This is a genomic window from Allokutzneria sp. NRRL B-24872 (assembly GCF_002155965.1).
Classification (GTDB): domain Bacteria; phylum Actinomycetota; class Actinomycetes; order Mycobacteriales; family Pseudonocardiaceae; genus Allokutzneria.
Genome location: NZ_MUMH01000028.1, coordinates 1 through 53,681 on the forward strand (window position 1 = coordinate 1; position 53,681 = coordinate 53,681).

Genomic DNA, 53,681 nt, shown 5'->3' on the forward strand with positions numbered 1-53,681 from the left:
CGTCACCGACCAGCAGCCGGGCTCCTCGTCGGAGCAGTCGCCGGCCTCCACGATCCGGCCCCCGACGCGATCGACCAGCTCACGGCAGGCCGCGCGGGCCTGTCGCTCGTCCTCGGCGCCGACCACCACGGTGATCAGCAGCTCCAGCTCGTCGTCCACCATCGTGGGCCCCATTCTGGACCAGGCTCGGCACGGGCACTCCGACGACCGCCGGTTCCCCGGTCAGCCGCTGGCCAGAGCCTGTTCGGCGTCGAGGGTGACCGCGGCGGCGTGCACGACGGCGGCGATCCGCAGCGCGTCGTTCACCGCCTCCGCCGACACCCCGGCCGCGCGCAACGCCTCGTTGTGCGCCACCACGCAGACCTCGCAGCCGGTGATCGCCGAGACCGCGAGGCACCACAGCTCGAAGTCGATCTTGTCGACGCCCGGGCGGGCCACCACGCGCATGCGCAGCCGCGCGGGCAGCTCGGAGCCGATCATGTGCTTGGCACGGAAGTAGACGTTGTTCATCGCCATGACCGACGCGGCGGCCTTCGCGGCGGTGATCACCTCCTTGTCGACGCCCTCGGCGAGTTCGCGCAGCACAACGGCATTGCGCGCGGCCACCGCGACCGCGACGGCGGTGCCCCACAACTGTCGCGGGGGCAGCGAGGAGCCGTTGATCACGAGGTCCAGGTTCTGCGCGATGTCCTCGGCGTGGCCGGGCATCGCGGCCCTGAGCGCGTCCAGTGACATCAGTTCACCAGGCGGACGAGCTGGACGGGGTGGTCGGCGGCCCAGTGCAGCACGTCGCCGCCGCTGAGCTCGACGCGGACCTGGCCGCCGGGGTGCAGCGAGACGTCGACGAGGCGGGTCACCGGGCCGATCTCCCCGTGCAGCCGCACGTCCTGCCAGGGCGCGAGCCGGTAGGCGGGGCAGGCGCCGAGGTTGCGGGCCTCGGAAGCCGGGCAGACCAGCGTCGTGAAGAGCTTCCAGATGCCGTAGCCCGCCGCGGCCGTGCACAGCGGCAGGAAGCTCACCTCGGACCAGGGCATCGTCGCGAACGGGATGAAGGCGAACGCGATCGCCGTGAGCACTCCCGAGCTGACCGGCCTCCCGGAGATCACCAGCCAGCCCGTGGTGCGCACGGTGCCATCGGGCAGCAGGCCGCGTGGAGATGTCGGAGTCGCCTGCCTCCTGGTGCTCACAGCTGCCTCCACTTCAGCCGCTGATCGCCCGGATCTTTCATGCACAGCAACGCTTTCCCTTGGTCGCTGATCGCGAAGTCGCCCTGCTTCGCGCAGGCGCCACCCGCCTTCGGCAACGCTGGTTTCTCCGTGGTGGTCGGCTTGGGCGGAGGCGTGTGCGTGCGCGGCGGCTGCGTGGGCTTCTTCGTCGGAGCGACGGTGGTGGTTGTCGGCGGCGGAGGGGCCTCGGTCGTGGTCTCCACGGGCGGCGCGACCGAGGTGGTCGTCGCGGTGGCGCTGGTGGTGGGCTGGGTGGACTGGACGACCGTGAGCGCGGCGGGGACCGCTGTCGGGCTGGGCCGAAGCAACGCGCTGGTGCCGCCGAGCGCGCTGAGCCCGAGCGCCGTGCCCGCGACCGCCGCGCTGAGCCGTTGCCAGCCCTGCGCTTCCCACCACCACCGTCGGATCGTCCCTCCGACCATGATCAACACTCCCACTCGACCATCGGGGTTTACCCCAAGAGGGTGACAGCCCGCGCAAGACCCGCGAAGGCCCGGCCTGCTGTGGCCGTGGTCACACCTCCAGAACGCCCGGGTGGGCTCCGGGCAGGAACCTGATGTGCGAACAGAAGCGCCACCGGCGCGGACGAGGGGGACCGGGGTGAGCCGTCCGGACCCGAAGGCGGAGCTGGCCGAGCTCTACGACGGCTCCGCCCGCCAGCTGCACCGCTACCTGGCGAGGCGGGTCGGCACCGAGGTCGCCGACGACCTGGTCGCGGAGACCTTCCTGGTGCTCTGGCAGCAGCGGGACTCCGTCGACTTCGGCGAGGACTCGGCGCGGGCCTGGATGTACGGGATCGCGACGAACCTGGTGCGGCGGCACTCCCGGTCGGAGGACCGACGGCTGCGGGCGTGGACCCGGGACGGGGCGCGGCGTGAGGAGGTCGCCGACGTCGGCGAGCGTGCGGTCGACCTCGCCGACGCGGGGGCGGTCTCCGGACACCTCGCGCCGATGCTGGCCGAGCTGCCGGAGCGGGACCGGGACGTGCTGCTCATGTCGGCGTGGACGGACCTGGCGCCCTCGGAGATCGCGGGAGCGCTGGACATGCACCCGGTCACGGTCAGGACGTGCCTGCACCGCGTCCGAGCGCGACTGCGCAAGCAGCTCGCGAGCCGGTTGGACGCAAGGAGTCTTCGTCGCGCCGTGCGGGCGCACCACACAGAGCGGGGGAACGGACGTGCGTGACGCGGAGCTGAACCAGGCGCTGGACGCGGGTCTCGACGACCTCGCCGACGTGCCGGAGATGACTGAGAGCGCGTTCCGGTCGGGCCGTGCGCGGCTGTTCGCGGCCATGGAGGAAACCACCACACCGGAGGACGAGTTGACCATCACCCAGGACATCCACGAGGCTCCCGCGACCACCGCGCAGCCGCCACGGCGGACCGGGCGCTGGCTGGTCGCTGCCGCCGCGGTCGGGGTGCTCACGGTCGGCGCCCTGTTCTCCCAGACGGTCGTCTTCGACGGTGCCGGTGAGGCCCACGCTCGGGCCGTCGAGGCGCTGAACAAGGCCGCTGACCTGGCCGTGAACACCACCGACCCGAAGCTCGGCCCCGGCCAGTTCCTCTACCGATCGCTGCGCGCCGAGGGCATCACGACCTACTACGAGGGGGGCGCGTCCAGCGGCGGTGTCCTCCAGGAGACGTGGATCCCGGCCGACCAGCGGCAGCTGTGGCTGGACCGCCGCGCGAACCTCGGCAAGGAGAAGTGGCTTCCCGGCCTGGAGGGCAAGGGGGAGCCGAGCAGCAGCACCCCGCCGAAGATGCTCGGTGACTGGCGGGCGCCGTGCGGCGACTTCGCCTACTTCGCCCAGGGCAGCAGGAAGTCCTGCGACAAGGGCGACTGGTACAACCCGACGCCGGAGTTCCTCGCCGCGCTGCCGAAGGACCCGAAGCAGCTCTACGAGAAGCTCGTCGCCTCGTTCCCCGGCGGCGACGCGGCCGTGGTGGGCGGGGCCGGATCGTTGCTGGGCTCCGGCCGCGTTCCGGCCGACGTCCGGGCCGCGATCTACCGCGCGCTGTCGCACGTGCCGAGCCTGTCGATCACCGCTGACGTCGCGAACCTCGACGGCCGCAAGGGAACCGCACTCGGCATCCGCCAGGGCGCGGAGTTCCACGACGTGATCATCGACCCGGCGACCGGCCGGTACATCGGCCTGCGCACGGTGATGGCCGAGGCCGCCGAGGGCCTCAAGGCCGGGACGGTGCGCAGCTCCAGCGCGTTGAGGACGGCCGTGGTGAACGAGATCGGGATCGTTCCCGCGAGCTGATCAGAACGGCGAGGACCGGGGCGCTCGGGGGCGTCCCGGTCCTCGTGCGAGTTCAGCCCAGCCAGGGCTTGCTGATCCGCGCGTAGGTGCCGTCGTTCAACGCGAGGTTCAGCCACTGGTCGACCCAGTGCTTGAAGACCACGTCGCCGAGCGGCACCAGATAGGCCTTCTCCGAGAAGGTGAACGGCTTCTCCGGGTGCACCGCGCACAGCTCCGGCCGCAGCTTCGCCTGCCAGCGCGTCTCCACGGCGTCGGTGATCATCAGATCCACCCGGCCCGCGACGACCTCGTCGAAGATCGTGTTGTTGTCCGGGTGCGCGACGATCGTGGCGCGCTTGAGGTTGGCGCGGGCGAACTGCTCGTTGGTACCGCCGGGGTTCACGATCGCGCGGACGCCCGGCTGGTCGATCTGCTCCAGCGTCTGGAAGCGCGACGCGTTCTCGCAGCGGGTGATCGGCGTCTTCCCGTCCCGCACGTACGCGTTGGTGTAGAAGGCGTTCCGCGCGCGCTCCAACGTGATCGAGACACCGCCGACCGCGATGTCGCAGCGCCGCCGGAAGTCATCGACCAGCGTCTTCCACGTGGTCGGCACGATGGTCATCTTCACACCGAGCCGATTCGCGAGGTCACCGGCCATGTCCAGGTCGATGCCGCTCCACGCCCCGGTAGCGGGGTCGCGATAGGTGAAGGGCCGGTAGTCGCCCGTGCTGCACACGCGCAGCTCACCGCGCTTGCTCACCAGGTCGAGCCGACCGCCGCCACCACCGCCACCGCCCCGTTCATCGGGGCCAGCGCTGGAGACCGAACCGACAGCGAGCACGGACACCACCGCGAGGAGAACCGCCTTGGCACGCATGCGTGCAGGCTAGGCGGACTCACATGCGGAAGTAAGCCGTCCCATCGATCTTGCCGCCGTTGCAGACGTAGCCGCTCGTCCACGGGATCGTGAACTGCTTGGTGTCGTCGGGCGGCGTCACCGCGAGCACGTCGGCCGTTGGCGCGCACGGTCCGTCGACCGGCTCCGCACCGGCCGGGACCGGGCTCCAGTGCAGTTTCTTGCCCGCCTTCTGCCCAGGCGGGAGCATCACGGTCTTCGGCCCGGGATCGGCCTGGCGCTCGGCCTTCGTCGGCACGCGCTCGCCGTCCTTGCGCCGCAGTTCCATGCCGCCGTAGCCGAAGAGCGTGCAGGACTTCCCGCTCTTGTTGGTCACCACCAGCGTCGCGTAGCGCTGACCGGCTCCCGCGTCGGAGTCCTTCAGCTCACCGCTGAGGTCGGCCGCCGTGCACCGCGTGTCCGCGGGCTTGGCGCCGGCCGGGTGCTCCTCCGGTGCGGCCTTCGGCGCCTCAGCCGGATCGGGCTGAGGCGCGGGTGTCGTTGCCGCCAGCGGGTTCGGCGCGGCCGGTGTCTCAGGCGGCGGTGGGGTTCCGCAGGCGGTGATCGCCATGAGGACGGCCGCGCTTGTGACAACAGCTTGTCCGGTTCGACGCATGTCTAGGACCTCCCTGCTCAGGAGTACCCGGGCTGCGTCCGTTGTACACCGGAACGGAGCAATCGGCATGTCTAGATCAACCAACCCGAGGCCAGCTCGGGCATCCCCGCGACCTCCCGCACCCAGACGTAGGTCCACGCGACCAGCCCGTCCGCCAAGGTGATCCGCACGCGGCGGTACTCCTCGCCCTCGTACTCGTCGAGCACGGGGAACGCGGTGGCCGGATCACGCAGAACCACTGCTCTACCAGGCACTCCAGGCCCGTCGCCGAGCCGCAGCGCGGGATAACCGAGCCCGGTGTCGTAGAGCCGTCCCGGCAGGCGGTGCTCGGTTCCCGGCCCCTCCGCGAACGGTTCGAGCAGCCGCCACGCGGAAGCGCCCGGCTGCAACGTGCCGTAGACGAACAGTCGACCGGGCCACTCGTCCGGCTCCGGCTCTTCGTCCACAAAGGACACATCGAGGCCGTGGTGACCGATGCCGCCCTGCAAGGCGAGTGCGGCGGCCTGGTCGAGGTCGGCGCAGCGGACCCTCTCCCCGTTCTGCAGCAACGGCATGCGGACGTCGGTCAGGCCGACGTAGCTCAGCGCTCCGTCAACGACGGACCCGTCGTCGAGCGTGATCAGTCCACTGTGGAGCTTCGCGAGCCCGTAGCGGGTTCCGCGTCCCTCGCACACGTCGAGCACCCTGACCTGCTCCCGCGTCGCCATCCACACCGCGTGCGTCTCCATGGTGCCCGGGGAGTGGGCCAGCGTCGCCGGACGCGCGCCGTCGCGCTTGCGCAGCCCGCTCGCCCACACCGCCGCGAGGTCGGCGCACCGGGCTCGCAGCACGACGGCCGGGCCGGGCAGGCGCAGCGTCTCGCGCAGCCAGGTGATCTTCGACGGGCACTGGTTCGAGCCGTAGACCAGGACCGGGACGCGCTCGGCCAAGGAGGCGGCGCCGCGCTCGGCGAGCCAGTCGTCCAACTCCTGGTCTCCGGCGAACCACGCCCCGTCGCGCGGGCGCAGCAGAACGCCTTGGCCCTGGTCGTGCGCGTAGGAGCCATCGGGCCGCGCGCCCGGGTAGGGCTCGGCCGGGAAATCAGCGTCGTTGAACGAGGAGCCGTTGAACGAAAGATCGCTGAACGAGCTGAACGAGGACGGCATCACCGCGTACCGTACGGAACCCGTGGAGCGGACCACCATCACCTGGGTCGACGGACACGTCGAGACCATTGACCAGACCATGCTGCCGGAACTCCGGCTGCTCAGACTGTCCACAGTGGACGAACTTGTGGACGCGATCAAGCGCCTGGTCATCCGGGGAGCGCCGTTGCTCGGCGCCGCCGGCGCGCTGGGCGTCGCGCTGGCGGCGGCGGTCGCGGAGCGCGAGGGCTACGACCCGGAGCGCGTGCGCGCCGACGCCGAACGCGTCGCTTCGGCCCGGCCGACGGCGGTGAACCTGCGCTGGGGCGTCGAGCAGGTGCTCCCGTTCGTGGACAAGGGCGCGGACGCGGTGCTGGTCGCCGCGCTCGACCTCGCCGCGGCCGACGTCACCGCCAACAAGCAGCTGGGCAGGCGCGGCGCGGACTTCCTGCGCGAACAGCTCGGCGAGCGACCGCTCGCGCTGCACACGCACTGCAACGCCGGAGCGCTCGCGTGCGTCGGCTGGGGCACCGCGCTCGGCGTCGTGCGCTCGCTCCAGGAGGACGGCCTGGTCCGCATGGTCTTCGCGGACGAGACGCGACCGCTGTTCCAGGGTTCGCGGATCACCGCGACCGAGCTGGCTGAACTCGGCCTGCCGCACCGCGTCGTGGTCGACGGCGCCGGAGCCGGGATCATCGCGCGGGGCATGGTCGACGCGGTCGTCGTCGGCGCGGACCGGATCGCGGCCAACGGCGACGTCGCCAACAAGGTCGGCACCTATCCGCTGGCCCTGGCCGCCGCGCGAGCCGGAATCCCGTTCGTGGTCGCCGCTCCTGAGTCGACGATCGACCCGGCGACCCCCGAGGGCGCCGCGATCGAGATCGAGGAGCGCGACGCGGACGAAGTGCTCGTCATCGGCGGGCGCAGGCTGGCCCCGGCTGGCACCGGCGCGGTCAACCCGGCCTTCGACGTCACGCCTTCGGACCTGGTCACCGCCATCGTCACCGAGCGGCGGGTGATCCGCCCGGCGCTGGGCGAGCGGGCGATCTGAAAATTTGTCCGCTTCTGCCGCTTGACTCCGAGCGGTCTCCGAGCCACCCTATGAGAGCGCTCACACAGAGCGCGACAGGACTCGGGGGGATTGGCCCCAAGGCGGCGGAGGCCAATCCCCCCGATTCCATTTCACCAGGTCACAGGCAGTTCTCGGACCCCGTAGAACGGGGCGTCCATGAGGAACTCCAACTCGGCGAAGGCCACGCCGACGCGCAGCCCGGGAGCCCGGCGCACGAGCGTCCGCAACACCACCTCCAGCTCCAACCGGGCCAGGTGCTGGCCGATGCACTTGTGCATTCCCCAGCCGAAGGTCATGTGGTCGCTCGCGGAGCGGCACACGTCGAGCCGATCCGCATCAGCGAAGTGCTCGGCGTCGCGGTTGGCCGAGGACAGCGCCAGGATCACGCCGTCCCCCGCCTTGATCAGCTGACCGCCCACCTCCATGTCGGCGACCGCCGCGCGCACCACGCCGTGCTGGGCGAGCCCCAGGTAGCGCAGCAGCTCGTCGGCGGCGCCCACCGCGCGGTCCGGGTCAGCCACCAGTTCCGCCCACTGGCCGGGCTGCTCGTGCAGCGCCAGCGCCGAGAGCGCGATCGCGTTGGCGGTGGTCTCGAAGCCGCCGACGAGCAGCAGCACCGACATGCCGACGAACTCCTCGCGCGTCAGCTCCCCGGTGCGCAGGTGCCGCACGGCGAGGTGGCTGAGCAGGTCCGTGCCCGGCTCGACCACGCGCTCGGCGATCAGCCGGTCCAGGTAGTCCTCCAGTTCCGCGAGCGCGGTCCCCACCTGGTCCGCGGGCAACGAGCGGTCCAGGTGGCGGCGGCTGCGGTCGATGAAGAACTCCTGGTCGGACTCAGGAACTCCGAGCAGAAGGCTGATCACCTTGGCGGGCACCGGAACCGACACGTGCCGCACGAGATCGGCGCGCTGCCCGTCGGCGAACAGCGCGTCGACGCAGCCGTCAACGATCTCGCTGACGGCGGGGCGCAGCGCCTCCATCCGCGCGGCGCTGAACTCCGCGGCCAGAATCCTGCGGTACTTCGTGTGCAGCGGCGGATCGGTGACCAGGAAGCTGCCCGGCTTGGCCTCCTTGTCCACCACCGGGCGCAGCTGCGGGAACCCCGGCTTGGCGGGGTCGGAGCTGAATCGCGCGGGATCGCTGAGCACGCGGCGCACGTCCGCGTAGCGGGTGATCAACCACGCCGTCTGCCCGTGCCGCAACCGCACCGGGGCGACCGGTAGCTCCGCGCGCAGCCGCTCGTACTCCGCGGGCGGGTCGAACCCCGGGCAGCGGGGCATCGGGAACTTCGGGATCTCGGTGTTCGTCACAACAGCCCTCCTGCAACGATCCTCACACCGCGCACCGACAACGCCGTCATGGGAAATCTCGCATGATGGCGGGGTGGACTACCCGATGCGCCGTGACGATCCGTTCCACCCTCCGCCCGCCTACACCCAGCTGCGCGCGGAGCTGCCGGTCTCCAAGGTCCGGCTGCGCAACGGTCAACAGGTCTGGTTCGTGACGCGCCAAGCGGATGCCAAGGTGGTGCTCAGCGACCCCGCGTTCAGCTCGGTGCCCAACACCCCCGGCTATCCCGCGATCCGCCCGCTGCCGGAGGGGCCACCGCCGCCCGGCGTCTTCCTCGCCATGGACCCACCCGACCACACCCGCCTGCGCCGCATGCTGACCGGCGAGTTCACCGTGAAGCGGATGGCCGCGCTGCGCCCGGTGATCGACAAGGTGATCGCCGACTGCCTCGCCGACTTGACCGCCGTCGACGGCCCGGTCGACCTCGTCGAGGTCTTCGCCCGTCCCGTGCCGTCGCTGGTGATCTGCGAGCTGCTGGGCGTCCCGCACTCCGACCGCGAGTTCTTCAACGAGCGCAGTCAGGTCCAGCTCGACCGCGCCGCGCCCGCCGCTTCCGTCGCCCAGGCCGTGGAGGACCTGCGCGCCTACCTCGACGGCCTGTGCCGCGCGAAGACCTCATCGCCCGGCGACGATCTGCTCAGTCGCCTTGTCGTGCAACGGGTTCGCACCGGCGAGCTGACGCACGAAGAGCTCGTCGGCATCGCCCGCCTGCTCCTCGTCGCGGGGCACGAGACCACCGCGAACATGATCGGCCTCAGCGTGCTGACCCTGCTGACGCAACGCTCGCGCTGGGAGGAGCTGTGCGCCGACCCCGGCCTCGTGCCCGGCGCCGTCGAGGAGCTGCTGCGGTTCTCCAGCGTCGTGCAGCAGGGCGTCGCGCGCGCCGTCGTGGCCGACGTTTCCGTTGGGGGACAAGCGATGCGGCCCGGTGACGGAGTGCTCGTCGCGCTCGCGTCCGCCGACCGCGACGAGGCGGTGTTCGCCGCTCCCGACACCCTCGACCTGCACCGCACCGCCAACCGCCACATCGCTTTCGGCTTCGGCGTGCACCAGTGCCTCGGCCAGATGCTCGCCCGCGCCGAACTGACCGCGTCCCTGACCGCCCTCACCCAGGCCGTCCCCGACCTCCGCCTGGCCATCGACCTCGCCGACGTCGAGTTCCGCCCCGACATGGCCGTCTACGGCATCTCCGCCCTCCCCATCACCACCTGAACGAGTCATTCACTCCGTTCAACGTGCTGAATGAGTCATTGAGGTGGTGGGGCGGCCTGAATGACTCGTTCAGCACGTTGAACCACATGAACGAGTCATTCAGGTGGATGGAGCCCTGAACGGGTCGTTTGGGTACTTGAACGCACTGAACGACCCGTTCAGTGCGTTCAACGCACCAAACGGGTCGTTCAGGGCTTTAAGAGGACGGCGGCGGTGGGGCGGTTGAGGCGCGCACGACGAGGGTCGGTGGCGGGTCAGTGATCATCACGCGGCTGGGCTTCTCGCCGCTGAGCGAGTTGAGCAGCATCTGCGCGGCGCGGCGGCCGAGTTCGCGTTGCGGTGTCTGCACGGTGGTCAGCGGCGGGTTGGTGTGCTCGGCGACGATGTGCTCGTCGATGGCGATCACGGAGAGGTCGCCGGGCACGGTCAGGCCGAGCTCGTGGATCGCGCTGAGCGTGCCGAGCGCGCTGATCAGGTTGGCCACCACGAGAGCTGTCGGGCGCTCGGCCTCGGCGACGTCGAGGATCGCGCGCGCCGCGGCTTGGCCGCCGGTCCAGTGGAAGCCGCCGTCGGCGATCCACTCGGGGCGCACGGGCAGCCCGTGCTCGCGCATGGCGGCGGCGAAGCCCTCCTGGCGGCGCAGTCCGGTGTCGGTGCGCAGCGGCCCGCTGACGTGGCCGATGCGGCGGTGCCCCAGTTCGACGAGGTGGTCCACCATCACGGCGACGTTGCGCTGCTCGTCCATGACCACGGAGGCGGGGTAGCTCGGAGTGCCGCGCTGCACGAGCACCATCGGCAGCCGCTCGCGCTCGGCCCACTCCTGCACGTGCGGGTCGTCCATGCTGGCGAAGGCCACCAGGATGCCGTCGACGCGCCCTTCGAGCCCGAGGCGCTCGTAGCTGATGCCCGCCCCCTCACCCGCGCCCGCACCGGCCTCGACCAGCATCAGCGTGTACTCCTGCTCGGCGGCGACCTCCTGCACGCCGCGCAGGATCTGGGTGAAGCCGAAGTTGTCCAGGTCGGGCACGAGCAGCCCGATCGCCTGCTGGCGCTGCAACCGCAGCGCGCGGGCCTGCTGGTTGGGGCGGTAGCCGAGCTTCTCCGCCGCGTCGAGCACGCGCTGCCGGGTCTCCGCCCGGTACGGCATGTCCTGCCCGCGCAGCAGCCTCGACGCCGTGGAGACGTCCACTCCTGCCGCCGCCGCGACCTCGCGCAGCGTCGGACGTCCCCGCCGCACCGCCGGAGTCGCGACGCGATCGCCTTCCGGACGGTCGGCCGCTGAACTCGTGCCCACTTCTCAACCCCCTAGACGGCGCCGAACCGGTGCCACTCTAGGGGGTAGTTCAAGTCGCTCACCGAATCGAAAACGCGATCACTCGGATGGCTGCCCGACAATCGGTGTTGCATTCCAAAGACAGGCACAACATGGTCACAAGCTGGTCAAACATCCGGACATGCGAACGCGGCAACGGTCACGGACTTTCGGATTCCCCCCGAATCCGACTCACGTCCGTGCCCGTGCCGCGTCTCCCCTTGTACTGCTTCCCCCGGCCCCCGCGGGTGAAGGTGCGACCCCTCGGCGCACCCCGTCCCGCTGAGGAAAATCCTGCCGGAGCCGCGCACCCCCAACATCGGGAGAAACCCCTAAACCTCGGGGGTGAGTTCACGGGCGCGCACCACAGCGGCCCGTCCCACCAGGTACAACACGACCGCGTTGAAGCTGTGCCAGAGGAAGTGGGTGCCCGGGGTGAAGGTGGGGCAGACCGCGATGTCGACCGAGCGCAGCGTCAGCGAGACCGCGAACGCACCCGTGGCCGCGCCGAACCAGAGCCGGTAGCGCACCAGGGCTGGGTCCTTGCTCACCGAGAGCGCGATCGTGAAGACGGCGAGCCCGATGAGCGCCGGGAAGTACGACGCCGAACCCTCTCCGCCGGTCACCCACGCCATCAGCGCGTTGAACAGCGCGAAACCGGGCGCTCCGAGCCAGGCCAGCGACCAGCGCACGCCGTAGAACCAGTGCAGGAAGCACACGACGTAGACGTGGATGAACACCGCGATGAAGAAGACGTCGAGGAACTGCGCCCAGCCGGTCGCGATCGTGTGGAAAGCACCGCTGCCGAGGCCGATCAGCGCGAGCAGGACGGCGAGCCCGTAGAGGCTGCCCGGCCGCGCGGGCGCGGTCTTGCGCACCGCCAGCCACAGCGCGATCGCGGCGACGATGAACGCCAGGTTGCTGAGCGCGTTGAGCGGTTCGGCCAGCAGGCCGGGCTCGGTGCGCTCGCAGTAGTCGTCGATGTAGTCGGTCCAGGCCATCGAGCCCCCAGGTGTGTCAGCCCTGCCCCACAGCGGTCCGCTGGACGCCGACCGCGACGCGGATGGAGCGTAGGTCCACGCCCCGGTGCGTCGCGTGCAGGAGGGCTTGCGGGGAGAAGACCGAGGCGCAGCAGTCGGCGACGCGGTCAGCCAGCTCGTGCCGGGGCACGTACAGGTAGCCGCTGCTGATGCCTTCGAAGGTGGTGCCGTGGCCGCCGAATGCGCTGGCGCGCACCGCCACCAGCCCGCCGGGGCCGACGAGCCGGTCGAACTCGGCGCACAGCGCCGCCGCCAGCTCGTCCTCGACGCCGGTCGCCCTGATCTCCTTGCCAGCCGATTCCGACCAGGTCAGCAGCTCCGGGTAGCTCGTCGGCGGCGGCACTCCGAGCCGGTCGAGCACGGAGGTGAGCACCTCCTCCAGCGCGGTCGCCGGGACGCAGAAGAACGCGGGAACGCCGAAGCCCTGCCTGCGCAGCGCCGCCTGGCGGGCGAAGCGGTGCCCCACCACCGACGGGTCGAGCAGGGCTGGCAGGTCGGCGGTGACCAGCCGGGGCATCAGGCGACCCGCGCGGCGTCGCGCCGCAGGCACCCGCTCGCCGCGAACCAGTCGAAGCGCACCCGGCCGACCTCGGCGCCCGCCTGGTCGGCGATGCGCACCTCACGCCCGACCCGGCCGGACTCCGGCACGCGGGTCAGGGTGAGCGGGCGCCTGCCGGGCAGACCCCTGTGCAGCTCGGCGCGCATCCCGAGCAGCGGCGGGGCTTCCTGCCGGTAGCCGGGATCGCCCAGCGCCACCGCGAAGCGCAGTGCCGCGTCCAGCAGTTCGTCGAGGCCGAGCACCCTGTTCTCCGCCAGCGCCTCGTCATCCCTCGGCGCTCCGGAGAGCTCGACCTCGACCGCGCCCGTGCAGGCGACCAGCCCGTCCTGCACCGCGCGCACGTCCCACACCGGCTCGTCGACCAAGCGTGCGCGCAGCTCCACGGGACGCCGCGGGTTCCACGGGCGGCGCATCCGCAGATCGAGCAGCAGCCGCCGCGTGACCAGCCCGTCGAAGTCGGCGCCGCACACCCCTCGCACCAGGTCCAGCAGCCCCCTGCCGACCGGGGCGAGCCCCGCGCACGGCACCGCGGCGACCCAGTCGGCCCCATCCGGTTCGGGCAGTCCGCCCAGTGGTGTCACGGTCTTCGGTTCGTCGCGAAACCTTTCCAGTACCGACGTCATCCCTGCCCCCAGGTCATGAACGAATTTGTAGGTTATGACCTGGGGTGGACGAGTCAACAGAGCGCTCTCCCAGCGCGTTTGACGGTCTTTATGCTGATTCTGTCCATCCTTCGCTGGACGCACTTGTGCAATTGCTGAACCAGACTGGCGAATGCGGTTGAACGGGCAGTTCGGACCGCGTCGCCCGAGCCGCCCCCACGCGTGCGGGGTGTCCGGTTCAGGGGGTGTCGAATCGTTATTTCCGCTGGCTGGGTGTGCGTTCGCCGAAAACTTCCCACCCGCTGAAATCCCGCGCCGTGGTCTTTTCGGTTCCGCGTCGCCTTCCGCGTCAACCTGGCACGTGCAACTCCGGCTCGACAGACCTTCGAAGCGCCTGGGAGCAACCCGTGCGCCCGAACGCCCTAGCCGCGCGCTCGACGTTGAGGCATCGTCCCGGCCCCGGGGAATGCCAGAACATTTCCGCCTGGCACGGGGCCAGCGAGAGCCGTGCGCCGACGATAACCGCGGGCGTCGGGTCGTCGTCGAGAAGGCCGAGGTCGTTGGTGTCCCAGGGCGAGGTCGGAGACCGGGTTCGCACGACCGCCGAGACCGTGCGGGCGCACGCGCGTGCGTGATGGCGGCACAAGAACTGGCCATTGCCGTTCGGGACGTTCTCGCGGTCGCGATGAGCGGATGTGCGCCGGAGTACCACGCGGGCGCGGTCGGGGCGCTCGCTGACACCGCGTCCAGGATCGGCGCGGCCGCGGAGTTCGCGGAAGCCATCAGCGCGGCCTTGAGCGCATTCGCCGATCGGATGGGACACGGTGGAGGTGGATCAACGATCCATGCCGTGGCTCCCGCCTCTTCCCGACTGCCTGTGGGGACCTGGAAGGGAAAGACGGCGACCGAGCACGTTCTCAGCGGTGGCGTCGGCATCGGTCGAGATCCAGGGGGCAGCAAGCGAATGCCGATCCGGGTCGTGGACACCGCCGAGGAACTGCACGCGATCTTCAAGGCACTGTCGTCGGGCGCGTCGCTGGTGGACAAGCCCCGGTACAAGGGGCTGTTCTACCGGCTCCCGGACGGCACCACGATCGCGTACCGCACCAAGAGCCAGAGCGGCGGGGACAATGATCCGACGCTCGATCTCGGGGTGCCCGGGGATGTGCGGGTCCTGCTGAAAATCCACATCGATCACGACGGGAAGGAAGGCCAGTGAACTACGACGACCTGAGGGACTACGCGCGGGAATCGCTCAAGTTCGACTGGATGTCGTTGGTGGACTTCGTTTCCGTCGTGCAGCAGTCCGGTCCGGATGCCAGGGGTGTCGAGGGCGTCCGACGTGCGGCCGCGGGTGCCGCGCAGCTGGTCCGGGACGAGGTGATCGTCCCCGGCGACATCGGCGACAACGGGTTCGAGCCGTGGCCCAGCACCCCGGAGGAGTCAGCGGCTCGGATCGAGAGCGAAGCCGACGAGGCGGTTGTGAACGGTGACGACTTGGACACCGGCGACATCGCTTGGTTCACCGCTCCGGAGCACGTGCGCCGCTGAGAGATGGGCGACCGGTCGCGGGGCCCAGCTGGGACGCTGAGGGCCTCTCATTTCCACGCTTCCCCTTGCGGGTACTTCCCTCGCGGGCCAAGTGCTCCAAACGGGAGGGTGTGGGGCTTTTTCGCAGTACCCGTGCAATCGGCGTCACCAGCTGAGCGATGCTCACAGTAGGGCTCGGGTGTGCGGGCGTCGCCTGCTTTGAGCGAGACGTGAAGGAGATGACGGGTGGCCTACGGCGAGCTCAAGGAATTCGCGGAAGAAGCCCTGAGCTTCGACTGGGTGCAGATGGTGGACATCGTGGCGACGGTGCACCGGTCGGACGGCGGTGACGTCGACGGAGCCGAGGTGCTGCGCAGGGCGGGTGACGGCGCGGCACAGCTGGTCCGGGACGGGATTCTGGTGCCAGGGTGGATCGGCGACGACGGGTTCGAGCCGTGGGAGTCCACTGTGGACGAATCAGCCGAGCGTATCCGGCGTGAGGTGCGGGAGGTCGCGGAGCGGGGCGGCGAGATCACCCTCGGCGACATCGCGTGGTTCGCGGCGCCGGAGTAGTGGTCAGGGCATGAGCGTGGCCGCGACCGTCGCTCCCAGTTCCCAGCACGCGCGGAGGTCGTCCTTACCGGGCTCGCCAGCGACGAGCACGTGCTCGGCGGCCTTCTCCCAGCCCATGCCCTTGGTGATGCCCTCGACGGAGCGCACCGCACCCGTGGTGTCGTTGTTGCCGTGCACGTAGAGGCCGTACGGGCGGCCCTTGGCGGCGTCCAGGCACGGGTAGAAAACGGAATCGAAGAACGTTTTCAGGGCGCCTGACATGTAGCCGAGGTTCGCGGGGGTGCCGAGCAGGTAGCCGTCCGCGGCGAGCACGTCGGAGGCGGTCGCCTCCAGCGCGGCGCGGCGGAGGAGCTCGACGCCCTCGATGTCGGGGTCGGTGGCGCCGGAGACCACGGCCTCGAACATGGCCTGGAGGTTCGGCGAGGGCGTGTGGTGGACCAGCAGCAACCGGGGCACGACGGCCAACCTAGGGCAGATCGCGGGTCAGCCGCAGGCGCGCGGTCCGCACGCGTTGCGCGTACGCGGGATCGAAGGTGTCGATGACCTGGTCCTCCAGGGTGGCGGCCAGGCTGGACAGGGCGACGCGCTCGGCGTGGTCCTCGGTCAGCGGGTCGAGGCCGCCCTGGTCGTCGGTGCGGGAGAGCCAGTCGAAGAGGACGAGCGCCTCGTCGGGGCTCAGGCTGATGGTGACCTGATGGCTTGTCACTCCAAAGAAGGTATCGAGTACCCACCCGTTCGAGCGACCCCGCGTTGATCACTTCACCGAGGTGTTCTCCTGGGTCGGGCGGGCGTTGGCGGCGATGCCGTCGAGCACCACGGCGAGCTTGCGCGCGGCCCAGGGGCGGAGGTCGAGGCTGAGCGCGCCGCTGACCTCCCGCAACAGCTCGTTCTCGGCCTCGTCGGCGCTGATCCGGCCGAGCACGGCGCGCACCTCGGTGGCGGAGGCGGCGCGCAGCAGGCCGGCGGTGCCCCCGGAGGCCCGCGCGAACTCGACCACGATGTCGGCGGCGAGCACGGCGAACTCGGGGTCGAAGCCGACCTCGCAGAGGCTCCGGACCAGCGCGAGGCCGTGGTGGACGACGACCTCGCGCGCCGCCGGGACCGAGCACAGCACCTGGTCCACGCCGGGGTTCTCGGCGTACATCCGCCACAGCGCCCAGGTCTGCGCCTCAAGCACCTCGCGCCAGCTCGCGCTCTCCGGAGCCTTCGGCAGCCTGCTGACCAGGCGTTGCACGGCGGCGACGACGAGGTCGTCCCGGTCGGTGACGTGGCGGTAGAGCGCGGCGTGGGTCGCACTCAGCCGCTCGGCGACCGAGGCCAGGGTCAGTTCGGTGAAGCCGACCGCGATGGCGGCGTCGGCGATCAGGTCGCGGCTGAGCCTCGGCGCCGGCCCAGGTCTGCGCCGCCGGGGCGGCTCACTGCTCACCGCCCCAACGTAGCCCGCCCACGACCGGAACGGCCTTGGCCGACTGTTACAGCTTGTAATAATCTCGGACTGAGATCGCCCGTTCTGCTCCACCTGGGGGTGTGCAGAACGCGTCGGTCGGCGCGGGCGACACTGTCGGGGAACAGTGCGTGTTGCCCGCGCCGGTCCCTACCGCGTTCGTGGCACCAGGCCGTGCTCGTGCGCGTAGATCACCGCGTGCACCCGGCCGCGCAGCCCGAGCTTGGCCAGCACGCGCACCACGTGCGTCTTGACGGTGCCCTCCTCGATCCACAGCCGCGCGGCGATCTCGGCGTTGCTCAGCCCGCGCGCGATCTCCAGCAGCACCTCGCGCTCCCTCGGCGTCAGCCGGTCCAGCTCCTCGGTGGCCGGGCTCGGGCTCAGGCTGGCGAAGCGGTCGATCAGCCGGTGCGTCACCTGCGGGTCGACCAGGCCGTGCCCCCGGTGCGCCGCGCGGACGGCGTCCAGGAGCAGCCGGGGCTCGGAGTCCTTCAGCAGGAACCCGGTCGCCCCCGCTCGCAGGGCGCCGAAGAGGTAGTCGTCGATGTCAAAGGTGGTCAGCGCGATGATCCTGGTGGTGTTCGCGGAGGCGGCCAGCCTGGTGATCGCGCCGATGCCGTCGAGGCGGGGCATCCGGATGTCGATCACCAGCACGTCGGGGCGCAGTTCCTCGGCCCTGAGCACGGCTTCCGCGCCATCGGCGGCTTCGGCGACCACCTCGATGTCCGGCTCCGCGTCGAGCACCAGCCGCAGCGCCGAGCGGACCTCGGCCTGGTCGTCGGCAATGACCACCCGGATCACCGCGCCTCCCGCACTGGGAGCACGGCGCGGACGCGCCAGCCGTGTGGTCGGGCGGCGCTGATCGTCACGGTGCCGCCGAGTAGCCGCGCGCGTTCGCGCATGCCGCGGATTCCCGACCCCTCATCGGTGACAGACGTGCTGGAACCGTTGTCCTGCACGGTGATCGCGACAGAGTCGGGCTCGCGCGCGACGCTGACCGAGATCGTGTCCGCGCCGGAGTGCCGGATCGCGTTGGTCAGCGCCTCTTGGGCGAGGCGGTAGCCGCCGTGGTCGACCAGCGGTGGTAGGTCGCCCAGCGCGCCGGGCTCGGTGAAAGTGATCTCAACGTCCGATGTGGACAGTCGGGTGACCAGGTCCGCGATCTCGTGGATTCGCGAGCCGGAAGGCTTGTCGCGCAAGGTGTCCAGCATGTCGCGCACCTCGCTCAACGCTCGTGCGGCCAGGTCGTTGATCGTGTTGAGGGTGGTCATCGCGACGGGGGAGGCGTCGGTGAGCACGTGCCGCGCGGCGGTCGCCTGCATGCGGATCGCGGTCAGGTGGTGGCCGACCGCGTCGTGCACCTCGCGCGCGATGCCCGCCCGCTCCTCCGCGACCGTCCGCGCTGCCTCGGCCCGGTGCAGGCGCGCCAGTTGCTCGCCGCGCTCCGCCCGCAGCCGCATCGCGTAGCCCAGCACCGCAGGAGCGATCGCCGTGATGATCATTTCGGTGAGCACGGCGGTGGTACCCAGCGGCCGGGACGCCACCACGGCCGGGACCAGCAGGAATCCGAGTACGGAGACGGTGAGCACCCCGGCCAGCCGGTTCGGGCGGTGGTAGGCGGCGGCCCCGCACGCGGCCATCGCCACCACCTTTCCCGACCAGCCGGGTATCGCGAATCCGAGCAGCGCCACCAAGGACGACAGTGCCGCCGAGGTGATCGGCAGCTGCCTGCGCACCATCAGCGGCGCCGTCACACCGACGCTGAGCACGGCGAGCGCCATCGGCCGGGCGGGTGAGCCCTCCAGCAGCGCGGCGCCGAAGACGAGGGCCGCGGTCGCCGCGCAGCCGAGGGCGTCCCTGGTGGTGGACATGCCACGTTGGTACACCAGTCAGGCGGCGCAGTGGGTTCCGGGCGTGGGCAGCTCGCCGCCGACGAGGTAGCGGTGCACCCGATCGCGCAAGCAGGCGTTGCGCCCGGCCCAGTACTGCGCGTGGCCGCCTTCCGCGCTGAGGTAGCGCGAGCCGGGCAGCTGCGCGGAAACGCGCCTGGCGAACTCGGGCGAGGTGCCGTCGTCGTGGTTGCCGCTGGCGACGAGGACCGGCGGGAGCTTCCCGGCCTTGATCGGCTTCGGCGGGTGGGTGCCGAGCTTCGGCAGGCCCGCGCAGTGGTAGCCCATCAGCCACACCGAGCGCCAGCCCACGCGCGGCGCACGCTCGCGGGCCGTGTTCTCGATCCGCTTCAGGCTGTCGTAGCTCACGTCGTAGGGGAAGTCCGAGCAGAGCGCGATCCTGGACAGGTCGGGGTCCTTCCCGCCCAGTCGCCGGGTCGCGATCAGCGTCGCGTCACCGGTGTCGGCCTGGGCCAGCGCCTTGGCGAAATTCGGCCACTCCTGCTCGAAGCCTGACGGTGCGGCCATGACGATCTCCGTCGCGGCGACGGCGCGCCCGGCGCCCGGAGCGGGGATCGGATTCCGTTGCGCCGCAGCGATGACGCGATCCCAGACGGCGAGGGTGTCCTTGCCGTGCAAAGCAGACGCGGGGTCCTGCCGGGCCCACGTCGCGAACCGGTGGAAGTTGGCCTCGGTCACCGCCGGACCGGACAGCGACCACGACCTCACATCCGGGTTGCTGTGGTCGAACACGCTGTCCAAGTACATGCGGTTGACCCGGTCGCCGAACAGCTCGACGTAGTTCTGCGCGTACACGGTTCCGTAGGAGTTGCCGTAGTAGTTCAGCTTCCGCTGGCCGAGCGCCACCCGGATCGCGTCGAGGTCGTGCGCGCCCTGCCACGAGTTCAGCTTGTCCCGCAACGGTCCCAGGGCCGGAGTGCAGTCCAGGGCGAAGCGCCGGTTGGCCTCCGTGTAGCTGGCGAAGGTCTCCCGGTTCGGCGGCCACGCCTTGAGATCGGGGACCGGGGCGGGCTGCGGACAGGTGACGCCCTGGCTCGCGCCGAAGCCGCGCGGGTCGAAGATGACCACGTCGAACCACTTGGTCAGCTCGGCGAAGCTGCCCTTGAGCTGCGGCACGTACGGGACCGTCGCCCCGGGGCCGCCGAGGTTGGCCACGAGCGGGCCGAGCTTCTTCGCCTGGTCCTGCGCGGGGAGCTTGGCGAGGCCGATGCTGGTCCTCGCCCCGTGCGGCCGCGCCCAGTCCACGGGCACCCGGACGTCGGCGCACTGCACGCCCTCGCCGCAGTCCCGCCAGCGCAACGGTTCCGAGGCTGCCGCTGATGTGGTGAGCCCTGCCAGCAGGCTCACCGCGGCGGTGATCGCGATCGCTGTCCTCATGTGTCGAGCGTGACCGGCGGAGCGCTCGGTGTCGTCTGCCCTGGGATAGATTTTCCTTGAATTGATAATCGTTTTCGTTAAGCTGGTACCCATGCTGACGAGGGAAGAAGCGCTGGCCATCCAGTCGGACTGGGACCGCCAGCAGGAGGTCTACCTGCCGTACCGCGAGGAGGTGGCGGGTGTGCTCGTGGACGTGGTGGGGGCGCCCGCGCGCGTGCTCGACCTCGCGGGTGGGACGGGAACGCTCGCCGGGCGGCTGCTCGACCGGCTGCCCGAGGCCGAGGTGACCGTGCTCGACCTCAGCCCGGCGCTGCTCGCGATCGCGGAGGCGTCACTGCCGGGCGTCGAGCTGGTGCGGGCCGACCTGGGGGCGCCGGGATGGGTCGAAGCGTTGCCGCACAAGGAGTACGACTTCGTGCTGACGATGACCGCCATGCACTGCTTCGCCGAGGAGCGGCTGCGGCAGCTCTACCGCGAGGTGCGCGGGATTCTCGCGCCCGGAGGGGTGTTCGCCAACGCGGACCGGATGCCGGACGCGCCGGCGCGGACAGAACCCTCGGACGCCTGGGCGCGGTGGTGGGCCGGGATCGCCGCTCATCCAGCCCTGGAAGCCCTTGTGGGACAACAGAACGGGACTTCGGCGGACTTCTACCCGCCCGTCGCGTGGCACGGGGAAGCGCTGCGCGCCGCAGGGTTCGCCGAGGTGGGAACCCTGTGGCAGCAGCAGGGGCAGGCGGTGGTGCGGGCGCTCAGCGCTCCCGGTGGACCTGGAACGCCGCGAAGCTCTGCGCCACCGGCATGAGCTCGATGGTGTTGACGTTGAAGTGCGCCGGCTGGGCGGAGACCCAGTGCACGGACTCCGCGATGTCCTCGGCGCTCAGCGGCGTCATGCCCGCGTAGACGCCCTTGGCCTTGTCCGCGTCGCCGTCGAAGCGCACCGTGGAGAACTCGGTCCCGCCGCACATCCCGGGCTCCACGCAGGTGACGCGGACGCCGGTGCCGTGCAGGTCGCTGCGCAGGTTGAGGCTGAACTGGTGCGCGAACGCCTTGGTCGCGCCGTAGACGTTGCCGCCGGGGTAGGGGTAGGTGCCCGCGATGGAGCCGAGGTTGATCACGTGGCCCCGGCCGCGCGCCACCATGCCGGGCAGCAGGGCGCGGGTGCAGTACACCATTCCCTTGCAGTTGGTGTCGATCATCTGTTCCCAGTCGTCCAGGTCGGCCTTGTGCGCGGGCTCCATGCCCTTGGCCAGACCCGCGTTGTTGACCAGGACGTCGACCTCGGCGAACTCGGCGGGCAGGGTGGCGATCGTGGCCTCGACCGCGGTGCGGTCCTGCACGTCCAGCTCGATCGGGAGCACGTCGGGGCCGAGTTCATCCGCGAGTTCGGTGAGCTTGCCGACGCGGCGGGCGGTGGCGACCACGCGCGCGCCCTCCGCGACGAACCTGCGCGCGATGGCGGCGCCGAACCCGGCGCTGGCTCCGGTGACAAACACGGTCTTCTTGCTGGTCACAAAGATCACCGTTCTGCTCGGTCTGCGATCCTGTCGAGGAAAGTGTGCAACGCGCGGTTGAACTCCTCGGTCTTTTCGAGGTTCGGCATGTGCGCGGCGCCTTCCACGACCACCAGTGTGGAGTCCTGGAGCCGCTCGTGCATGAGCCGTGCGTCACTGATCGGCGTGTACTCGTCCTCCGTGCCGACCACCACGAGCGCGGGCACCGCGACCCGGCCGAGCAGGTCGAGGTAGTCCGGGCGCTCGGCCCGCCCCAGCAGCGCCGCCGCCGCGCCCTCCGGAGGTGCCGCGAGCATCATCCGGAGCACGTGCTCGGCAGCGGCCTTGTCGCTGGCGACCATCTTCCAGAGCACGTCCTCGGAGTACCCGCGCATGCCTTCTCGGAGCAATCGCGCTGCCATCTCGGCGCGGTTGAGCCTGCCATCCGGTGTCTCGGCCTCCGCCGTGGTGTCGGCGAGCAGCAGGCCGGAGATCCGCTCGGGGAACTGCCGGAAGCACTCCATGACGATCTGCCCGCCCATGGACAGCCCGCCGAGCGCGAAGCGGTCGACGCCGAGGTGGTCGAGCAGCGCAGCGATGTCCTTCGCGAACGTGCTCAACAGCGTTTTTCCTGGCACCACGGTGGTTTCGCCGTAGCCGCGCAGGTCGGCGGCGATCACCCGGAAGCCGCGCTCCGCGAAGTGCTCGACCTGGGGCCGCCACATCGTGCGGTCGAAGGGGTGGCCGTGCACCAGTACCAGCACTCGGTCGCCGGAGCCGAGGTCGTCGTAGCCGAAGGTGATGCCGCCAAGGGTTACCGTGCTCATGGCAACGACGCTAAGCTCGGGCAACATCGAGTGCAATCAAAGCAATGTTCTCGGAGCAATTTATGGAAGACTACCGGGTGATCGCCGACGCCATCGCGGCCGACATCGCGGCCGGACGGCTGCTGCCCGGTGAGCGGCTCATCCCGCAGCGGCAGTTCGCGCGCAGGCACCGCATCGCCAGCTCGACCGCGGCGCGGGTGTACGGCGAGCTGGTGCGGCGGGGGCTCGCGGTCGGCGAGGTCGGCAGGGGCACGTTCGTCCGCGCGGGCAAGCCGCCGCTGGAGACCGCGCTGGCCGAGCCGGGCGGAGCGCGCGTCGACCTCGAGCTGAACTTCTCCGTGCTGCCCGAACAACCCGGCCTGCTCGCGCGCAGCATGGAGCGGCTGATGCGCCCGGACGTCTTCGGCTCGGCCCTGTTCCCCGTTGTGGTGCAAGGCGATCCGGCCACGCGCGAGCTCGCGTCGAGGCTGCTGGCGCGGACCGGCTGGACACCGTCCCCGGAGAACGTGATCTTCGCGGGCAACGGTCGCCAGGCGATCGCCGCCGCCATCGCCGCGCTCGTGCCGGTCGGCGAACGGCTCGGAGTCGAGGCGTTGACCTACCCCGTGGTGAAGGCGATCGCGGCTCGGCTCGGCATCACGCTCGTGCCGCTGCCGATGGACTCGCACGGCATCGACCCGGAAGCGCTGCGCCAGGCCAACGTCCGCGCGGTGTACCTGCAACCCACGCTGCACAACCCGCTGGGCACCTCGATGCCGCGCGAGCGTCGCGAGGACATCGCGGAAGTGTTGCGGCACTTGGACATCCATGCGATCGAGGACACGATCTACACGTTCCTCCGCGATTCGGTCCCGCCATTGGCGGCTTTCGCGCCGTCGCACACGGTGTTGGTGGACAGCCTGTCCAAGCGCATCTCGCCCGGCCTCACCGTCGGATTCCTCGTGACACCAACGGCTCTCGTCGAACGCGTCGCCGGTGCCGTGCGGTCAGGGACGTGGGCGGCGCCCGGCTTCGCGCTCGCCGCCGCTTCGTGCTGGATCGCCGACGGCACGGCCGACGTGATCGCTTCAGCCAAGCGCGTGGACGCTGCGGCGCGACAAGCCTTGGTGCGCAAGGAGTTGACGGACTTCGCGATCACTGCCGACCCGCAGGCGTACCACTGCTGGTGGGAGCTGCCCGAGGCTTGGCGTGCCGAGACGTTCGTGGCCGCGGCGGCTCGTCGGGGGATCGCGGTCAGCCCCGCCGCCGCGTTCGCCGTGGGGTCCGGGCGGGCTCCGAACGCCGTGCGCCTGGCCACCTCGGCACCCGCCCCCGACGTCCTCTCCGCCGCACTCCGCGCCTTGACCGCGATCGCCCGCTCCTCTCCGGAGTCCTCCGATCCGATCCACTAGGGCTTCCGTCACTGGGTGAAGAGGTGGACGGGGGTGGTTTCGCGGACGTGGAAGACGGCGTCGAACCACTCGCGGAGCGAGCCGTTGGCGAGGTGGTGCTCGGGGTTGGGCGGCGGGCCGATGAAGCGGGTCTTGTGCGCGTCGGAATGCGGGGGCGGGACCAGGTAGAAGGCGTTGGGAAGCTGGTCGAAGGCGGCTTCGGCGAAGTCCGGGGGAGGCGCGGGAACGGGGAAGAGCACATTGCCGTGGTGGAAGGTCAGCCCGATCGACGCGAAGTCCGAGCCGTACCGCTCGCGCAGGTAACCGCCTGCCGTGCTGGAGGTGACGGCGGTGTGGGCCATTCCGCCCCAGTACACGATCTTGTGCCCGGTCCGCTCCTGCCAGGCGATGACGTCATCGGCGAGCTGCCGTTCAAGGCTGCCGGAGCCGGGGCGCGGTGGGTGCGCGATGCGGACGGGGTCGGAGGGGTGCTCCTCGTTGTGAGCGCGAATCCAGCGGACCGTGTCCAGGATTTCCTCTGTGCGCCAAAAGGGACGCGCTCCGGCAAGCAGTTCGCGAGGATCGCCGATCCCCGTGCGCACGTAGTCGTCGAGGTGGACGCTGGTCACGTCATCGCCCTCCAGCGCGAGTGACCGGAAGTCGTGTCGCGAAACGAGTACGCGCAGAACTCGTTGGGAGAAAAGGGAAAGCTCACGCGAAGTGCGGCATGAAGCCCCCAGCGCGACGACCTTCGCATGGCCGACTGCGGCGGCGAGCGGGAGCAGGTCGTCGGGCGCGGCGGCCGGATCGAGGCTGACGGGGTGGGTCATGGCTCCAGGGTTCAACCTCAACGGCGGTTCAGGTCAAGGGCGGGGCAAGATGACTTTCCACCGAGCGGAAGAAGAGTCCTTTCCCAAGCCTCACAAGCGCTTCACGGCGCTGCGAACAGCGTTGAGCGCATGGAACTGAGCAGGAGATCACTCTTGGCGCTGACGGGGGCGATGGCGGTGAGCGGACCGACTGCCCGGGTCGCCACCCGAGCGGCGCTGTTCCGAGGTGTCGGCCAGCCGTTGTCGGTGGAGACGATCCAGCTCGACCCGCCGGGGCCGACGGAGGTTCAAGTGCGGATGGCGGCGGTTGGGCTCTGTCGCACGGACTTGCACGTGCTCCGGGGCGAGCGCCAGGTGGGGATGCAGCCGATGGTGCTGGGGCACGAGGGCGCCGGTGTCGTGGAGGCGGTCGGTGCGACCGTGAGCGGCATCAAGGTCGGCGACCACGTCGTGCTCACGTGGTTGCCCGCGTGCGGAGTGTGCCGGTGGTGCCGCGCGGGAGCCCACCACCGCTGCGTGGAGAGCAGTCGGATCGCGCGCGGCCCGCAGCTCGACGGCACCTACCGCCGGCGTGACTCCGCTGGCCGGGACGTCGGATCGTTCTGCCTGGTCGGAGCCTTCGCGGAGCGGACAGTGGTGGACCAGGCGAGCGTGGTCGTGGTGGACAGGAGCATCCCGTTCGAGGTCGCGGCGCTCGCGGCCTGCGGGGTCCCGGCGGGCGTTGGCGCGGTGAGGAACGCGGCGCGCGTGCGCGGCGGGGAGAGCGTGGTGGTGATCGGCGTCGGCGGCGACGGGATGAACGCCGTGCAGGGCGCGCGGCTGGCGGGCGCGAAGGTGATCATCGCGGTGGACCTGCACGCGTGGAAGCTCGACGCGGCAAGGACTTTCGGCGCCACGCACACCATCCAGGCGGGAGCCGGGGTCGACCTGCCCGCACGGGTGCGCGAGCTGACGGAGGGCATCGGGGCCGACCACGCCTTCGTGTGCGTGGACCCGGCCGCGACCTTGCTCGACGCGAGCCGGGCGACAGCGGTCGGCGGCACGGTGGTGATGACCGGGCTGACCCCGGAAAGCGTTGCCACGACGCCGATCCCACCGATCGAGCTGCTGCGCGGGCAGAAGACGGTGATCGGGTCGGTGTACGGCTCGGCGAGCCAGCGCACGGGCATCCCGGAGGTGCTGCGGCTCTACCGGCAGGGCTCGCTGAAGCTCGGGGAGCTGGTCAGCCGCAGCTACCGGCTCGACGAGATCAACCAGGGCTACGCCGACCTGGCCGCAGGCCGCAACCTGCGCGGCGTCGTGCAACCCGGTTGACGGAGTGAGTGCTCACTCCGCATGCTTGGGGGCATGACACCCACGGAGAACACCCGGCGGAGGGCCCCGGGCATGAGCGTCGAGGAGCGGCGCTCGATGATCGTGCACGCCGTGCTCCCGCTGCTGGTCGAGCACGGCGCGGCGGTCACCACCAGCCAGATCGCCCGCGCGGCCGGGATCGGCGAAGGTACGATCTTCCGCGCCTTCAAGGACAAGGACGAGCTCTTCGACGCCTGCACGGTCGAGGCGCTGCGCCCGGACCACGTGCTCGACGCGATCGCGGAGATCCCGCTCGACCAGCCGCTGGAGAAGCGCCTCGCCGAAGCGGCGGAAGCGCTCGGCGCGCACCTGGAGCGGATGAGCGCGCTGATGGCGGCGCTGCACCCGCTCGGCCGGACGCGCCGATCGCCGATGAAGAGCGGTCGGCGCGAGTCGATGAACGCCATGCGAGAGGCAGTCACGGAGCTGTTCGCGCCGGAGCGGGACCGCCTGCGCCTGCCCGCTGACCAGCTCGCGTCGCTGTTCCTGTCCCTGCTCTTCAGCGGCAAGCGGCTCAGCCTGGAAGCCAGCCCGACCACGAGCCAGGTCATCGACGTCTTTCTCCGCGGCGCAGTGGGGGCCGCATGATGCCGGGTGGCGGCTTCGAGGCCGCGATGCTCGCGAGACGAGGGCGACGGGCTCCCGCGACGGTGCCCGACAGCGGGCTGACCGGCTCCGCGGACATCCCGGAGCCCACACCGCCGGAGCGCCCGAGAGGGGTGCGGTCGCGGCTCGCTCGCATGCGCGCGTCGATCGCGGGAACGGTCAGCGGACTGCCGAAGGTGGCCAGGTTGACCTGGCAGGCGAGCCCGGCGCTGACGATCGTGATCACGTTGGTGACACTGGTTTCCGGCCTGCTCCCGACGGCAACGGCCTACGTCGCCAAGCTGCTGCTGGACTCCGTGGTCGCGGCGATCCAGCACCAGGGGACCACGTCCGGCGTCGTGTGGGTGGCCGTGCTCCAGTTCGGAGTGCTGGGGCTGTCCTCGATCTGCGGGGCGGTCACGATGGTCGCGCAGACGCTGTTGCAGGAGCGGATGACGCTCACCGTGCGGCACCAGGTGATGGGCCACGCGAGCGAGCTGCACCTGGCCTACTTCGAGGGCTCGGAGTCCTACGACACGCTGCGCCAGGCCGCCCAGGAGGCGCCGCGCCGACCGCTGTCGATGATGACATCGGCACTCGGCCTCCTCCGCTCGGCGATCACGTTCAGCAGCATGATCGTGCTGCTGGTGGTGGTCAGCCCGGTGCTCGCGCTGGTCGCGCTGCTGGCGCCGATCCCGGCGTTCATCTCGCAGTCGAAGTACGGCGCGCGCACGTTCTGGCAGACCTTCCTGATGTCGCCGATCAAGCGGCGGATGGACTACCTGTCCTCGTTGGTCACCACGGACACCTACGCCAAGGAGACCAAGCTCTTCGGGCTCGGCGGCTACTTCGTCGACCGCTTCCGCAAGCTCGGTGAGGTCTCCTACGAGCGCCAGCGGAAACTGGCCGTGAAGGGCAGCGTCAGCTCGACCTCATGGGGCCTGCTGAGCACCCTCGCGGGCTCGGTGATGGCCCTCTACATCGCGTTGGAGGCCGTCGCGGGCAGGCTCACGCTGGGCGACCTCGCGCTCTACACCGCCGCCGCGACCGCCGTGCAGACCTCGGTCTCCGGACTGTTCACCGCGTTCTCCGGGATGTACGAGAACAACCTCTACCTCGACACGCTCTACAAGTTCCTCGACACCAGGCCGGAGATCGGGCCGCCCGCGAGGCCGCGCCCGTTTCCATCCACAGTGGACGGTCACATCGAGTTCCGTTCGGTCACCTTCACCTATCCCGGCGCGGTCGAGGCGGCGCTGGACGGCGTGAGCTTCGAGATCCGCCCAGGGGAGAGGGTCGCGGTGGTCGGCCGCAACGGAGCCGGGAAGTCCACGCTGTTCAAGCTGCTGTGCAGGCTCTACGACCCGAACGACGGCGAGATCCTGCTGGACGGCGTGAACATCCGCGAGTACGACCCGGTCGAGCTGCGCGAGCGGATCAGCGCGATGTTCCAGGACTACGTGACCTACCAGGGCACAGCGGCGGAGAACATCGGCCTCGCCGACCTGAACCGTTTGGAGGACAGGGAACACATCGAGCGGTCGGCGCGGCGCGCGGGCACCGCCGAGCGCATCGCCAGGTTGCCGCGCGGGTACGACAGCCCGCTCGGGCGGTGGTTCGACAAGGGCGTGAGCCTGTCCGGCGGCGAGTGGCAGAAGATCGCCCTGGCGCGGGCGTTCCACCGCGAGGCACCGCTGCTCATCCTCGACGAGCCCACCTCGGCGCTCGACGCGCAGGCCGAGCACGAGCTGTTCTCGCGGCTGCGCGAGCTGGCCTCCGGCCGGACGACGCTCTACATCTCGCACCGCTTCTCCACCGTGCGCCAGGCGGAGCGAATCCTGGTGCTGGAGAAGGGGAAGGTCGCGGAGTACGGCACGCACGAGCAGCTGATGGCGGCCGGTGCCGGGTACGCCGAGCTGTTCGACCTGCAAGCGCAGGCCTACCTCGATCAGCGCTGAGCCAGCACGAGTTCGAGCACGTCGATCCCCACCGGCGTGCGGCGGAGGGCGATCCGGTCGGCGGGCAGGACCCACCGGCCGGAGAGCTGCATCGCGACCACGCCCTCGCCCGCTCCGAGCCGGTGTCCCGGCGATCGTGGTCGGCCGAATCGCGCCGACCGCGCGGGGCGTGAAAGCTCGCGTTCGACATCGGTTTACCCGTGCACGACCCAGGAGTTGATCGGTTCGACGAACTGCACACATGTGTGACTGGTCGGAGAAACCGCTGAGTGCGGCGACATTCGCCAGTTTCGTGCGGTTGTGAGCGCGAAGTGCAAGCGAGCGAGCCACCACACCCCGGTCACCTTTTGAGAGCCCAGACGTCCACGGTGGTCACATGTCGATCATCCGCACGAGAAAGGCCCTCCGCCGATTTCCGTCGCGGAGGGCCTTTCGCACGGGGGATCAGCAGCCGCTGCGCACGTACCAGGCGTTGGAGATGAACTTGTCGCCCGGCGCGTTCGGGTCTTCCAGGGCGTGGTCGCCGGGGCCGATGCAGCGCTCAGAGGGGAACATGCCCAGCCAGCGCACCTTGATGGTGACCGCGTCCTTGCCGCAGTGGTTGTACCTGGCGGTGTTGTCCGAGGTGACGTAGAAACCGCACGGGGCGGCGTCCGCGGTCGGTGCGGCGAGCGTCGCGGCTCCCGCCATCGAACCGAGCGCGATGGCGAGTGCGGTGAGGGCCTGTGCGATCTTCATGGGGCCTTCCGTGAAAGACAGGGGGGAAGATGATCATGCGCGGGTGCGCTGGAACCGTAGCGCGACAACGGCGCGCCCCCAATTCCTTCACGGCGCTCTGAATCGCCCGGAAGTGAAGCAACCCCAAGCGTTCTGACATGTCTCTGGAATCGTCAGCGATCGACGGACCATTCCACGTCCTCCGGCGGAGCACCGCTGGCCAGGATGTGGTCGACGACCCGGAGCGCGTCGGCCAGCGGCAGCGTGTCCGCATCGGGATAGGCGTCGTGCTGGCCGTTCTCCAGGACGAATCCGGAACTGGAACCGCTCGCGCCCGGATCGACCGCGTGCTCGCCGGGATCGTCGTCGTCGTTCATCAGCACGACCACCGCCCGCGCGGTGTTGCTGACGAAGGCCAGCGAGCGGCCGGACGAACTCGTGAGCCAGGTTTCGAGCCGCCCGGAGCGCACCAGCTCCGCCAGCGCGCCGGGCCGATGGGCGTTGTCAGCCCTTGACGTAGGCCGCCAAGTGCTTGCCCGTCAACGTTTTCGGGGACGCGATGAGGTCGGCGGGGGTGCCCTCGAAGACGATCTGGCCGCCGTCGTGCCCTGCGCCCGGCCCGAGGTCGATGATCCAGTCCGCGTGCGCCATGACGGCCTGGTGGTGCTCCACGACGATCACGGACTTGCCGGAGTCGACGAGCCGGTCCAGCAGGCCAAGCAGCTGCTCGACGTCGGCGAGGTGCAGGCCGGTCGTGGGCTCGTCCAGGACGTAGATCCCGCCCTTCTCCGCCATGTGCGTCGCCAGCTTGAGCCGCTGCCGCTCACCGCCGGAGAGCGTGGTCAGCGGCTGGCCCAGGCTCAGGTAGCCGAGCCCGACGTCGGCGAGCCGTTCGAGGATGGCGTGCGCGGCCGGGATGCGGGCCTCGCCGGAGCCGAAGAACTCCTCGGCCTCGGCGACCGACATCGACAGCACCTCGCTGATGTTGCGGCCCCCCAAGCAGTATTCGAGCACCGCCGCCTGGAACCGCTTGCCCTCGCACTCCTCGCAGGGGTTGGCGACGGTGGCCATGATCCCCAGGTCCATGTAGACCACGCCCGCGCCGTTGCAGGTGGGGCACGCGCCCTCGGAGTTCGCGCTGAACAGCGCCGGCTTCACGCCGTTGGCCTTGGCGAAGGCCTTGCGGATCGGTTCGAGCAGGCCGGTGTAGGTGGCCGGGTTGCTCCGCCGCGAACCCCGGATCGGGCTCTGGTCGATCGACACGACACCGGCCCCCGATGGCACCGATCCGTGCACGAGCGAGCTCTTGCCGGAGCCCGCGACGCCGGTGATCACGCACAGCACGCCGAGCGGGATGTCGACGTCGACCTTGCGCAGGTTGTGCTTGGTGGCGCCGCGGATCTCCAGCGCGCCGGTGGCCTCGCGCACGGAGTCCTTGATCGACGCGCGGTCGTCGAGGTGGCGGCCGGTGGTGGTGTCGCTGGCCCGCAGGTCCTCCACGGTGCCCTCGAAGCACACGGTCCCGCCGCCGGAACCGGCTCCCGGGCCGAGGTCGACCACGTGGTCGGCGATCGCGATCGCCTCCGGCTTGTGCTCGACCACGAGCACCGTGTTGCCCTTGTTCCTCAGCTGCACCAACAGATCGTTCATCCGCTGGATGTCGTGCGGGTGCAGGCCGATCGTGGGCTCGTCGAAGACGTAGGTGACGTCGGTCAGCGCCGAGCCGAGGTGCCGGATCATCTTGACGCGCTGCGCCTCACCGCCGGAGAGCGTGCCCGCGGGCCGGTCCAGCGAGAGGTAGCCGAGGCCGATCTCCACGAAGGAGTCCAGCGCGTGCAGCAGCTTCTCCAGCAGCGGCGCCACCGACGGCTCCTTGAGCCCGCGCACCCACTCGGCGAGGTCGCTGATCTGCATCGCGCACGCCTGCGCGATGTTGACCTTCTTGATCTTCGACGAGCGGGCCAGCTCGCTGAGCCGGGTGCCGTCGCACTCCGGGCACCTGGTGAAGGTGACCGCGCGCTCGACGAAGGCGCGGATGTGCGGCTGCATCGCCTCCTTGTCCTTGGACAGGAAGGACTTCTGGATCTGCGGCACCAGTCCGAGGTAGGTCAGGTTGATGCCGTCGATCTTGATCTTGGTGGCTTCCTTGTAGACCAGGTCGTGCAGCTGCTTCTTGGTGAACTTCTTGATCGGCTTGTCCGCGTCGAAGTAACCGCAGCCCCGGTAGATGCGCCCGTACCAGCCCTCCATGCTGTAACCCGGGATGGTGATCGCGCCCTCGTTGAGCGACTTGTCCTCGTCGTAGAGCTGGCTGAGGTCGATGTCGTTCACCGAGCCCCGGCCCTCGCAGCGCGGGCACATGCCGCCGACGACGTTGAAGTCCCTGCGCTCCTTGACCTTCTGCCCGGCCTTCTCGAAGGTGACCGCGCCCGCGCCGCTGATCGAGGCCACGTTGAAGGAGAACGCCTGCGGAGAACCGATGTGCGGTTTGCCGATCCGGCTGAAGAGGATGCGCAGCATGGCGTTGGCGTCGGTCGCGGTGCCGACGGTGGAGCGCGGGTCGGCGCCCATCCGCTGCTGGTCCACGATGATCGCGGTGGTCAGCCCTTCGAGCACGTCGACCTCGGGCCTGGCCAGTGAGGGCATGAAGCCCTGGACGAAGGCGCTGTAGGTCTCGTTGATCAGCCGCTGCGACTCCGCCGCGATCGTGCTGAACACCAACGAGCTCTTGCCGGAGCCGGAGACGCCGGTGAACACCGTCAGGCGGCGCTTCGGGATCTCGACGCTCACGTCCTTGAGGTTGTTCACGCGCGCGCCGTGCACGCGGATCAGGTCGTGGCTGTCCGCGAGGTGCAGCTCCGGCTGCGCCTTCTTCTTCGAGGCCATGCTCTTCGTCTCCTGCTGGTGCGCCGTGGCGGAGGGGGTGGGGTCAGCTCTGCTGGATGCGGACGGTGTTGCCAGCGGGGTCGCGCACGGCGCAGTCCCGCACGCCGTAGGGCTGGTCGGCGGGCTCCTGGATGACCTCGGCCTTGTTCGCCACGAGCCGCGCGAAGGCGCCGTCCACGTCGGGCGTCGCCAGCACGATGCCGCCGTAGGTGCCCTTCGCCATCATCTCGGTGATGGTGCGGCGCTCCTCGTCGGTGAGGCCGGGGTCGACGGCGGGCGGGTGCAGCACGATCGACGTGCGCGGCTGACCGGCCGGGCCCACCGTGATCCAGCGCAGGCCGTTGTAGCCGACGTCGTTGCGGACCTCGAAACCGAGCGTGTCGCGGTAGAAGGACAACGCCGCCTCGGGGTCGTCCTGGGGGAGGAAGCTGGCGTGAATGTTCAAATCCATGCCGGTCAGGCTATGTCTGCCCGGGGGAGCGCGCTTCTCGATTCCTGATCGGTCTGGTCACCTGTTTGGCAACGCACGAGGGAATCCCGGCGGTCGCGTCGGCCGCCTGCTGCCGGTAGGCGCTCGGCGGCATCCCCACCAGTTCGGTGAAGCGGGTGCTGAAGGTGCCCAGCGACGAACAGCCCACCTCGAAGCACACCTCGGTGACGCTGAGGTCGCCGCGCCGCAGCAGCGCCATGGCCCGCTCGATGCGCCGCGTCATCAGGTAGCCGTACGGCGATTCCCCGTAGGCGAGCCGGAACTGGCGGCTGAGGTGCCCCGCCGACATGCTCACCCCGCGCGCCAGCGCCTCCACGTCCAGCGGCTTCGCGTACTCGCGGTCGATGCGGTCCTTGACCCGGCGCAGCCGCGCGAGGTCGCGCAGGTGCTGCTCGGGCGTGGGCCTGCTGGTCACACCCGCGATCGTGCCACACGTTCGGCCAGGTCAGCGACCGAACGCGGCCTCGAACACGCCTCGCCCGCCGAGCACCGGAACGCTCACCGCGGTCTGGGCCAGGCTCACCGCGAGGCCCGTGCCCGGCTTGGGGCGCAGCGTGTGCTCGCGGTCGCTGGAGAGCAGCACCAGGCCGAGCGAGTGGTCCGCGGCCAGGACGTAGTCCATCGGCTGCAGCTCGAAGCCCAGCGAGTACCGCTCCCCGGGCTTGACCGGCTCGGTGCGGTCGAGGCGCGTGCGGTTCTGCGGGTCGGCCCAGCCGCGCGTGATCACCTTGGTGGTGCCGTCCGGGGCGCGGTCGACGAGGGCCACGGTCACGTTCGCCGCGGGCCGGTCGAAGGCGATCTTCAGCTCCGCCTTGGCCGTGCCACTGATGCGCACAGCGCGCTTCGCGGCGGGCGTGGTGTAGAGCAGCCGGTTCGCCGGGAGCAGCTGATCGAGCTTCTTCGTGGCGTCGTCGGTCAGCTTCTCCACGCCCGTGCCCGCCGTGAGCCCGAGCGCGCCGCCCTGCTGCGGGCGCACGGAGACGTCAGAGCTGCCCGGAGTGGGCCAGTCGACCTCGTTGACCCACGCACCGTCCTCGCGCTGAATGGTGACGCGGGGTTCCGCTTCGACGTTGTTCCGGTGGTCGAACAGGTAGCGGGTGAACCAGCGGTTGAGCGTCTTCTGCCACTCTTCCTTCCGCCGTGACTCCGGGGACTCGTGATCGCCCTGGTGCCACCAGATCTTCACCGGCACCCTGTTGGCCTTCAATGCGCTGTACCACTGCGCGGCCTGCTTCGTCTTGACGTTCCAGTCCTTCAAGCCGTGCGCGATGAGCGTTGCCGCGTGCACTTTGTCGGCGTTCTTGAGGTAGTCGCGCTCGTCCCAGAACCGGTTGTGGTCGCCAGTTACGCGATCCTGTTGCCGCGTGAGTTCTGCGAGCATCGGCTTGCAGATCTCGCGGTCAGCGCGGCTGTTGACCCGTGTGGCCAACCAGTCGGCGTCCTCGCCCTGATAAGGCGCGGGCGCGATGACTGCACCGTTGGCGCGGTAGTAGTCGTACCAGGTGGAAATCGCCGCGATGGGCACGATCGCCTCAAGGCCCTGCACGCCTGTCGCCGCGACCGCGTTCGGCAGAGTTCCGTTGTAGGACAAGCCCATCATCGCGGTCTTGCCCGTTGTCCACGACGCGATCGAAGGCTTGTTGTCGGCGTCGCGCGCCGGGGTGCGGCCGTTGAGCCAATCCACGACCGAGCGCGCACCGAGGACTTCGCTCCGACCACCGCTGCTCGGACAGCCCGTAGAGTCACCCGTGCCGAGAGAGTCCGCGTACACCAACGCATATCCGCGCGCCAGGTAGTAGGGCTCGTCGGCGTGCACCGGAATGTCGCGGGGACTCGGACCGGAATTCAGGTCCCCGTCCGGGCCGGTGCTTCCTGGGACGTGGAGTTCGACGTCCACGTTGTGCGTCGGAATTCGTTGCCCGCCACCGAAGTACGGACTGATTCGGTAGAGCACCGGCGCTTTCACGCCCTGGTCGGTCGCGCGGTGGCGCACCACGACCGCGCGGATCTCGTCGTCCTTCCCGTCGCGGTCGCTGTCGACGGGAACGCGCACGAACACCGTTTCACGCACGACATCCGCCGGGTCGAACACCGGTTGGGCCTCGCCGTCGGCGAACACCGGTTGCTGCGGTGGAGTCGTTGCCAGCGCGTACGCGCCGGTCAACGGGAACACCGCAAGTGCGGCCAGCAGTACTGTCGCGCGCCTCATTTTCGGAATGCTATTCCGTCCTGCCCTGTTCTGCAGTATTCGGTTCGGCGCTGTCCGAAGTCCTGCATCACTTTACGAGGGCCGCCTCCACCGAGCTGATGATTTTGTTCGCCCATTCCCTCGTCGGCGAGCCGTTGCCCTCGATCTGCAAGTTTCCGCACGGCCGACGCGCCGCTCCTGATGACCGTGAAACCAATGGTCATGCCGCTTTCCTGGTAGTTCTTGCCCTTCAGCGCCAGGCTGGCGTGAGCCTCCTTCTTCGCGATCTGCTCGGCGAGCTTGCCGTGGCCGGACTGGTGTCCCTGGCCGCTGTGCGTCGTGTAGTCGTCAAGCTTCTCGTCGTAGACCCGGGCGTTGTCCAGGATGCTCTTGTCCTCGGGGTGAGATCGACGAGGCTCTTCTGGCGCAACGGGATCTTGCCCCTGGTGAAGGGGAGGACCTTGGCGTGTTCTGGGGCGAGGTCGTAGGTGCTGTCCGCGCTGGCGGGCTGCCGGGTGGCCGTGGTGACCGGGGGAGGGCCTCCGGCGTCCTCCACCGTCGCGGCCGAAACCGTCGTCGTGGTGGTGGTCGTTGTCGTTGTCGTTGTGGCCGCGGGGTTCAGCCTGGTTTTCAGTTCCTTCTTGAGCTTGGCGCTGAGGTCGGTCAACTCCTCGGACTCGTCGTTCCAGCACGAGGTCTTCTCGACGATCTCCTGCCAATCCGAGTCGGAGAGGCCCAGCTCGTCCTTGTCGACCTTGATCGTCACTGGTCCGCACCTTCCCCTGCGAGCACCTTCTCGAATTCCGACGGCGGGAAACCCCACTGCTCGAAGATCGTGCACGCCGTCTCGGCGTCACCGTTGGCGTGGTGCACCGTCGCCAGGTTCCACGCGATTTCCATCAGCGCCTCACGGCTCTGCTCGAAGAACTCCCGCGTCGGCGCGTCGTTGAGGATGTTGGTCCAGATCTGGATCGCGGTCTCGAAGTCGCCGTTCTGCGCGGCGTCGAATCCCATGACCTGGTGGTCCAGCAACTGCTTGTGATACGCCAGCGTCTCCGAGTCCGCCACGGTTGCGCCCTCCTGTGCCCATGACCGTCCACGTCGACGGTAAGCAGCCAGGGCGTTTCAGCGGTGACCGAAAAGGCAGTCATCCGGACAGTGGGGTTTCCCCCAGTACGAGCTCGGGGGTGCGCCTGATTTTCTTGGACCCGGCGCGCGGACAGGCTGACCACATGGTGATTTCTCGCTCCCGTCGCGGCTTCGTCAAGCTGGCCGCCGCCGCTGTCGCCTTTCTCGGCATCGCGGGCTGCACACCCGCCGCCGAGCCGCCTCGGATCACGCCCCTGCGCATCACCACCGCCGCCGGAACCTTCGACGCCGTCGCGGCCGGACCGCAAGACGGCCGGAAAGTGCTTCTGCTGCACGGCTTTCCCGAACTCGGCATCGAGTGGGAGCACCAGCTCCTCGCTCTCGCCGCCGCCGGGTACCGCGCCGTCGCGCCCGACCAGCGCGGCTACTCGCCCGGCGTGCGGCCGGCCGGCGTCGAGAACTACCGGCTGGACCTCGCCGTCGGTGACGTCGTGGCGATGGCCGATTCCCTTGGCTGGAAGCAGTTCGACCTCGTCGGCCACGACTGGGGAGCCGCCGTCTCCTGGATCGCCGCCGCGCGGCACCCGAGCCGAATCCGTTCGCTGACCGCCGTCTCCGTGCCGCACCTGGGCGCGTTCGCCGAGGCGCTGCGAACCGATCCCGCGCAGCAGGGTGCTTCCAAGTACATGGACATGTTCCGGCAGCCCACCCCGATCCCCGAGGACAAGATCCTCGCGTCGGGGCCCGCCAAGCTGCCCGGTGTCTCACCCGAGAAGAGCGCCGAGTACTTCCGGCGGCTCTCGCAGCCGGGTGCCCTGACCGCCGCGCTGAACTGGTACCGCGCCAACGACTTCCGGGGCTACGAGCAGCGCGTCGCCGTGCCGACCCTCTTCATCGCGAGCACCAAGGACGCCATGGTCGCGCCCTCCGGCGTCCAGGCGACGAAGAACTGGGTCACCGGCCCCTACCGGATGGAGAACCTGGAAGGCATCGGCCACAACATCCCCGAGGAAGCCCCCGCCGTCACCAGCTCGCTGCTCCTCGCGCACCTGGCTTCTGTGCCAGCCGCTTAGCGCGGTACTCGCTCAGCACCTGCCGCACGAACGGCGTGATCTGGATGCCGTCGAGCTCGTCGAAGGAGAAGAACCTCAGCTCCTGGCCCTCCGCCAGCGTGAACGCGGTCGACGGCAACGTGGTGCTGGTGGTGAACACCGACACCAGGTGCCGGTGACCGCCCCGATCGATCACCGAGCAGAAGTGCTCGAACTCACCGAACTGCTCGACCGCCGAACCGATCTCCTCGGCCAGTTCCCGCCGCGCCGTCACCACCGGCGACTCACCGGGCTCCGCCGCGCCGCCGAGGATCGCCCAGTGGTTCGGGTACAGGATCTCGGGCTTGTCGTCACGCAGGTTGAGCAGAACCCGGCCGGTCCCGTCCAGCACCATCGTCATGGACGCGCGCCCGGCGAACTCGCCGCGCTCCACCTCGGCGCGGTCCAGCTCCGTGAGGTATCCGGCGGTGCTCAGCTCGCTCATGGCGGCCACCCTGCCACGACCACAGAACGTGAAAGTTCGAACACGAACCGGGGAAGTTCTGAACCGGGACCGCTGCGGCCTGAAAAGATCAAGCCCTGACCAGCTGATGCTGGTCAGGGCTTGTTTCCGCTGGTGCCCCTGGCAGGAATCGAACCTGCGACACACGGTTTAGGAAACCGATGCTCTATCCCCTGAGCTACAGAGGCGCGGGAACGGCTAGATCATACGACCCACCGCCAAGCCAGTTGGCGGGTGGGCCGCTTCGACGGGCCTGATGGGGCGGCGTTGACCGTACCGCGCGCATCGCCGCACAGTTGGGAAAGACTCTTTCCGAACTGCGGAGGTTCCCGATGGAGAGCGAACTGTCCCGCCGCGCCCTGCTCCGCGGTGTCGTCGGTGCCGGCCTGGTCGTGGGCGCCGGGCTGCACACCGCGACGCCCGCGCTGGCCGTCCCCGCGCCGAGCGTGGTGAGCTGCGCCGACTGGAGCGCGCGGCCCGCGAGGTCGACGCCGCAGTTGCTGGGCCACAAGCCGACGGTGCTGACCGTGCACCAGACGGAGAGCCCGAACTCGACGGACTACAGCAAGGCGCACGCGTACTCACTGGCCCGCTCGGTGCAGAACCACCACATGAACAACAACGGGTGGATCGACAGCGGGCAGCAGTTCACGATCAGCCGGGGCGGCCACGTCCTTGAGGGGCGGCACCGCAGCCTGGCCGCGCTCAAAGGCGGCAAACAGCACGTTCTCGGCGCGCACGTGGGCGGGCACAACACCACGCACATCGGCATCGAGAACGAGGGGACCTACCACACGGCGACGCCGCCGGAGCAGCTGTGGACCTCGCTGGTGGCGATGTGCGCCTACATCTGCCAGCAGTACGGGATCAAGGTCGTCAACATCAGGGGGCACCGGGACTACAACTCGACTGACTGCCCTGGCAACAAGCTTTACAGCATGTTGCCAAAGCTGAGGCAGGACGTGTCCAAGCTGCTGCGCTGAGGGTTGAGGCTCATCGCCGGTAACCCTCCGTTCACCGCTCTTCCCCGACTGGGTGTCGCGCCGGAGCCCCTGACGTGGTGAGATAACCGGACCGTAACGCCGGTGGGTGATACTGCCCTCCGGTACATGCCCGTGAACACGACGCGTCAGTCGGGGAGGCGTCCGTGATCAAAGTTCTGTTGGTCGATGACGAGGACCTTGTTCGATCCGGTCTTCGAATGATCTTGTCGAGTGCTGGTGACATCGAGGTTGTCGGAGAGTGTGACGACGGTTGCCTCGTGGTGGACCGGGTGCGGCAACTTCGCCCGCACGTGGTCCTGCTGGACATCCGGATGCGCACGACGGACGGCCTGTCCGCCCTGCGACGGCTGCGCGCGCTGCCGGACCCGCCACGGGTCGCGATGCTCACCACCTTCGACATCGACGAGTACGTCAGCGAGGCCCTGCGCCTCGGTGCCAGCGGTTTCCTGCTGAAGGACACCGAACCCGCCCAGCTCGTCCGGGCGGTGCGCGACGTCGCGCGCGGCGGAGCGGTGCTCGATCCCGGGGTGGCCGCGCGCGTGCTCGCGGCGGTCGCGAACGGGGAGCGGGCTGCCGAGCCGGCTCGGACGTTGCTCGGGTCCCTGTCCGAGCGCGAGCGGGAGGTGCTCGCGCTCATCGGGCAGGGCATGTCCAACGCCGAGATCGGCGGTGCCCTGCACCTGTCCGAGGCGACGGTGAAGGGCTACGTGTCCTCGGTGCTCGGCAAGATAGGAGCCGTGAACCGGGTGCAGGCGGCCCTGGTCGCCTACCGCGGTGGGCTGATCGCCTGATCGGGTGACCCGTCGGTCTGGCTACTCCAGGCCGACGGGCTGCTCCGGCGCCAGCAGGGTCCCGTCCACTCCGCCCTCTGCGGAGGGGTGGACCTCCACGCGGTTCCTGCCGTGGCGTTTCGCCCGGTAGAGCGCGATGTCGGCGGCCGCGAAGAGCTGGTCCAGCTTGGCCGGACCGGCGGCGACGCCGATGCTCACGGTCGGGCGCCTGATGTTGCCCAGCACCATCGACCAGTCGTGGTCGTCCACGGCCGCGCGGATGCGCTCGGCCACCACCGGGCCGACGTTGTGCCGGTCCTCGGTGGCGTCGACGAGCAGCACGACGAACTCGTCGCCGGCCCATCGCGCCACCAGGTCGTCAGTGCGGCACTCGCGGCGCAGCAGCTGGGCGATCTCGCGCAGCGCCGCGTCCCCCGCGGCGTGCCCGGCGTCGTCGTTGACGCCCTTGAACCAGTCCACGTCGACCAGCACCAGCCACGGCATCCGTCCGCGCGCGGCGGTCCGCTCCAGCAGCTGCGGCGCGGCGCGCTCCAGGCCGAGCCGGTTCGCCAGCCCCGTCAGCGGGTCCCGCGCGGCGGCCTCCTGCGCCGCCATCGCCAGCCGCTGGGCCTGCACGGCGAGTCTGCGCTGCTCCAGCGCCTGGCCAAGGCCCTCCTGCAACGTCTCCACGGCCTTGCGGCTGGAGGTGAGGCTCCTGCGCAGCGCCTCCGCCTCGCCGACCGCGTCGCCGAGGGAGTTGCAGACGTCGGCGAGGTCCAGCGAGAACCGGAACAGCAGCGACGTGTCGTTGATCTTCTCCGCCTCCGCCACGGCCCGCGCGGCCAGCGTGCGCGCCTCCGCGAGGTCGCCGCGTGCGCGCTGCACCATGGCGAGCACCCAGTGGCTGACCGCCTGGCCCCACCAGTCCTCGGCGCCGCGGGCCAGCTCTCCGGCCTGCTTCGCGGTCTTCTCGGCCTGGTCCAGCTCGCCGATACCGGCGAGGGAGCGCGAGTAGGCGCCGAGCAGCGCGCGGTGCACGTAGCCCTCGCTGATCAGCTCAAGGCCCTGCTCCAGCAGCACGGCCGCCTCGCCGAAGATCTGCCGGGCCGTCTCCTCGGGCGCGTCGACCGCGCGGAAGTTGAGCGTGCCGCCCAGCCGCTGCAGGCAGTGGGCAAGCGTTTGGGCGTCGCCGGAGTCCCTGGCCACCTGTACCGACAGCCGCGTCATGTCCAGCGCGGCGCGGCGGTGGCCGATGCCGTCGAGCAGGTAGCCCAGCATGCCGATGGTCTGCGCGGCCGCCGCGCCGACGGGGCGCTCGGAGTCCAGCTCCGTCCAGCCCTCGGCGGCGAGTTCGAGCGCGAGCGGGATGCGGCCGAGCCGCCACGCCACCACGGCCCGGTAGACCAGCACGGTCGCCCTGCGCCAGCGGTCCCCGCCGGAGGCGGGGGTGCGCGAGACCACGTCGTCGAACAGGGTGTTGGCCTCGACCACGCGGCCGGAGTCCAGCAGCGACCGGACCTCGCGGTCCTGCCGCGGGATCTGTCCCGCCGCCATCGGCTCGTCGTGATCCACGTCGTGATCCACCACGCCTCGGCATCCCCTGACCCCGGCTGACCGCGCCGTCCTTGCCCTCACCAGGCGCGATCTGCCGACAGGCTACCTTTTCCGTCGCTGCCCGTACCGCTCGTGGTGCACAACGTCATGAAGAGGTAGCCGACTGCGCCACCCGTGTCGCTCCAGATCAGGCGTGTCAGCGAGCCGTTCGACCGGGCCGAGGCACAACCACGCGACCGGGCGCACGCCCTGCGGGACGCCGAGAAGTCTGCGCAGGAAGTCCTCGCGGTAGAAGCTCACCCAGCCCACGCCCAGGCCCTCCGCGGTCGCGGCCAGCCACAGGTTCTGGATCGCCAGGCAGACCGAGAACAGCCCGGCGTCGGCGATGGCGTGCCTGCCGAGCACGGCGGGGGAGCCCCGGTCGGCGTCGTAGGTCACCACGACGCCGACGGTGGACTCCAGCACGCCCTCGACCTTGATCCGCGAGAACGTCTCCGCGCGCTCGCCCTCCAGCGACGCCGCGAAGACGCTGCGCTCCGCCCGAACGTGGTCGCGGAAGGACCTGCGGGTGTCGCGGTCGCTGACGAGCACGAAGTCCCACGGCTGCGAGAGCCCGACGCTGGGGGCGGCGTGGGCCGCCCCCAGGACGCGGTCGAGCACGTCATCGGCGATCGGCTCGCCGGTGAACTCGCCGCGCACGTCGCGGCGCCGGAACAGCACGTCGTAGAACTCGGCGACTTCGGTCGGTGCGGCCACTTCGACGACGCTACTAGCGCTTGCCGTAGGGCAGCAGCGCCATCTCGCGGGCGTTCTTGATCGCCTTGGCCACCTCGCGCTGCTGCTGCGGCGTGAGCCCGGTGACCCTGCGGGAACGGATCTTGCCCCGGTCGGAGACGAACGTCCGCAGCAGCGTCGCGTCCTTCCAGTCGGCCCGCTCCACGCCCGCGGACTTGAGCAGGTTGCGCTTCTTCTTGCCGGTGAACCTGGTCATGGCCTCACCAGCTCGACTTGCTGACGCCGGGCAGTTCGCCCGCGTGAGCCATCGAGCGCAGCCGCACCCGGGACAGGCCGAAGGCGCGGAAGTACGCGCGCGGCCTGCCGTCGACGGCGTCGCGGTTGCGGACCCTGGTCGCGCTCGCGTCGCGCGGCTGGCGCCGCAGCTCCAGCTGCGCCGCCGCGCGCTCGGCGTCGGAGGACTTCGGCGAGCGCAGGACCTCCTTCAGCTCGGCGCGGCGCTCGGCGTAGCGGGCGACGACGAGCTTGCGCTGCTCGTTCTTGGCGATCTTGGACTTCTTGGCCATCTCAGCGCTCCTCCTTGAACTCGACGTGCCTGCGCACGATCGGGTCGTACTTGGTGAGCCGCATGCGGTCCGGGTCGTTGCGCCGGTTCTTGCGGGTCACGTACGTGTAGCCGGTGCCAGCGGTCGAGCGGAGCTTGATGATCGGCCGGACCTCGTTGCGCGCCATCAGACCTTCTCCCCGCGCGCGCGGATCTCGGCGACCACCGACTCCACGCCGCGCTTGTCGATCGTCTTGATGCCCTTGGCGGAGACCCGCAGCGTGATCCACCGGTTCTCGCTGCCCAGCCAGTAGCGCCTGCGCTGGATGTTGGGGTTCCACCGGCGCGAGGTCCGCACGTGGGAGTGCGAGACCTGCTTGCCGAAGCCGGGTTCGCGACCGGTCACCTGACACCTGGCGGACACGGGTCCTCCTCGGGAATGAAAACGATACCGATTTTCGTTAAGGCGGGAGCCAGGGTAGCGTGACCGTCGCTGAAAGTGGAAATCGTTGTCAACAAGGAGGCCGACGTGACTGATCAGCGCGTGCCGGTGGTGCTGCTCTCCGGCCTCGCCGCCGACGCGGTCGCCGAGGTCGCCCGCCACGCCGCCGAGGACCCGACGACCGCGGTGCTGCACCACGACCTCCGCGAGGTGGTCCAGGGCGTGGTGCGGCGGACGCTGACCCACGGCTCGTACCAGGCGACCGCGGTGCTCGAACTGGCGCACGGCTGCGTCTCCTGCACGCTCCGCCAGGACCTGCTGCCCGTCGCGCTCCGGCTGGCCGAAGCGCCCGACGTGCGCCGGATCGTGCTGCACCTGGACCCGGCGATGGAGCCCGAGGCGGTCTGCTGGGCGCTGCACCACGTGGTCGTCGACGGCCGCGTGGCCACCGAGCGCCTGCGCGTCGACGCGGTGGTCAGCACCGTGGACGCCGCGACGTGGTTCGCGGACGCGATCGGCGAGGAGTCGCTGTTCGAGCGGGGCATGAGCGCGAGCGCCGACGATGAGCGCACGATCGCCCAAGTCGTTGTGGCCCAGGTGGAATTCGCCGACGCGGTCGTGGTGGCGGGGGAGGCCCCGGACGCGTGGACGGCGGCGCGGACCGGCGCCGTGCTCGACCGGCTCGCGCCCGAGCTGCCGCGCGCCGACCTGGCCGGCCTCGACCTCGACGCACTGGTCGCGGCCGTCCCGGCGCGGGCGCGCAAGGGCGAGGTCGGTGACGCGCACGAGCCGCTGCTGCGCGGTCAGCCGCCGTTGGAGCCGGACTGCGGGATCTCCGTGGTGCTCTTCGACGAGCGCAGGCCGTTCCACCCCGGGCGACTGCACGACGCGCTCGACGTGCTGCTGGAAGGCGTTGTGCGGACGCGCGGGCGCCTCTGGGTGGCGAGCCAGCCGGACGCCGCGCTCTGGGTGGAGTCGGCGGGCGGCGGGCTCCGCATCGCGCACGCCGGGCCGTGGCTGGCGACCACGGAGGACTGGTCCGAAGTGGACTCCGAGCGCGTCGCGATGGCCTCGCTGCGCTGGGACCCCTACTACGGCGACCGCGAACAGCAGCTGGTCGTGATCACGCACCTGGCTTCGCCGGAGGAGATCACCTCAGCGTTGCGCGAGGCCTTGCTGACCGACGCCGAACTGGCTTCGGGGGCCGACGTGTGGCGGACCTACGAGGACCCGTTCGGCGAGTGGCACACAGATCCCTGCGAGGACTCGGGCGACCGGGACTCCGCACTGCGAACAGGAAGGGAAGAAGGATGAAGACCGGAATCCACCCCGAGTACCACCCGGTGGTCTTCAAGGACTCCTCGACGGGCACGGCGTTCCTGACCCGCTCGACGGCGACCTCCGAGAAGACCGTGGAGTGGGAGGACGGCAACACCTACCCGTTGATCGTCGTCGACGTCACCAGCGACTCGCATCCGTTCTGGACGGGCAACCAGCGCTTGGTCGACACCGCGGGCCGGGTGGAGAAGTTCCACCGTCGCTACGGCAGGAGGAACTGATGGCCGTCCCCAAGCGGCGCATGTCGCGCAGCAACACCCGCAGCCGCCGGTCCCAGTGGAAGGCCGCGCCCGTGCCGCTCGTCCCCATCACCGTGGACGGCCGCCAGCTGCTCGTCCCACCCCACTTGGTCCAAGCGTTCCGCCGCGGCTACGCCTCCTGAGTGATGGCGCGTGTTGGCCTTACGTGCTGAATGAGTCATTGAGGGCGCTCAAGCACCTCAATGACTCATTCAGCACAAAAGAGGCCTAGGCCACCTGGGTGATCTGGGTTTCACCATCGGGGGACTCGCGCCACTGCGTGAACGGGCGGTCCATGTGCCAGCGGCCGGTGGAGTCGCGTTCCAGGACCCGGAAATCACAGGTCGGCGGGTTCGACAGGGATTCGAACAATTCGATGCTCCAGTTGAAGAGCCGACGGCACAGCAATCGCATGGTCAACCCGTGGGAGACCACGATGACGTTCTTCGGGTGGGCCGGGTCGTTGTCCACCCGGCGCTCCAGCTCGGTCAGGAAGCCCGCGACCCGGTCGTCGACGTCCGCGCCGGACTCGCCGTGGGCGAGCCGGAAGAAGAAGTGGCCGAAGGCGTGCCGCTCCTGCTTCTGCCGCTCCTGGTCGACCGGGTCCTGGAGGTTGCCCCAGTCCTGTTCCCGCAGGCGGGGTTCGGGGACTATCCGCTCGATGAGGTTGCTCAGCTCCATCAGCTCGAAGGTCTGCCGCGTGCGCAGGTAGGGGCTGACGTACGCGGCGACGGGACCGGGGCCGAGCAGGCGGCGCATGCGCGGTGACATGGCGCGCGCCTGTTGCACGCCCCGCGGTGTCAGCGGCAGGGCGTGGTCCGGTATGCGGCAGTAGGCGAGCTCATCGACGTTGCCGAGGCTTTCCGCGTGTCGCAGCAGGATGATCCGCACATGTCTATCGTGCCTTTTTTCCTCTACTCCATCAGCGGGAACATCAGTTGTCGCAGCGTCCGACCGGGTAGAGAACCTGATGCAACCACCCCAATTTCCTGAGCCCCCATCGCGAAATAGAAGCCTTCGGCGTAGGGCTCCGCGTCCAGGACGAGCTCCGTCCATCCCATATTCCGGGCGTTTCGCACCGCTTCCGCCCACAACAGCCTGCCGAGACCGGTGCCGATGTGCGGCGGATCGACCCACAGGTTGCCCAGTTCGCCGCGCGGTCCAGCGCCGTCGAGGCTGAAGAACCCGAGCACTTCGTCGTCGCGCTCGGCGACCACGAACAGCCCCTCCGACAGGCGCTGCGCGTCGTAGGTCAGCTCGGCGCGCACGGCCGCCATGAACTCCGCGTCGTAACCCCAGTGCGCCTTGGACCGCTGTGCGAGCGCGTTGAGCGCCCCTGCCTCGTCCGCTCGCGCCCGGCGCAGCGTGATGTCCTCGCCCACCGCTCGATCTTCGCGGTCAGCATCACGTCGCCGCACGCGATTTCCTGGGGGAGGATCACCGGGTGTTGCTCGTGTTGGAGCTGGTCGGCATCGCCGTGTTCGCCGCGTCCGGCGCGCTCGCCGGTGTCCGCGCCCGGCTCGACGTCTTCGGCGTGGTCATCCTCGCCATGACCACCGCGCTCGGCGGCGGGATCATCCGCGACGTGCTGCTCGACGTCAGCCCGCCGACCAGCCTGCGCGACTGGCGCTACCTGCTGGTGACCGCGGTGACCGGCCTGATCGTGTTCTGGGTGCACCCGCACATGGCCAAGCTGCGCCGCGCCATGCTGCTCGCCGATGCGGTCGGGCTCGGGCTGTTCACCACGGCGGGCACGATCACCGCGCTCGAACTGGGCGCGCCCGCCTACACCGCCTGCCTGATCGGCATGACCACGGGCATCGGCGGCGGTGCCCTGCGCGACGTGCTGATCAGGGAGATCCCAGTGGTGCTGCAACGCGAGATCTACGCGGTCGCCGCGCTGCTCGGAGCCGTCGTGGTCGTGGTCGGGCGCAACCTCGGCCTGCCGCAGGGGCCGACGGTGCTCGCCGGGGCCGTGCTGATCGTGACGGTCCGCGTGCTCGCGCTCTGGCGGAAGTGGAACGCGCCCCTGCCGCGCGAGCCCCGCTGACCATGCGGCCATGACTATTTTGGCAGCGTTCAGGCCCTTCTCAGGCACCTCTCAGGGCGGCGGGTCAGACTACGTTCCATGCGCATCCTCGTTGTCGACGACGACCGGGCCGTTCGCGACTCGCTGAGGCGGTCGTTGCAGTTCAACGGCTATCAGGTCGAGATGGCCAGCGACGGTGTGCAGGCGCTGGAACAGCTCGGTGCCAGCAGGCCGGACGCCATGGTGCTCGACGTGATGATGCCGCGCCTTGACGGGCTCGAGGTCTGCCGCAGGCTCCGCAGTACCGGCGACGACCTGCCGATCCTCGTGCTCACCGCGCGCGACGCGGTGTCCGACCGGGTGGCCGGGCTCGACGCGGGCGCCGACGACTACCTGCCCAAGCCCTTCGCGCTCGAAGAACTGCTCGCGCGGCTGCGCGCCCTGCTCCGGCGCACCGGCCCCGGCCAGGACGACGCGGGCGCGGTCGCACCGACGCTGCGCTTCGCCGACCTCGAACTCGACCCGGGCACCAGGGACGTGCGCAGGGGAGAGCGGCCGATCAGCCTGACGCGCACCGAGTTCTCGCTGCTGGAGTTGCTCCTCGCGCACCCGCGCCAGGTCCTCACCCGTGGCCGCATCCTCGAAGAGGTGTGGGGTTACGACTTCCCGACCTCCGGCAACGCCCTTGAGGTCTACGTGGGCTACCTGCGCCGCAAGACCGAGGCCTCGGGCGAGCCGCGGCTGCTGCACACCGTGCGCGGCGTGGGCTACGTGCTCCGGGAGACCGCTCCGTGACGCTGCCGACCGGGATGCGCCAGCGCTTCTCGCTCCAGTCCAGGATCACCGCGCTGGCCGCCTTCGGCGTGGGCTTCGCCGTCGCGCTGGTGTCGCTGGCCGCCTACATCACCGTGCGCTCCAGCCTGTACAGCCAGCTGGAGACCAAGCTGGAGGACCAGGCGCGGGAAGCGGTCAGCACGGCCATCGCGCAGGACAACTTCGAGGGCTTCCCCAGCGACATGTTCCAGATCTTCGGACTGAAGGTCGCGCTGCTGGAGGTGGACCGCACCGGGCACGTCACGCTCCAGGTCGGCAGCGGTGGCCGCTCAACCGCGCCGGTGGTCGGCCAGGACGAGATCGCGGTGGCGCTCGGCACGAACGACGCGAACAGCAGGGTCGACACCAAGACCGACACGCAGATCGCGGCCGCGCACATCCGGCCGGGGCTCGCGCTGGTCCTCGGCCAGTCGCTGTCCTCGCTCAAGGCGACGCTGAACCGGCTCGGCGTGGTGCTGGTCGTGGTCGGTGGCGCGGGCATCCTGCTCGCCGCCGCCGCGGGCACCGCCGTCGCGCGCGGCAGCCTCAGGCCGGTGAAGCGGCTGACCGAGGCGGCGGAGCACGTCGCGCGCACAGCGGAGCTGCGGCCGATCCCGATCACCGGCGACGACGAACTCGCCCGGCTCACGCAGGCGTTCAACTCCATGCTCGCGGCGCTCTCGGAGTCCCAGGAGCGCCAGCGCAGGCTCGTCGCCGACGCCGGGCACGAGTTGCGCACACCGCTGACCTCCTTGCGCACCAACCTGGAACTGCTGTTGGCCTCGCAGCGCGCCGACACGCCGAACCTCTCCGAAGAGGACCGCTCGGAGATCTATGAGGACGTCCGCGCGCAGGTCAACGAACTGTCCACTTTGGTCGGTGACCTGGTCGAGCTGGCCCGCGACGACGCCCCCGGTGTTGTGCACGAGCCGGTGGAGATGGTGGACGTGGTGGAGCGCGCGCTCGAACGCGCCCGCCGCCGCGCGCCGAGCCTGGAGTTCGAGGCGAGCCTGCGCCCGTGGGTGCTCGACGGCGACGCGAACGCCCTGGAGCGCGCCGCGCTGAACCTGCTGGACAACGCCGCCAAGTGGAGCCCGCCAGGTGGTCACGTCCGCGTCGAGCTGCGCCAGGCCGGACAGGGCGTCGCGCTGCTCGAAGTCGCCGACGCGGGCCGGGGCATCGCGGACGCGGACCTGCCGCACGTGTTCGAACGGTTCTACCGCTCGTCGGAAGCGCGCACGCTGCCCGGCTCCGGCCTGGGCCTGGCGATCGTCAAGCAGGTCGCCGAGCGCCACGGCGGAACCGCGACCGCAGGGCACGCCCCCGAAGGCGGAGCGCTCATGTCGATCTGGCTCCCGGGGCGCCCCGGCTGAGCCCCATCCCCCCCGGGTCAGGTGAAGCGCGTGGTCTCCAACCCCAGGAGGCCAAGCCCCGCAAGCGATCCGAGGACGCGCGCGGGCCACCGTTGGCGCTGATGTGCTCGGCCCACTCCGCCCGGTGCTCGACGGCAGCTGCGGCGCACCGCAGCCCAGGAGGTAGGCGTCCTCGCCGATCGCTTCGCGGACCAACGCCAAGCCGCTGCGGTAGGCCTCGATCGCGGTCACCTCCGCGTGCCGCTGGCCGGGCACCGCGCCCGCGTACACAAAGTCGATCTTGTGATGGTCGATGCCCCAGTCAGCGAAGGTCGCGAAACCGCGGCCGGATGCGTGGTGTCCAGCGCGTACGGCTCCTGCTCCCGGTTGTGCCCGACCCGCACGGGATTTTCTTTGCCCGCCAACCAGTCCGGGAGCTCAGCCAGCAACTCCGACCGCGCGCCCACGAGGAACGGCGCCGTCCAGATCCCCGCTCGGCGACCGCGAACAGACCTTCGCCGCAGTAGGTGCCCGACGCGGGGTCGGTCGTCGACGGGGACCACGACTGCCAGCCCTGCTCGTGCACGACGGTGTCTTCGCTGGTCGGGATCTCCGCGATGAGCTCCACCGGGTCCGGCTCTCCCTGTTCGCTTGTGCGTGAGCTTGCTCGCCACCGAACGAACTCGAACACGCTGCCCGATAGTCATGCTAAGCACGATTTATTCGACCCTGCTGCCCTTTTCGGTTCTACGGCGATCAACTAGTTGTCTGAAAGGGCTCAACCTGGACGCAACTTCGTGTTGGACTGTGTTGACGTTGCCCCTCGGACTGGGTCAGTCTGGGTGGGTGGAGCCGTCAAGGGGAAGAGGTGCGCGGTGCTGGCGCGGCAACGACAGGCGGTGATCCTCGAAGAGGTGCGCAGGACCGGGGCGGTGCGGGTCAGCGACCTCGTGACCAGGCTCGGCGTCTCCGACATGACCGTGCGCAGAGACCTCGACGCGCTCGCCCGGCGGGGCCAGGTGGAGAAGGTCTACGGCGGCGCGACCTCGGCGACCGGCCGCAGCACCGACGAGCCCGGCTTCGAGGCCAAGTCCGTCCGCCAGCTCCCGGAGAAGGAGGCCATCGCCGCGATGGCCGCCGAACTCGTCCGGCCCGGCACGGCGATCGGTCTCTCCGCGGGGACCACGACCTGGACCCTGGCGCGCTACCTCGACGACGTGGCCGACCTGACCGTCGTCACCAACTCGATCCGCGTCGCCGACGTGCTCCAGCAGCGCGGGCGCACCGACCGGACCGTGGTGCTCACCGGCGGCGTGCGCACGCCCTCCGACGCGCTCGTCGGCCCGGTCGCGGTGCAGGCGCTGCGCTCGCTGCACCTCGACCTGGTGTTCCTCGGCGTGCACGGGATGGCGCTGAACGCCGGGTTCACCACGCCCAACCTCAACGAGAGCGAGACCGACCGCGCGCTGGTCGACGCGGCGAGCAACCTCGTGGTGCTGGCCGACCACACCAAGTGGGCCACGGTCGGCATCTCCACCATCGCCCAGCTGGACGAAGCGCACGTGCTGGTCAGCGACGAGGGCCTGGACGAGGGCGCGCGCGAGGTCCTCTCCGAGCACGTCGACGAACTCGTGCTCGCCCCCGTTCCCACCCGCAGGACTCAGCCGGAGGTCGGCGCGTGAGGCGCAGCAGCAACCACCTCGCGGACGGCCGCGAGATCATCTACTTCGACGACACCGAGACCGCCCCGCGCGCCGCCGAGGACACGCGCGACCTGCCCGAGCAGGCGCCGCGCTCGGAGATCCGCCGCGACCCGCTGACCGGCGAGTGGGTCGGCATGGCCGCGCACCGGCAGACCCGCATCTACAAGCCACCGGCCGACCTGTGCCCGCTGTGCCCGACCTCGCCGGGGCGGCCGACCGAGATCCCCGAGTCCAGCTACGACGTGGTGGTCTTCGAGAACCGCTTCCCGTCCTTCGCCCAGGGCGTTCCCGCTCTACCGTCCACTGTGGACGGAATGCCCATGGTGGAGCAGGCCGGAGGGCTCGGCCGCTGCGAGGTCGTCTGCTTCACCTCCGACCACGAGTCCTCCTTCGGCGGGCTCAGCCCCGCGCGGGTGCGCACCGTCGTGGACGCGTGGGCCGACCGCACGAGCACGCTCAGCGCGCTGCCCGGCGTGGAGCAGGTCTTCTGCTTCGAGAACCGCGGCGAAGAGATCGGCGTGACGCTGCACCACCCGCACGGCCAGATCTACGGCTACCCGTTCGTCACACCGCGCACTGAGCGCATGCTCGCCACAGCCCGCGATTACCACGCCGAGCACGGTCGGCACGTCCTCGGCGACGTTCTGGCGGCAGAGCGCGCTGCGGAGATCCGCGTCATCGGCTCCACGGAGCACTGGACCGCCTTCGTGCCGGCCGCCGCGCGATGGCCGGTCGAGGTGCTGCTCGTGCCGCACCGCCAAGTCCCCGACATCCCCGCGCTCAGCGACGCCGAGCGCGACGACTTCGGCCGCCTCTACCTCGATGTGCTCGGCAGGCTCGACGGGCTCTACGACAAGCCGTTGCCCTACATCGCCGCCTGGCACCAGGCCCCGGTCCGGGTCGGCCGCGAGCACTCGTGGCTGCACCTCCAGGTGTTCTCCGTGCTGCGCACCGCGGACAAGCTGAAGTATCTGGCGGGCTCGGAGTCGGGGATGGCGGTGTGGGTCAACGACGCCACGCCGGAGCAGATCGCCGAGCGGCTGCGTGCCTCCGGGTGAATTGACGGCGTATCCACAAGCGAACCCCAGGCGTGTCTAAGCCTCTTCTCAGGTCGGCACTCCAGAGTGGTTCCCATGACGGACAACACCTCCGGCGCCTCGGGCGGACAGCCTGAGCGCCCGCAGCAGCCGACCGAGGGCACCACCCCGCAGCAGCAGGGTGCGCCGGAGGCCACCGCAGCCCAGCAGCAGCCGCACGCGGGCTACGGCGGCCAGCCCTACCCGCAGCAGGACAACGGCCCCCTGACCAACCCGCTCGGCATCCCGGTGCAGCACCAGCAGCCCTACCCGCAGCAGAAGCCGAAGTCCGGCAGGGGCAAGCTCGTCGCGGGCGCGCTGATCTTCGCGCTGCTCGGCGGCGCGGCGGGCGGTGTCGGCGGCGGCCTGCTCGGCTACAACCTCGCGCTCGACAACAGCTCCTACAACGCGCTCGACGCGCCCCGGCCCGACGCCAGCAACGTGAACAGCCCCGCCCCCGCGGGCAGCGTGGAGGCCGTCGCGCAGAAGGTGCTGCCGAGCGTCGTGCAGTTGCAGACGCAGAGCGGATCGGGCTCCGGCGTCGTGCTCAGCTCGGACGGCATGATCCTGACCAACAACCACGTGGTCGAAGAGGCTGCGGCCGGTGGCGGCCAGATCCGCATCCAGTTCAAGGACGGCAGGACCGCGCCCGCCAAGATCATCGGCGTCGACCCCACCTCCGACCTCGCCGTGGTCAAGGCCGAGGGCGTCAGCGGGCTCACCCCGGTCGAGCTCGGCCGCTCCGGCAACCTCCGCGTCGGCCAGCAGGTCGTCGCCATCGGCGCCCCGTTCGGCCTGAGCAACACGGTCACCAGCGGCATCGTCAGCGCGCTGCAGCGGCCCGTGCGCACCGGCAACGAGGCGGGCGACAGCACCGTGATGGACGCGGTGCAGACGGACGCCGCGATCAACCCCGGTAACTCCGGCGGTCCGCTGGTGGACATGAGCGGCAAGGTCATCGGCATCAACACCGCGATCAAGACGGCCAGCGGCGGCCAGCAGCAGTCCGGCGGCTCCATCGGCCTCGGCTTCGCCATCCCGATCGACCAGGCCATGCGCATCGCCAACGAGCTGCGCACCAACGGCAAAGCCACCCACGCCGTGCTCGGCGTGACGCTCGCGCCGCAGCAACAGCGCTCCGCGACGGCGGCCAACGGCGCGGCCGTCGGCACTGTCGAGCCGAACTCGGCGGCCGAGGCCGCGGGCATCAAGCAGGGGGACGTGATCACCAAGCTGGACGGCCGGCGGATCAACGACACCGACTCGCTGATCGCCGCGGTCCGCTCGCACGACCCGAACTCCAAGGTCAAGGTCACCGTCGCCAGCGGCGGTACCGAACGCGAGGTCGAGCTGACGCTGGGCAGCAGGGTGCTCAGCGGAGGCTGACCTCCACGAAGGAACGCGGGTTCCCGGCCAGCCCTCGCGCCGGGGACCCGCGCTCCGTCCTGTCCGATCCCCGGGGGAGCGCATGAGACCGAACCTGATCGTCGAACCTTCCACGCACGCCGTGCCCGAGCCGACTAACGTGCTCCTCATGGAACGCACCGCGAAGCTCGGCCGTGCCCTCGTCGTGCTCGTCGACGACCGCCTGGCACACGGCGAACACGAGGACACCACCGGGCCGCTGGTCACCGAGCTGCTCGAAGAAGCAGGCTTCATCGTGGACGGCACCGTCGCGGTCGCCGGCGAGATCGTGGAGATCCGCAACGCGCTCAACACCGCGGTCATCGGCGGCGTGGACCTGGTGATCACCGTCGGCGGCACCGGTGTGTCCCCACGCGATGTCACCCCGGACGCCACGGTCGGCGTGCTCGACCGCCCGCTGCCCGGTGTCGCCGAGGCCCTGCGCGCCTCCGGCCTGGCCGCCGGAGCGGTGGACGCCGGCATCTCGCGCGGCGTCGTCGGCGTGTCCGGCAGCACCCTCGTGGTCAACCTCGCCGCGTCGCGCTCCTCGGTCCGCGACGGCATGGCCACGCTGACCCCGTTGGTGCAGCACGTGATCGAGCAGCTCTCCGGCATCGAAGAGGCGTGAGGCGGCGTCGGTGACGGGCGAGCCAGCCGAGCGCGAGCAGGCCGAGCAGCATCGCAGAAAGCTCGACGAGCTCTTCGGCGACGTGCTCCCGGAGACCACCTCCGACGAGCGCGATCCCGGCGACCGCGCCGACCGCACCTCAGACGCCTGGTACTACGAGAACCGCCCGCCCCACCACGACGCCTGATCCCCGTTTCGTACTCATAGCAGGAAAAGAGCGCTCCCAATTCCCGCTATGAGTACGAAACGGGTGTTGCCGGCGGGCCTACTTCTTGCGGTCGGGGTCGAGGACGTTCTCCAGCTTGGTGCTGACGTCCTCGATCTTGTCGTGGTACTTCCCGCCCGTGGCCTTGTCCAGCTTCGACGCGGCCAGGTCGACCCCGCGCGCCGCGGCGTCACCGGCCTTCTCGGCGAGCGGACCCGCCTTCTCCTTGGCCTGCTCCGCGAGCGGGCCGACCTTCTCCTTCGCCTGGTTGGCGAGTTCCTTGGCCTTGTCCAGGAAGCTCATTGCCTTGTCCCTCCACCGCGGCGGTGTGCCGTCCTGGTTCCGACGCTACCCAGGACGGCGCACCGGCGCAGTGGTCGCGGTTCAGCGCTGGGTGTTGCGCTCCTGCAGCAGGTCGCGG

65 protein-coding genes and 1 tRNA gene (1 of these 66 running past the window's edge) are annotated in these 53,681 nt (G+C 70.2%); 26 read left to right on the forward strand and 40 right to left on the reverse strand.

The features are described 5' to 3' along the window. Positions 1 to 222: 222 nt before the first annotated feature. The 3 genes from CCN37_RS08050 to CCN37_RS08060 are packed head-to-tail and all read right to left on the reverse strand — an operon-like array spanning position 223 to position 1,648. The gene (locus CCN37_RS08050) at positions 223 to 735 is read right to left on the reverse strand and encodes a carboxymuconolactone decarboxylase family protein (protein ID WP_086820050.1); all 513 of its coding nucleotides are present in this window, start codon (positions 733 to 735) and stop codon (positions 223 to 225) included. Continuing rightward, the gene (locus tag CCN37_RS08055) at positions 735 to 1,187 is read right to left on the reverse strand and encodes a hypothetical protein (RefSeq protein ID WP_086820051.1); all 453 of its coding nucleotides are present in this window, start codon (positions 1,185 to 1,187) and stop codon (positions 735 to 737) included. The genes CCN37_RS08050 and CCN37_RS08055 overlap by 1 nt, the downstream gene beginning before the upstream one ends. Continuing rightward, positions 1,184 to 1,648 carry a hypothetical protein gene (locus CCN37_RS08060; RefSeq protein WP_143261490.1) on the reverse strand — a complete coding sequence of 155 codons (465 nt, stop codon included), beginning with the start codon at positions 1,646 to 1,648 and terminating at the stop codon, positions 1,184 to 1,186. The genes CCN37_RS08055 and CCN37_RS08060 overlap by 4 nt, the downstream gene beginning before the upstream one ends. A gap of 178 nt (positions 1,649 to 1,826) precedes the next feature. Between CCN37_RS08060 and CCN37_RS08065 the strand changes: the two genes are divergently transcribed. Together CCN37_RS08065 and CCN37_RS08070 are read left to right on the forward strand one after the other, a co-directional pair. Further along, positions 1,827 to 2,411, forward strand: a complete 585-nt coding sequence (locus tag CCN37_RS08065; protein ID WP_168200570.1) for an RNA polymerase sigma factor — start codon at positions 1,827 to 1,829, stop codon at positions 2,409 to 2,411. Next, positions 2,404 to 3,492: a CU044_5270 family protein gene (locus CCN37_RS08070; RefSeq protein WP_086820054.1), complete on the forward strand. Its 1,089-nt coding sequence runs from the start codon at positions 2,404 to 2,406 to the stop codon at positions 3,490 to 3,492. The genes CCN37_RS08065 and CCN37_RS08070 overlap by 8 nt, the downstream gene beginning before the upstream one ends. Before the next feature lie 52 nt (positions 3,493 to 3,544). Here CCN37_RS08070 and CCN37_RS08075 read toward each other — a convergent pair whose 3' ends face one another. The 3 genes from CCN37_RS08075 to CCN37_RS08085 form a co-directional block, all read right to left on the reverse strand. Next, entirely contained in the window at positions 3,545 to 4,348 is an 804-nt protein-coding gene (locus CCN37_RS08075) for a transporter substrate-binding domain-containing protein (protein ID WP_086820055.1), read from the reverse strand. Positions 4,349 to 4,367: 19 nt separating this feature from the next. Continuing rightward, the gene (locus CCN37_RS08080; protein WP_168200571.1) at positions 4,368 to 4,982 is read right to left on the reverse strand and encodes a DUF4232 domain-containing protein; all 615 of its coding nucleotides are present in this window, start codon (positions 4,980 to 4,982) and stop codon (positions 4,368 to 4,370) included. Between the two features lie 71 nt (positions 4,983 to 5,053). Continuing rightward, positions 5,054 to 6,127, reverse strand: a complete 1,074-nt coding sequence (locus CCN37_RS08085; protein WP_086820140.1) for a gamma-glutamylcyclotransferase — start codon at positions 6,125 to 6,127, stop codon at positions 5,054 to 5,056. Between the two features lie 22 nt (positions 6,128 to 6,149). On the opposite strand from CCN37_RS08085, the gene mtnA reads away from it, so the two are divergent. Continuing rightward, a complete protein-coding gene (mtnA, locus tag CCN37_RS08090; RefSeq protein ID WP_086820057.1) occupies positions 6,150 to 7,157 on the forward strand; it encodes an S-methyl-5-thioribose-1-phosphate isomerase in 1,008 nt (335 codons plus the stop codon). A 131-nt stretch (positions 7,158 to 7,288) separates the two neighbouring features. On the opposite strand, the gene CCN37_RS08095 is transcribed toward mtnA, so the two are convergent. Next, positions 7,289 to 8,488: a cytochrome P450 gene (locus CCN37_RS08095; protein ID WP_086820058.1), complete on the reverse strand. Its 1,200-nt coding sequence runs from the start codon at positions 8,486 to 8,488 to the stop codon at positions 7,289 to 7,291. Between the two features lie 73 nt (positions 8,489 to 8,561). Between CCN37_RS08095 and CCN37_RS08100 the strand changes: the two genes are divergently transcribed. Continuing rightward, entirely contained in the window at positions 8,562 to 9,740 is a 1,179-nt protein-coding gene (locus CCN37_RS08100) for a cytochrome P450 (protein WP_086820059.1), read from the forward strand. Between the two features lie 196 nt (positions 9,741 to 9,936). Here CCN37_RS08100 and CCN37_RS08105 read toward each other — a convergent pair whose 3' ends face one another. The 4 genes from CCN37_RS08105 to CCN37_RS08120 all read right to left on the reverse strand — a co-directional run bounded on the left by CCN37_RS08105 (position 9,937) and on the right by CCN37_RS08120 (position 13,232). Then, positions 9,937 to 11,034, reverse strand: coding sequence for a LacI family DNA-binding transcriptional regulator (locus CCN37_RS08105; RefSeq protein WP_086820060.1), 1,098 nt, complete (start codon positions 11,032 to 11,034; stop codon positions 9,937 to 9,939). A 350-nt stretch (positions 11,035 to 11,384) separates the two neighbouring features. Beyond that, positions 11,385 to 12,053: a ceramidase domain-containing protein gene (locus CCN37_RS08110; RefSeq protein ID WP_086820061.1), complete on the reverse strand. Its 669-nt coding sequence runs from the start codon at positions 12,051 to 12,053 to the stop codon at positions 11,385 to 11,387. 16 nt (positions 12,054 to 12,069) lie between these two features. Next, positions 12,070 to 12,609, reverse strand: a complete 540-nt coding sequence (locus tag CCN37_RS08115; RefSeq protein ID WP_143261491.1) for a PEP/pyruvate-binding domain-containing protein — start codon at positions 12,607 to 12,609, stop codon at positions 12,070 to 12,072. Then, positions 12,609 to 13,232 carry a hypothetical protein gene (locus CCN37_RS08120; protein WP_143261492.1) on the reverse strand — a complete coding sequence of 208 codons (624 nt, stop codon included), beginning with the start codon at positions 13,230 to 13,232 and terminating at the stop codon, positions 12,609 to 12,611. Before CCN37_RS08120 ends, CCN37_RS08115 begins: the two co-directional genes overlap by 1 nt. Positions 13,233 to 13,887: 655 nt before the next feature. Here CCN37_RS08120 and CCN37_RS08125 point away from each other — a divergent pair. From CCN37_RS08125 to CCN37_RS08135, 3 genes are all read left to right on the forward strand, one after another. Then, positions 13,888 to 14,472, forward strand: coding sequence for a hypothetical protein (locus CCN37_RS08125; RefSeq protein ID WP_086820064.1), 585 nt, complete (start codon positions 13,888 to 13,890; stop codon positions 14,470 to 14,472). Next, positions 14,469 to 14,804 carry a hypothetical protein gene (locus CCN37_RS08130; RefSeq protein WP_086820065.1) on the forward strand — a complete coding sequence of 112 codons (336 nt, stop codon included), beginning with the start codon at positions 14,469 to 14,471 and terminating at the stop codon, positions 14,802 to 14,804. Before CCN37_RS08125 ends, CCN37_RS08130 begins: the two co-directional genes overlap by 4 nt. Positions 14,805 to 15,029: 225 nt before the next feature. Then, positions 15,030 to 15,356 (forward strand): hypothetical protein, encoded by a 327-nt coding sequence (locus tag CCN37_RS08135; RefSeq protein WP_086820066.1) that lies wholly within the window; start codon positions 15,030 to 15,032, stop codon positions 15,354 to 15,356. A 3-nt stretch (positions 15,357 to 15,359) separates the two neighbouring features. Here the strand turns inward: CCN37_RS08135 and CCN37_RS08140 are convergent, their stop codons facing one another. The 6 genes from CCN37_RS08140 to CCN37_RS08165 form a co-directional block, all read right to left on the reverse strand. Then, the gene (locus CCN37_RS08140; RefSeq protein ID WP_086820141.1) at positions 15,360 to 15,812 is read right to left on the reverse strand and encodes a flavodoxin family protein; all 453 of its coding nucleotides are present in this window, start codon (positions 15,810 to 15,812) and stop codon (positions 15,360 to 15,362) included. A gap of 10 nt (positions 15,813 to 15,822) precedes the next feature. Continuing rightward, positions 15,823 to 16,062 carry a hypothetical protein gene (locus tag CCN37_RS08145; protein ID WP_086820067.1) on the reverse strand — a complete coding sequence of 80 codons (240 nt, stop codon included), beginning with the start codon at positions 16,060 to 16,062 and terminating at the stop codon, positions 15,823 to 15,825. A gap of 48 nt (positions 16,063 to 16,110) precedes the next feature. Continuing rightward, positions 16,111 to 16,782 (reverse strand): TetR/AcrR family transcriptional regulator, encoded by a 672-nt coding sequence (locus CCN37_RS08150; RefSeq protein ID WP_086820068.1) that lies wholly within the window; start codon positions 16,780 to 16,782, stop codon positions 16,111 to 16,113. Positions 16,783 to 16,950: 168 nt separating this feature from the next. Further along, positions 16,951 to 17,601, reverse strand: coding sequence for a response regulator transcription factor (locus CCN37_RS08155; RefSeq protein WP_086820069.1), 651 nt, complete (start codon positions 17,599 to 17,601; stop codon positions 16,951 to 16,953). Next, positions 17,598 to 18,671 carry a sensor histidine kinase gene (locus CCN37_RS08160; RefSeq protein WP_086820070.1) on the reverse strand — a complete coding sequence of 358 codons (1,074 nt, stop codon included), beginning with the start codon at positions 18,669 to 18,671 and terminating at the stop codon, positions 17,598 to 17,600. The genes CCN37_RS08155 and CCN37_RS08160 overlap by 4 nt, the downstream gene beginning before the upstream one ends. Before the next feature lie 18 nt (positions 18,672 to 18,689). Then, complete coding sequence (locus CCN37_RS08165) at positions 18,690 to 20,087, reverse strand: alpha/beta fold hydrolase (protein WP_086820071.1); 1,398 nt, start codon at positions 20,085 to 20,087, stop codon at positions 18,690 to 18,692. Between the two features lie 91 nt (positions 20,088 to 20,178). On the opposite strand from CCN37_RS08165, the gene CCN37_RS08170 reads away from it, so the two are divergent. After that, on the forward strand, positions 20,179 to 20,889 hold the full coding sequence (locus tag CCN37_RS08170; protein ID WP_086820072.1) for a trans-aconitate 2-methyltransferase: 711 nt from the start codon (positions 20,179 to 20,181) through the stop codon (positions 20,887 to 20,889). Here CCN37_RS08170 and CCN37_RS08175 read toward each other — a convergent pair. Continuing rightward, on the reverse strand, positions 20,837 to 21,598 hold the full coding sequence (locus tag CCN37_RS08175) for an SDR family oxidoreductase (protein ID WP_371503791.1): 762 nt from the start codon (positions 21,596 to 21,598) through the stop codon (positions 20,837 to 20,839). The two genes, CCN37_RS08170 and CCN37_RS08175, sit on opposite strands and share 53 nt — an antisense overlap. Before the next feature lie 5 nt (positions 21,599 to 21,603). Continuing rightward, the gene (locus CCN37_RS08180) at positions 21,604 to 22,404 is read right to left on the reverse strand and encodes an alpha/beta fold hydrolase (protein ID WP_086820073.1); all 801 of its coding nucleotides are present in this window, start codon (positions 22,402 to 22,404) and stop codon (positions 21,604 to 21,606) included. A gap of 62 nt (positions 22,405 to 22,466) precedes the next feature. On the opposite strand from CCN37_RS08180, the gene CCN37_RS08185 reads away from it, so the two are divergent. Continuing rightward, entirely contained in the window at positions 22,467 to 23,795 is a 1,329-nt protein-coding gene (locus tag CCN37_RS08185; RefSeq protein WP_086820074.1) for a PLP-dependent aminotransferase family protein, read from the forward strand. An 8-nt stretch (positions 23,796 to 23,803) separates the two neighbouring features. On the opposite strand, the gene CCN37_RS08190 is transcribed toward CCN37_RS08185, so the two are convergent. Further along, on the reverse strand, positions 23,804 to 24,604 hold the full coding sequence (locus CCN37_RS08190; protein ID WP_086820075.1) for an erythromycin esterase family protein: 801 nt from the start codon (positions 24,602 to 24,604) through the stop codon (positions 23,804 to 23,806). Between the two features lie 129 nt (positions 24,605 to 24,733). On the opposite strand from CCN37_RS08190, the gene CCN37_RS08195 reads away from it, so the two are divergent. From CCN37_RS08195 to CCN37_RS08205, 3 genes are all read left to right on the forward strand, one after another. Further along, positions 24,734 to 25,918 (forward strand): Zn-dependent alcohol dehydrogenase, encoded by a 1,185-nt coding sequence (locus CCN37_RS08195; RefSeq protein ID WP_210407922.1) that lies wholly within the window; start codon positions 24,734 to 24,736, stop codon positions 25,916 to 25,918. A 72-nt stretch (positions 25,919 to 25,990) separates the two neighbouring features. Continuing rightward, positions 25,991 to 26,545 carry a TetR/AcrR family transcriptional regulator gene (locus CCN37_RS08200; protein ID WP_086820077.1) on the forward strand — a complete coding sequence of 185 codons (555 nt, stop codon included), beginning with the start codon at positions 25,991 to 25,993 and terminating at the stop codon, positions 26,543 to 26,545. 26 nt (positions 26,546 to 26,571) lie between these two features. Beyond that, positions 26,572 to 28,500, forward strand: a complete 1,929-nt coding sequence (locus CCN37_RS08205; RefSeq protein WP_086820143.1) for an ABC transporter ATP-binding protein — start codon at positions 26,572 to 26,574, stop codon at positions 28,498 to 28,500. A gap of 444 nt (positions 28,501 to 28,944) precedes the next feature. On the opposite strand, the gene CCN37_RS08210 is transcribed toward CCN37_RS08205, so the two are convergent. The 8 genes from CCN37_RS08210 to CCN37_RS08245 form a co-directional block, all read right to left on the reverse strand. Continuing rightward, positions 28,945 to 29,238 (reverse strand): DUF6355 family natural product biosynthesis protein, encoded by a 294-nt coding sequence (locus CCN37_RS08210; RefSeq protein ID WP_086820078.1) that lies wholly within the window; start codon positions 29,236 to 29,238, stop codon positions 28,945 to 28,947. 152 nt (positions 29,239 to 29,390) lie between these two features. Next, the gene (locus CCN37_RS08215; RefSeq protein WP_210407924.1) at positions 29,391 to 29,687 is read right to left on the reverse strand and encodes an Imm1 family immunity protein; all 297 of its coding nucleotides are present in this window, start codon (positions 29,685 to 29,687) and stop codon (positions 29,391 to 29,393) included. Positions 29,688 to 29,721: 34 nt separating this feature from the next. Continuing rightward, complete coding sequence (locus CCN37_RS08220) at positions 29,722 to 32,103, reverse strand: excinuclease ABC subunit UvrA (protein ID WP_086820080.1); 2,382 nt, start codon at positions 32,101 to 32,103, stop codon at positions 29,722 to 29,724. 43 nt (positions 32,104 to 32,146) lie between these two features. Further along, positions 32,147 to 32,554, reverse strand: coding sequence for a VOC family protein (locus CCN37_RS08225; protein ID WP_086820081.1), 408 nt, complete (start codon positions 32,552 to 32,554; stop codon positions 32,147 to 32,149). A 10-nt stretch (positions 32,555 to 32,564) separates the two neighbouring features. Further along, positions 32,565 to 33,008: a helix-turn-helix transcriptional regulator gene (locus CCN37_RS08230; RefSeq protein ID WP_086820082.1), complete on the reverse strand. Its 444-nt coding sequence runs from the start codon at positions 33,006 to 33,008 to the stop codon at positions 32,565 to 32,567. A gap of 30 nt (positions 33,009 to 33,038) precedes the next feature. Next, positions 33,039 to 34,802: a Xaa-Pro dipeptidyl-peptidase gene (locus tag CCN37_RS08235; protein ID WP_086820083.1), complete on the reverse strand. Its 1,764-nt coding sequence runs from the start codon at positions 34,800 to 34,802 to the stop codon at positions 33,039 to 33,041. A 229-nt stretch (positions 34,803 to 35,031) separates the two neighbouring features. Beyond that, a complete protein-coding gene (locus tag CCN37_RS08240; RefSeq protein ID WP_086820084.1) occupies positions 35,032 to 35,547 on the reverse strand; it encodes a hypothetical protein in 516 nt (171 codons plus the stop codon). Next, entirely contained in the window at positions 35,544 to 35,849 is a 306-nt protein-coding gene (locus CCN37_RS08245) for a tol-pal system YbgF family protein (RefSeq protein ID WP_086820085.1), read from the reverse strand. Before CCN37_RS08245 ends, CCN37_RS08240 begins: the two co-directional genes overlap by 4 nt. A gap of 164 nt (positions 35,850 to 36,013) precedes the next feature. Between CCN37_RS08245 and CCN37_RS08250 the strand changes: the two genes are divergently transcribed. Continuing rightward, positions 36,014 to 36,943 carry an alpha/beta fold hydrolase gene (locus CCN37_RS08250; protein WP_168200572.1) on the forward strand — a complete coding sequence of 310 codons (930 nt, stop codon included), beginning with the start codon at positions 36,014 to 36,016 and terminating at the stop codon, positions 36,941 to 36,943. On the opposite strand, the gene CCN37_RS08255 is transcribed toward CCN37_RS08250, so the two are convergent. Both CCN37_RS08255 and CCN37_RS08260 read right to left on the reverse strand, forming a co-directional pair. Then, a complete protein-coding gene (locus CCN37_RS08255; RefSeq protein WP_143261493.1) occupies positions 36,894 to 37,406 on the reverse strand; it encodes an NUDIX domain-containing protein in 513 nt (170 codons plus the stop codon). The two genes, CCN37_RS08250 and CCN37_RS08255, sit on opposite strands and share 50 nt — an antisense overlap. A 130-nt stretch (positions 37,407 to 37,536) precedes the next feature. After that, a tRNA-Arg gene (locus tag CCN37_RS08260) sits at positions 37,537 to 37,612 on the reverse strand. Positions 37,613 to 37,756: 144 nt separating this feature from the next. Here CCN37_RS08260 and CCN37_RS08265 point away from each other — a divergent pair. Both CCN37_RS08265 and CCN37_RS08270 read left to right on the forward strand, forming a co-directional pair. Then, on the forward strand, positions 37,757 to 38,407 hold the full coding sequence (locus tag CCN37_RS08265) for a peptidoglycan recognition family protein (RefSeq protein WP_086820087.1): 651 nt from the start codon (positions 37,757 to 37,759) through the stop codon (positions 38,405 to 38,407). 164 nt (positions 38,408 to 38,571) lie between these two features. Then, positions 38,572 to 39,219, forward strand: a complete 648-nt coding sequence (locus tag CCN37_RS08270) for a response regulator transcription factor (protein WP_030427006.1) — start codon at positions 38,572 to 38,574, stop codon at positions 39,217 to 39,219. Between the two features lie 21 nt (positions 39,220 to 39,240). Here CCN37_RS08270 and CCN37_RS08275 read toward each other — a convergent pair whose 3' ends face one another. From CCN37_RS08275 to rpmB, 6 genes are all read right to left on the reverse strand, one after another. Next, positions 39,241 to 40,770, reverse strand: a complete 1,530-nt coding sequence (locus tag CCN37_RS08275; protein WP_246842887.1) for a diguanylate cyclase — start codon at positions 40,768 to 40,770, stop codon at positions 39,241 to 39,243. An 84-nt stretch (positions 40,771 to 40,854) separates the two neighbouring features. Then, positions 40,855 to 41,508 (reverse strand): 5,6-dimethylbenzimidazole synthase, encoded by a 654-nt coding sequence (gene bluB, locus CCN37_RS08280; RefSeq protein ID WP_086820088.1) that lies wholly within the window; start codon positions 41,506 to 41,508, stop codon positions 40,855 to 40,857. 13 nt (positions 41,509 to 41,521) lie between these two features. Continuing rightward, positions 41,522 to 41,743 (reverse strand): 30S ribosomal protein S18, encoded by a 222-nt coding sequence (gene rpsR, locus CCN37_RS08285; RefSeq protein WP_086820089.1) that lies wholly within the window; start codon positions 41,741 to 41,743, stop codon positions 41,522 to 41,524. 4 nt (positions 41,744 to 41,747) lie between these two features. Further along, positions 41,748 to 42,053 carry a 30S ribosomal protein S14 gene (gene rpsN / locus CCN37_RS08290; RefSeq protein ID WP_086820090.1) on the reverse strand — a complete coding sequence of 102 codons (306 nt, stop codon included), beginning with the start codon at positions 42,051 to 42,053 and terminating at the stop codon, positions 41,748 to 41,750. A gap of 1 nt (position 42,054) precedes the next feature. Then, positions 42,055 to 42,219: a 50S ribosomal protein L33 gene (gene rpmG / locus CCN37_RS08295; RefSeq protein WP_086820091.1), complete on the reverse strand. Its 165-nt coding sequence runs from the start codon at positions 42,217 to 42,219 to the stop codon at positions 42,055 to 42,057. Next, positions 42,219 to 42,455 (reverse strand): 50S ribosomal protein L28, encoded by a 237-nt coding sequence (gene rpmB, locus CCN37_RS08300; RefSeq protein ID WP_086820092.1) that lies wholly within the window; start codon positions 42,453 to 42,455, stop codon positions 42,219 to 42,221. The genes rpmG and rpmB overlap by 1 nt, the downstream gene beginning before the upstream one ends. A gap of 105 nt (positions 42,456 to 42,560) precedes the next feature. Here rpmB and mrf point away from each other — a divergent pair, with 105 nt between their 5' ends. The 3 genes from mrf to rpmF are packed head-to-tail and all read left to right on the forward strand — an operon-like array spanning position 42,561 to position 44,193. Continuing rightward, complete coding sequence (gene mrf / locus CCN37_RS08305) at positions 42,561 to 43,787, forward strand: ribosome hibernation factor-recruiting GTPase MRF (RefSeq protein ID WP_086820146.1); 1,227 nt, start codon at positions 42,561 to 42,563, stop codon at positions 43,785 to 43,787. Further along, positions 43,784 to 44,032 carry a type B 50S ribosomal protein L31 gene (locus tag CCN37_RS08310; RefSeq protein WP_086820093.1) on the forward strand — a complete coding sequence of 83 codons (249 nt, stop codon included), beginning with the start codon at positions 43,784 to 43,786 and terminating at the stop codon, positions 44,030 to 44,032. The genes mrf and CCN37_RS08310 overlap by 4 nt, the downstream gene beginning before the upstream one ends. Beyond that, positions 44,032 to 44,193 carry a 50S ribosomal protein L32 gene (gene rpmF, locus CCN37_RS08315; protein ID WP_086820094.1) on the forward strand — a complete coding sequence of 54 codons (162 nt, stop codon included), beginning with the start codon at positions 44,032 to 44,034 and terminating at the stop codon, positions 44,191 to 44,193. The genes CCN37_RS08310 and rpmF overlap by 1 nt, the downstream gene beginning before the upstream one ends. An 85-nt stretch (positions 44,194 to 44,278) precedes the next feature. Here the strand turns inward: rpmF and CCN37_RS08320 are convergent, their stop codons facing one another. Together CCN37_RS08320 and CCN37_RS08325 are read right to left on the reverse strand one after the other, a co-directional pair. Continuing rightward, a complete protein-coding gene (locus CCN37_RS08320) occupies positions 44,279 to 44,941 on the reverse strand; it encodes a histidine phosphatase family protein (protein WP_086820095.1) in 663 nt (220 codons plus the stop codon). Between the two features lie 23 nt (positions 44,942 to 44,964). After that, positions 44,965 to 45,432 carry a GNAT family N-acetyltransferase gene (locus tag CCN37_RS08325; RefSeq protein WP_246842888.1) on the reverse strand — a complete coding sequence of 156 codons (468 nt, stop codon included), beginning with the start codon at positions 45,430 to 45,432 and terminating at the stop codon, positions 44,965 to 44,967. Positions 45,433 to 45,494: 62 nt separating this feature from the next. On the opposite strand from CCN37_RS08325, the gene CCN37_RS08330 reads away from it, so the two are divergent. From CCN37_RS08330 to CCN37_RS39670, 8 genes are all read left to right on the forward strand, one after another. After that, positions 45,495 to 46,100, forward strand: coding sequence for a trimeric intracellular cation channel family protein (locus tag CCN37_RS08330; RefSeq protein ID WP_086820096.1), 606 nt, complete (start codon positions 45,495 to 45,497; stop codon positions 46,098 to 46,100). Positions 46,101 to 46,178: 78 nt separating this feature from the next. Continuing rightward, a complete protein-coding gene (locus CCN37_RS08335; RefSeq protein WP_086820097.1) occupies positions 46,179 to 46,874 on the forward strand; it encodes a response regulator transcription factor in 696 nt (231 codons plus the stop codon). A 14-nt stretch (positions 46,875 to 46,888) separates the two neighbouring features. Next, entirely contained in the window at positions 46,889 to 48,265 is a 1,377-nt protein-coding gene (locus tag CCN37_RS08340) for a HAMP domain-containing sensor histidine kinase (RefSeq protein WP_086820148.1), read from the forward strand. An 854-nt stretch (positions 48,266 to 49,119) separates the two neighbouring features. Beyond that, the gene (locus tag CCN37_RS08345) at positions 49,120 to 49,926 is read left to right on the forward strand and encodes a DeoR/GlpR family DNA-binding transcription regulator (RefSeq protein ID WP_086820098.1); all 807 of its coding nucleotides are present in this window, start codon (positions 49,120 to 49,122) and stop codon (positions 49,924 to 49,926) included. Next, positions 49,923 to 51,005 carry a galactose-1-phosphate uridylyltransferase gene (galT, locus tag CCN37_RS08350; protein ID WP_086820099.1) on the forward strand — a complete coding sequence of 361 codons (1,083 nt, stop codon included), beginning with the start codon at positions 49,923 to 49,925 and terminating at the stop codon, positions 51,003 to 51,005. Before CCN37_RS08345 ends, galT begins: the two co-directional genes overlap by 4 nt. Before the next feature lie 75 nt (positions 51,006 to 51,080). Then, positions 51,081 to 52,409: a trypsin-like peptidase domain-containing protein gene (locus tag CCN37_RS08355; protein ID WP_086820100.1), complete on the forward strand. Its 1,329-nt coding sequence runs from the start codon at positions 51,081 to 51,083 to the stop codon at positions 52,407 to 52,409. Between the two features lie 148 nt (positions 52,410 to 52,557). Beyond that, complete coding sequence (locus CCN37_RS08360) at positions 52,558 to 53,055, forward strand: molybdenum cofactor biosynthesis protein B (protein WP_086820149.1); 498 nt, start codon at positions 52,558 to 52,560, stop codon at positions 53,053 to 53,055. A gap of 10 nt (positions 53,056 to 53,065) precedes the next feature. Continuing rightward, entirely contained in the window at positions 53,066 to 53,242 is a 177-nt protein-coding gene (locus tag CCN37_RS39670; protein ID WP_086820101.1) for a hypothetical protein, read from the forward strand. A gap of 78 nt (positions 53,243 to 53,320) precedes the next feature. Here the strand turns inward: CCN37_RS39670 and CCN37_RS08370 are convergent, their stop codons facing one another. Next, positions 53,321 to 53,563, reverse strand: coding sequence for an antitoxin (locus tag CCN37_RS08370; protein ID WP_086820102.1), 243 nt, complete (start codon positions 53,561 to 53,563; stop codon positions 53,321 to 53,323). An 81-nt stretch (positions 53,564 to 53,644) separates the two neighbouring features. After that, positions 53,645 to 53,681, reverse strand: the final stretch of a protein-coding gene (gene mscL / locus CCN37_RS08375; RefSeq protein WP_086820103.1) for a large-conductance mechanosensitive channel protein MscL. The gene runs 365 nt beyond the window's last position; the window shows 37 of its 402 coding nt (coding positions 366-402); its start codon lies off the right edge, out of view; it ends in the stop codon at positions 53,645 to 53,647.

Bases quoted from the DNA above. Each gene is read 5' to 3' on its own strand.
- rpsR (WP_086820089.1), bottom strand. From the start codon at position 41,743: ATGACCAGGTTCACCGGCAAGAAGAAGCGCAACCTGCTCAAGTCCGCG.
- CCN37_RS08310 (WP_086820093.1), top strand. From the start codon at position 43,784: ATGAAGACCGGAATCCACCCCGAGTACCACCCGGTGGTCTTCAAGGAC.
- CCN37_RS08110 (WP_086820061.1), bottom strand. From the start codon at position 12,053: ATGGCCTGGACCGACTACATCGACGACTACTGCGAGCGCACCGAGCCC.
- CCN37_RS08340 (WP_086820148.1), top strand. From the start codon at position 46,889: ATGCGCCAGCGCTTCTCGCTCCAGTCCAGGATCACCGCGCTGGCCGCC.
- CCN37_RS08335 (WP_086820097.1), top strand. From the start codon at position 46,179: ATGCGCATCCTCGTTGTCGACGACGACCGGGCCGTTCGCGACTCGCTG.
- CCN37_RS08265 (WP_086820087.1), top strand. From the start codon at position 37,757: ATGGAGAGCGAACTGTCCCGCCGCGCCCTGCTCCGCGGTGTCGTCGGT.
- CCN37_RS08170 (WP_086820072.1), top strand. From the start codon at position 20,179: ATGCTGACGAGGGAAGAAGCGCTGGCCATCCAGTCGGACTGGGACCGC.
- rpmG (WP_086820091.1), bottom strand. From the start codon at position 42,219: ATGGCGCGCAACGAGGTCCGGCCGATCATCAAGCTCCGCTCGACCGCT.
- CCN37_RS08165 (WP_086820071.1), bottom strand. From the start codon at position 20,087: ATGAGGACAGCGATCGCGATCACCGCCGCGGTGAGCCTGCTGGCAGGG.
- CCN37_RS08075 (WP_086820055.1), bottom strand. From the start codon at position 4,348: ATGCGTGCCAAGGCGGTTCTCCTCGCGGTGGTGTCCGTGCTCGCTGTC.
- CCN37_RS08235 (WP_086820083.1), bottom strand. From the start codon at position 34,802: ATGAGGCGCGCGACAGTACTGCTGGCCGCACTTGCGGTGTTCCCGTTG.
- CCN37_RS08195 (WP_210407922.1), top strand. From the start codon at position 24,734: ATGGAACTGAGCAGGAGATCACTCTTGGCGCTGACGGGGGCGATGGCG.
- CCN37_RS08220 (WP_086820080.1), bottom strand. From the start codon at position 32,103: ATGGCCTCGAAGAAGAAGGCGCAGCCGGAGCTGCACCTCGCGGACAGC.
- CCN37_RS08205 (WP_086820143.1), top strand. From the start codon at position 26,572: ATGCTCGCGAGACGAGGGCGACGGGCTCCCGCGACGGTGCCCGACAGC.
- CCN37_RS08050 (WP_086820050.1), bottom strand. From the start codon at position 735: ATGTCACTGGACGCGCTCAGGGCCGCGATGCCCGGCCACGCCGAGGAC.
- CCN37_RS08355 (WP_086820100.1), top strand. From the start codon at position 51,081: ATGACGGACAACACCTCCGGCGCCTCGGGCGGACAGCCTGAGCGCCCG.
- CCN37_RS08160 (WP_086820070.1), bottom strand. From the start codon at position 18,671: ATGTCCACCACCAGGGACGCCCTCGGCTGCGCGGCGACCGCGGCCCTC.
- rpmF (WP_086820094.1), top strand. From the start codon at position 44,032: ATGGCCGTCCCCAAGCGGCGCATGTCGCGCAGCAACACCCGCAGCCGC.
- CCN37_RS08080 (WP_168200571.1), bottom strand. From the start codon at position 4,982: ATGCGTCGAACCGGACAAGCTGTTGTCACAAGCGCGGCCGTCCTCATG.
- CCN37_RS08060 (WP_143261490.1), bottom strand. From the start codon at position 1,648: ATGGTCGGAGGGACGATCCGACGGTGGTGGTGGGAAGCGCAGGGCTGG.
- CCN37_RS08185 (WP_086820074.1), top strand. From the start codon at position 22,467: ATGGAAGACTACCGGGTGATCGCCGACGCCATCGCGGCCGACATCGCG.
- CCN37_RS08225 (WP_086820081.1), bottom strand. From the start codon at position 32,554: ATGGATTTGAACATTCACGCCAGCTTCCTCCCCCAGGACGACCCCGAG.
- CCN37_RS08210 (WP_086820078.1), bottom strand. From the start codon at position 29,238: ATGAAGATCGCACAGGCCCTCACCGCACTCGCCATCGCGCTCGGTTCG.
- CCN37_RS08250 (WP_168200572.1), top strand. From the start codon at position 36,014: ATGGTGATTTCTCGCTCCCGTCGCGGCTTCGTCAAGCTGGCCGCCGCC.
- CCN37_RS08255 (WP_143261493.1), bottom strand. From the start codon at position 37,406: ATGAGCGAGCTGAGCACCGCCGGATACCTCACGGAGCTGGACCGCGCC.
- CCN37_RS08190 (WP_086820075.1), bottom strand. From the start codon at position 24,604: ATGACCCACCCCGTCAGCCTCGATCCGGCCGCCGCGCCCGACGACCTG.
- CCN37_RS08085 (WP_086820140.1), bottom strand. From the start codon at position 6,127: ATGCCGTCCTCGTTCAGCTCGTTCAGCGATCTTTCGTTCAACGGCTCC.
- CCN37_RS08180 (WP_086820073.1), bottom strand. From the start codon at position 22,404: ATGAGCACGGTAACCCTTGGCGGCATCACCTTCGGCTACGACGACCTC.
- CCN37_RS08360 (WP_086820149.1), top strand. From the start codon at position 52,558: ATGGAACGCACCGCGAAGCTCGGCCGTGCCCTCGTCGTGCTCGTCGAC.
- CCN37_RS08370 (WP_086820102.1), bottom strand. From the start codon at position 53,563: ATGAGCTTCCTGGACAAGGCCAAGGAACTCGCCAACCAGGCGAAGGAG.
- CCN37_RS08125 (WP_086820064.1), top strand. From the start codon at position 13,888: ATGGCGGCACAAGAACTGGCCATTGCCGTTCGGGACGTTCTCGCGGTC.
- CCN37_RS08115 (WP_143261491.1), bottom strand. From the start codon at position 12,609: ATGCCCCGGCTGGTCACCGCCGACCTGCCAGCCCTGCTCGACCCGTCG.
- rpsN (WP_086820090.1), bottom strand. From the start codon at position 42,053: ATGGCCAAGAAGTCCAAGATCGCCAAGAACGAGCAGCGCAAGCTCGTC.
- CCN37_RS08200 (WP_086820077.1), top strand. From the start codon at position 25,991: ATGAGCGTCGAGGAGCGGCGCTCGATGATCGTGCACGCCGTGCTCCCG.